Consider the following 57393-nt stretch of genomic DNA (forward strand, 5'->3'; position numbering starts at 1 on the left):
TAAAGAAATTTTCAGGGTTAACATGTTATTAATTTGTCAAAGGTTCGTTGTTTTGTCGTTCTTAGCGACAACTTCTAAAGGATACCACTTTGTCTCGTCTTTGTCAAGAACTTTTTTCATTTCTTTTTGACGATTCAATTTTTATTGATTCCTTTTTTGTGCTGTCGTATCAGCGACAGCTTGCTTATAATATCACTCTGAAATCTGAAAGTCAACCCTATTTTTCATTTTTTTACAATTTTTTCTGTGGTTCTTTTTCAGCTCCATTTTTCATCTGTGTTTAGAATATTTTCGCAATCATACGATCCGCAAGTGGCTGCAACAAATTGTGCGAATCTATAAAGGATAACACCACATTATCTTGTATCTGCTGCATCAATACATTGCCTGCGGAGGTTCCCACGACATAATGCAGGATGATAAATACCATCCATATATACACTAACACCTGTGCCCCACCAAACACAGCTCCCATCACCCGGTTCAAGCCGCCAAGAGATGCCATGCGAAGCGCAAGGGACAATAACATATATAATAGGAATAACAACAGACTGATGACGAGGAACGTCAGCACATAGATGCCTGCCCGCACAATCATTTTTGCCAAGCATCCCGCTACATATTGATAAAAGGAGCGCGCTGCATAATCTGCTACATTCGCAGATGCATTTTGCAGGATCGTTTCTCTTGCATCTTCCGGCATGGAGATCTGATATAGCATATCTGCCTGTTGATTTTCACTTAGTTGTGTGTCAAGTGCTGCATTAACCATGTCATCTGTAACTGTGATGCCATATTGCCCCACGGATGCCTCTAACTGATTTTTCACCTGCTGTCTTGCTGTTTCCTCCATCTGTGATGCAATGGATGCCTGCAGCTTGTCATCCAGTGTCGTGTATGAAATTACCCAATTTGCAATCAACGGTGCCAGAACGTATGACAGCACAACAGAGAGGATCGTGATCAGCAATTTAAAGACTGACCGCAGAAATCCTCTCCGAAATCCTATAAACATACCTGTCAGGATTGCAAGTATTACAATATATACCATATTTAAATTCTACCCTATGTTCTTATTGTGCGTCACCCGATGTATCTGCATTTGCTGGCGTTGCAACCGGAGTATCTGATTTTGTCTTTGTGTTGCTGTTCCCTCTCTGTGAGCCTTCTGATAATGCATTCTTCAATTTGATTACCTGCGTTTCATTTTCATATACAACCACATATTCGAGACGTTTTCCACTTGGCACCACACTTCGAATCCGACTCTTTAATTCGCCTTCAAATTTAACAGAGCCATTCTTCCGGAAAATAGCGCAGTCGTTTCCACCTGTTACAATAATCTCATCTTTTCCTGCGAAAATATTATCATAGTCAAAGGATAACGATTTTGAAAACATCTCTTTTCCCCGCAGATTATAGGCATGCAGGGTGTAAAGCGCATCCGTATTTTCATTTGTATTTTTCTGGATCACGCCAATATAATCGTCTCCGTAAAAAATACTCCGAATCTCATCATTGAAGACAATATGCTTTTTTAAAACCGGTTTTTCCTTCATCGTATAGATTTCGATTGCCTTTGTACCAAATGCAACAACGGTATCGTTATCTACAAACTGCACCTTGGAAAATACCTGATCCGAGAAGGAATAACTTCCAACCAGACGGTCTGCATTACTATTCTGTCCAACCTCACCAAAATTATAGGCTGCCAGTGTATTTTCCATGACCATGTTTCCTACATTCATGTAGCTTGTAAACAGCTTCTCTCCATTGTCTGAAATCGAAATATCTAACGGATATCCACTCTTATCAATACTCGTCTGGATCTCATATACAATTTCACCTTTGCGGGTATACAGATTTACATAGTTGGTCTTTTCGCTTTCCAATACAACCGCAAATGCGCCCTGATCGCCGACATCAATATCGCAGACCGGATACTGCATCGTCTGGCTGCTTACCTCGCCGGATGTGCTGAATACGCAGACTGTATTGCCGTTCATATCTGCAACCACCGCATAATCCCCACTTGCCACCGCAACCGGGACCTTCATATTGATACCTGTCGTCCAGACAGTTTCTCCCTTAGCATTGATATAGGAAACTCCATCTGGCGTATATTTGAGCAGATTGTCACTGAATCGGATATAGCTTGCTGTATTCGAATAATCAGTCTGGTTACTCTCAACAACCTTATACCCCTTATATTCCCAGCGTGTGCCTATCACATACGCAACCGCTGCAAACACAAGCACAATCAAGATTCCAATCTTCCACGCACGATGTTTTTTATGTTCGCTCTCTAACTGCTCTGCATTTCTTTTTCCCGCAATTTCCGAACCACCGGCATCAATTATTTTTTCATTTGTAGCTTCTTCTTTTTTTCTCATTGCATTTCCTCTATACTAATATATAACTCCACAATCCAATAAAGTATAGCACATTTACTGGAGGTTTGGTAGGAGTATTTTCTGTCCAACAAAGATGTTGTCATCGATTCCAATGTCATTTGCCTCAGCGATTTTCGCCGCCAGATCGGCGTCCCCATACCGTGTAAATGCAATGGAGCTTAGTGAATCCCCCTCCTGAATAATATAATACTGATCCTGCTCTGCCGCTACCGGCAATGTCGTTTCCGTTGTCACAGATTCCGTCTCAGCAGGTTCTGCAGAAGTCTCCGTGGTAACTGTGTTATCCGATTGTGCTGGATCAACCGCAGTTCCTTCCGTTGTGTCTGTGCTCGCAGCTGCATCATTTCCAGTTGCCACTGGCAGCTCTGTCGTCGCCATCGCTTCTACATAATCCGTATCCACTGTCGTATCCGCCGTGACCTCCAGCCGGTTGATTGATACTTCCATCTGCTTCATCTTGTCGTAATTGCTCACAATTGTGATTCCCATCGCCAGGAGTGCGAGTACGACAAAAGAACTTGCAATATACACAAATCCGACTCCGGTATCTTTGTTTTCCGGCAGATCTTTGTTTTTGCGGCGGAATTGTCGCACGATTTCTTCATCTTTTCTCTGAATCTCGGACTGCTCCAAGGGGGCATCCCCCTTTTGTTTCATGATATAGTTTTGCATTGCCTCATTTTTCTCATAGTAAATGTAATAGCCCTTCTGTTTTACAAGCTGTCCATGTTCATACATATAAAATGCATCTTCTGATTCAAGTGAATCGGTGATAAATAACACCTTGTCCTTTCCTGGGAAATTCTCCACATGCATCTTCTCGATTTTATCATTGATCACCGTTGAGAATCCCATACGCGACAGAAACCATCCCATCACGGATAGTCCCGGGAAAAACTGTTTGACCTGATCATAGATTTCGGTCCAGATCTCCTGTGTAAATTCACTCTCATCCATATCAAATTCGATATTCTGTGCATCGACCGCACCACTGATAAAAATCACATCTCCTGCATCTGATTTCTTGCTTTCACCAAGTAAAATAGCACCTCTCGCCTGCGTGCTGCCTGGTCTTGCAATATAGTTCAGATATGTAACAACATAATCTTCCATATAGATGCGCTTATGTCCATCCGGCGATCCGATCTGTCTTATGTTTTTCGGCAGGCGCAGGTTCACGCTTACCTCGTGCTCATTTTTTTCGTTTGATTCCTGCTTGTCTTTTTCCTTGTCCTTATCATAGATAACTTCAATCATGCTATGCTACGCCTCCATAATTTGTTTTATAGAATATAGCATCAACATGCTTCTCTGTGCTTCGAAACCTGTCGCTTGTACCTGGCTTTCCACCGCAACTTATTTCAACAACATGTATTCTGCGACAGAAAAGGAAACAGATTGCAGCTTTGTTTATTTTTCTAACAACTTGTTAATACTTTCTGCATAGAGTATAGAAGGAGCAAACGTGGCTGAGGTGTTTATGAAGGAAATCGCAGAACGCAGAAATGGGATTCAATATTTCGATGTTGCGCAGGGTTATGCCCATATCGAGCTTGGAAAATGTATTCTGGAATATTTACAGGATGTTGAAATCGAACAATACATCCCGATTATTTTATGTATTGGAACCGACCGCGCCACAGGCGATTGTCTCGGTCCGCTTGTCGGCGAACAGCTCTTAAATTACAGTGAAACGTTTCATGTAATGGGCTGTCTGTCTGCGCCCGTCCATGCCCTGAATATCCATGACGCCTTGCACGATATCCGAAACAATTATGAAAATCCATTTGTTATCGCAGTCGATGCTTCGCTTGGAAGCAGCTCCCACGTCGGACTTGTCACGATCAACGACGGTCCTATCCTGCCCGGAAAAGGTGTAAAAAAGAAATTGCCGGCAATCGGAGATCTCTCCATTACCGGCATTGTAAACGTGTCTGGTGGACATCCGGGTCTTTTGCAATCCACCCGTCTGTACACAGTCATGCAGCTCGCAGACTGCATTGCGAACGCACTCAAATATTCGATTCGTTATCTGGACGCCTTCTGACCTTTGTAAACTGCGATCGCTTCCGAAACCGTATCCGCCTGTCCCTCCTGCATGATCGCAATCAAATCTTCCAGCTTATCCTGTCTGCACAAATCTTCACCAAGAATGGCAGCGTATTTATTCGCGATCAAAAGTGTCTGATCCGAAAAGCGTTTTTCCTCCGCAGCAATTTCATTTTCCATGTTTGCTTTTTCTTCCTTCATTGCCTCCAATGCCGGAAGTCTGCGGTTATTGATTTCCTCTGTGATCATGGATGTCGTCTCTTCCTCGAACGACCGGAGTGCTTCCTGCTTCTCCTTACCAATCGCATCTGCCTCTGCATCCAGATTATCCATCTTCTCATCATAGGCATCCAGATTATACTGGCTGTCATCATGATCTTTGTTGATGGAATGACGGATAGCATTTGCCTGCTTCTTGTTCGCGATCATCTTGTCACGGATACTCCGTGCCTGTGTCATCGCATCCATATGCTTCAGCTTCGTCTTACTGTAAATTGCAAAATAGATCAGTAATAATACGATCAGCGTTCCTGCCGCTATCAGCGCACACCAGAACGCAACATTGATATCTTTCTTTGTATCGAGTACAAGTTTTTTCACCAGAAATGTCACAAGTCCCGGAATGCCACCGAACCCGATTATAAATGACAGAAGCTTCAAGCCAAACTCGCGCACATTCCGTGCATAAAACAACGCAAAGTATAATTTCTTTCCACAGAAAGATGGAAGCTTATATTTACGCAGCAACGTCTGCATCTCAACCTTAAGATCCTTATCGCTTTCCCGCAGGCTTTTCGTCTCCTCGTGATAGCGTTTGTCCATGCGCTCCTCTTTTTTCTTGTCTCGCTTGTTCGCCACCTTCTTTTTCCGTGCACGGTTATCATCAAGCCGGTCATCGTAGGTCGACTGAATGTCCTGTCGGCGCTTCTTGATCGTCGTCGCAATCTCATCCGCAATTGACTTTTCTTCTGAAGCAATGCTTCTTGACAGCTTCTTCTGCTGCTGTTTCATGCGGTCAATATTTGCCGCATATTCATCCCGTTTTATAACCTCGTCACGCGCCGCAACGATATAATCCTGTTTTTCATTAAATATATTTTCTGCCATCTTGCATACCCCCTCGTTCGGATTCGGATGTATTTTTGTCTATAAATGGAACAAGCGATAATTGCTTCCAATCATCGCTTATTCATGTACTCTTCCAATCGCTCCCGGTCAACCTTGATACGATTATCCATAGTCTTCATTATATCAACGATCTGGTAACGCCGATATACACCATTATTACTCAAATCATAAATTTTATTCGTCGAGAAGCCTAAGACAACCGGACGCAGAATGTTCTGCGGATTCTCCGATATGACAAGTCCCTTCTCACGGTTCGTAAGTTCGATACAGACACCCGGTGTCAGGATGTTGATACTCTTGATAAGTGCACCTACAATCTCCTCATCGAACTCGTCTTTATTCAATAACAGATATTTGATCGCTGCGATCTCCGATATCGCTTCCTCACTGATCTTCATGCAGGTCATCGTATCAAACAGATTCGCAACTTTCAAAATCTTTGTACTTTTTAAAATCTTGCCCTGTTCCAGATTACTGTTTCCATATTCCATGCGATGAATCTGGGCTACGATTCTGCGAACGCCGCTGTCAATTCCGATCTCCGGTCTGAGCAGTCCCAGTCCATCGTTCTGAATCTTCTTGACAATGATCAGATCATTCGTATCGTAATCATCGTATTTTTCCCGCACCTTGTTCGGCAATAACAGCTTTCCGATATCATGCAGCAGTGCTGCCAATACCAGTTCTTCCTGTTCTGTCGGTGTGTAATACACCTGTGCTGAAATCAGCGCACATAAAATAGCTGTGTTAATTACATGCTTATACACATAATCCGTCGTGGAACGAAGATTCTGTGTGAATGTAATCTTATGATCCAGACGCCCATAGTTCGTGATGATCGCATTTGCCAGACGCTTCAGATTCACTGGTTCTCTGCCGGCAATGATATTATCCAGTTCTTCCCGGATACTGAACACTGCCATCGTCTGAAATCGTTCAAAGTCCAGATCTTCCTCCGTCATCGGCGGTACTGGCTCCGCTGGCTCCAGAATATAAAGTCCAAGCAGTCCGAAGTTCTTTACACTCTCGATACCCTGAAGTGTCAGTCTTGTATTACGCTCATACAGCAAAACGCCAGTCTTATTGTAGATTGGTTTTGCCAGACGCATACCATATTTCAAGTCTTCCGACTTCACAAATATCATGGTGTTACTCCTCCTGCTCGTTTTCTACGCATTTATCCGCGCATGTTGTCAACTGTGTTATCGACACAATACAACACAACATTTAGATTATTTTAGCACAAACTGTCAGATAAAACAAGAAGAAACAATACGGTATATTTTATTCAAACTTCTATTTATTCATGTGGTTTGAACGGTTCAACGCACTGATCAAAGCATATGCAGATGCATCAATAATATCAGACTTGATGCCTGCGCCCCAGACGATTCCATTCACACCTTCGACTTCCAATCCGACATATGCACATGCCTGTGAATCTGAACCTACCTGCAGAGCATGCTCTTCGTATGTAACAAGTGCAAACTTGATATCGAAATGTTTCATGATCGCATTGCTGATCGCATCGAGACGTCCATTTCCCTGTCCATGATATACTTTCTTCTCGCCATTTACGAGGATTGTAAGCTCTGCCTGAATACCGTCAATCTGCTTGAAATGGCACTCTACAAGCTTGACTGTATCTTCACGGTTTACATATTCATTCTGGAAGATATCCAATACTTCCTTCGGAGAAAGCTCCTTATGCTGATGGTCAGATACACCCTTAACTGTATATCCAAGATCCTCACGCATCTTTGAAGGCAGGTTGAATCCATACTTCTGCTCCAGTAAGAATCCGATACCGCCCTTTCCGGACTGACTGTTGATACGAATAACATCGCCATCGTATTTTCTTCCGACATCCTCTGGATTTAATGGCAGATATGGAACCGTCCACATACCATCCGGATCATTCTCACGATACTTCATACCCTTGGCAATTGCATCCTGATGGGAACCGGAGAATGCTGCGAATACCAGTTGTCCCGTGTATGGAGAACGCTCATATACATGCATTCTCGTCAATCTCTCATAGGTTTCTGTCAGATGCGGAATATCCGACAGATCCAGTTTCGGATCTACGCCATGCGTGAACATATTCATGGCAAGTGTGATAATGTCGACATTACCGGTACGCTCACCATTTCCAAACAAAGTACCCTCGATACGGTCTGCACCAGCTAAGATACCAAGCTCTGCATCTGCGACACCGCAACCACGATCGTTGTGAGGGTGAAGGGAAAGTACAACATTCTCACGGTCATGCAGGTTCTTGCTCATGTACTCAATCTGACTTGCGTAAACATGTGGCAATGACATCTCAACCGTTGCAGGAAGGTTGATAATAACCTTACGCTCTGGTGTCGGCTTCCAGATGTCGATGACTGCATTGCATACTTCCAATGCATAGTCGACTTCAGTTCCGGTAAAGCTCTCTGGTGAGTACTCAAACTGATGGTTCACACCATACTGGTCTGCCATATCATTTAACAGCTTTGCGCCGTCTGTTGCGATCTTCAGAATCTCTTCCTTGGACTTCTTGAATACCTGTGTTCTCTGTGCGTAGGATGTCGAATTGTACAGATGCACAACGACATTCTTTGCACCCTGAATTGCCTCAAATGTCTTCTTGATAATATGCTCTCTTGCCTGTGTCAGAACCTGAATCGTCACATCATCCGGAATCAGATTCTCCTCGATCAATGTACGGCAGAACTTGTATTCTGTCTCAGAAGCTGCAGGGAAACCAACCTCGATTTCCTTGAAGCCTACACGTACCAATTCTTTGAAAAATTCAAGCTTCTCATCCAGACTCATCGGAATGATCAGCGCCTGATTACCATCACGCAGATCTACGCTGCACCATGCTGGTGCCTTATCGATATACTCTTTGTTTACCCAGTCTGTACTCTGTACCGGCGGCATATAATAGCCACGCTTGTAATGCTCAAAATTCTTCATCTTTCTACCTCCATACATAAAAAAATAAACCTGTGCCTCCAACAACTACTTAGAGACGCAAGTTTCATCATTCTAACCTCTTACGCGGTACCACTCTAATTCATACATATCGTATGCTCTCACAGATACAAAGATGCATGCATCCTATATCTTCCCGCTGTAACGGTCAGGCTCCGTCCAAATCTACTAATGTCAAACTTTCCTGTCTCACATCTGTTCAATCGGCTGCTCCAAGGCGAGTTCAAAATCTTCGGATTATCGTTTCACACCAGCCAACGACTCTCTGAAATCCTTTGGATTCCTACTATTCCTCTTCTCTGCATTTACAGACTTACATTATCACAGATTCTTTTTGCGGTCAACCACCTTTTTCCAAATAAGCGGAAAAGATTTATATCTGCAAAATATTTCCTATTTTATAGAGAAAATCCATGTGGTATTCTTCTGGCAGTTGTGATAATCTAGTGTTAATAGAAAACAACGAATTGATATCTGCCAGCTTCGCACCGGCAGCACTTACAAAGGAGAGTATTATGCCACCAATTCGAAATGACTGGGCTAAGGTTTTGGCACCAGAATATAATAAGCCATATTATCGGAAACTGTTTGATTTTGTCGGGAAAGAATACAGCACCCACACGATCTATCCACCCGGAGATGATATCTTCAATGCATTTCATCTGACACCATTAAAGGATGTCAAATGCGTCATCATCGGACAGGACCCTTATCACGGTCCCGGGCAGGCGCACGGACTTTCGTTCTCTGTAAAGCCGGGCGTGGAGATTCCGCCATCACTGGTCAATATCTACAAAGAATTGCACGATGATGTCGGTTGCTATATTCCAAACAACGGGTATCTTGTCAAATGGGCCGAGCAGGGGGTTTTGCTCTTAAATGCAGTTTTGACTGTACGTGCCCATCAGGCTGCCTCCCATCAGGGAATGGGCTGGGAAGAATTTACAGACGCGGCAATCCGCGCCGTCAACAAGCAAAATCAACCAATCGTATTTTTGTTGTGGGGAAGCTTTGCGCAGAAAAAAGCAGCTATGTTGGACAATCCAAATCATTTGATTTTGAAAGCGCCTCATCCATCACCACTCTCCGCCTACCGTGGATTCTTTGGCTGTAAGCATTTCAGTCAGGCGAATGAATTTTTGCAGAGGCATGGTGTTGCACCAATTGACTGGCAGATTGAGAATATATAACCACAGGCATTCGTAATTGCAATATATATGTAGATGCATTTACGGTGATCCTATGGACAGAACGGAGAATAAACATGGAATTATATATAGTACGCCACGGAGAAACCTTGTGGAACCGAGAAAAACGGTTGCAGGGACGCGAGGATATTGAATTAAGTGAAAACGGTCGTAAGGTTGCACGTCTGACTGGCGAAGCACTGATGGATACGCGAATCGATAAGATCTTCTCCAGTCCGCTTAAACGTGCCTACGAAACAGCCTGTCTGATCCGGAACGGACGCGACATTGACATTGAAACGGATGACCGGTTGCGCGAATTATCATTCGGACATTTTGAGGGACAGAACTTCTCAGAGCTGATCAAGGACGAAACGCTTACATTCCGCTACTTCTTCAAGCAGCCAGAATTGTATGTACCTGCCGACGATGCTGAGACACTTCCACATCTGATTGCACGTGCCGGAGATTTTATGCAGGATAAGATCGAACCACTCGCTAATTCCTGCGAACGTGTGATGATCGTCGCACACGGTGCGCTCAACAAAGGAATTATGTCTTATATTAAGAAGCACGAGATCAAGGATTTCTGGTCGGGTGGATTGCAGCAAAACTGTAATGTGATGATTGTCGATTATACCGACGGGGAATACCGAATCGTGGATGAGACGAAGTTATTTTATACACTGCAGGAGTGAAAGTTCAAAGCACACTGTACCCCGAAATCAAGGGACTGCCATCCCCATTACACGGCAGTCCCTTTTTATATTGGATTAAGCCCCAAGAAATCCTTATTTCTCACAATTACATTTCTTCTTATCCACGCATGGAGCCGAGCGGTCAAACGCCGGATTGAATGCATAGAAATTTTTCTCATCCAATTTATCCTGCACCAGGCGAAGTGCTTCACCAAACCGCTGGAAATGCACTACTTCACGTGCACGCAGGAATTTGATTGGCTCGTAAACATCCGGATAATCCTTACATAATCGGAGGATGTTGTCGTAGGTACTGCGTGCCTTCTGTTCAGCCGCCAGATCCTCGTACAGGTCGGTAATCGTATCCCCCTTGCTCTGGAATTCGCATGCGTTAAACGGAATGCCTCCCGCTGCCTGCGGCCAGATACCAATCGTATGATCGATATAATATTTGTCAAAGCCGGAAGCCTTGATTTCTTCCATAGAAAGATTCTTCGTCAACTGGTAGATGATGGATGCAACAATCTCCAGATGTCCGAGTTCTTCCGTTCCGATATCCGTCAGAGTTGCCTGACACTCTTTGTATGGCATAGCATATCGCTGGGACAGATAACGCATGGATGCGCCCATTTCCCCGTCAGGACCGCCATATTGTGATATGATTGCCTGTGCCAGCTTTGCATTTGTCTCCTTGATGTTCACGGGACATTGAAGTCTCTTTTCATAAATCCACATTTAACAACCACACGCTCCTTCCCAAGGCCACGGACCATCGATCCATGCATTCCAATCGTCGCACGTATCCACATCATAACGGTTGAGCGGACCATACTGCTTTACATAGTCAGATACTGCTTCGCACCGCATCATTTTGAAATGATTGTAGGCATCTATTGCTTCCCGGCAGTCCGGATGTGTATCTAAAAATAAGGTAATATCATCGATCATAAAGGAAACCTGATCGATAAACTGTCGAAGCTCTGCTTTACACATAGGTTTCATGATCCGTTACCCCCTCTTCCCGCAGAAAATCAGATTTAGAGAAGGAAAGGCTGTACCCTGACACAATGCCGTCGCAGGATCATACATTTCCTCCCATTTTTGCATTGGAACATAGCCCATGCCAACCGGCATGTGCCGCATATGTTCATTTGGATCTCCGCATCTACAGTTATTTCTGCGTGGAATGGATGCACACCCACAATCTGATTTCATCGGCATTTCCTTGCAGCCGCAATCCGGCATGGATGGTTTATTTCCGCAGCCGCAATCCGACATGGATGGTTTATTACCACAACCACAATCCGGCATGAATGGTTTATCTCCACAACCACAATCCGGCGTGGATGGTTTCCGGCACATCGTATCGCCCGGCATCACACAACGACCGGTACCTGAACACGGATAGCAGCTATTTGCGCCGCGCGGATTCATGCCACGGCCTCTGCCGCAGCCATAATTTCTATAAGAATCCAAACTGGTTACCTCTTACATTCTTTTTGTATACTTCATTGTATGTATTTGTGAGAAAAATGTGAAAACAGGAATATATCTTGCAAAGATTGGACAAACATACTAAAATAACGCTATTATCTTTTATTTCCATATAATGGGGGAACAAAATGGACGATACACATCAGTCAGATAAAAATCAGAAAATGGTATTAAAAAGCATCGCAAAATGGTTGGTTATCTTTGCGCTGATTGCTTTTGTATGCTATAAAAATCAGGATCTGATGCTGGAAGCATTGGAAGAAATCCAGATAACTCCTGTATGGAAACTGGTTGTGTGTCTGCTGCTCGGAAATCTGTATTTCATCGCGGAAGGCTGTATCATCAGTGAAATGACGAACACCTGCGACCATCGTTTATCTGTATGGCAGGGAATCACCTGTGCATACCTGTGTACATTTTTCCGGATTGCAACACTTGGAAGCGGAACCGGAGTCGCACAGCTTTATTATTATAATCTAAATGGCATCCGCGTGAGTACCGCAACCGGCATGTCCCTCGCACAATATACATTCCAGAAAATTACGATTGGTTTATTCGGCGTTGTGTCATTTCTCCTTCTGATTCTGAGCGGGCACAGTGGCATCCGCAAATACGCGTGGTATATGTTTGCCGGTGCAGTTGTGATTTCGTTAATCTGTCTGTTTTTGTTTATATTAACGGTTTCCAAGAAATTCTCCGATCTGATCATGGAGCTGGCTCGAAAGCTTGTGAAACAAAAGAGCCGCCTGTATCCGCTGTTGGATAAAGCGCAGGTTTCCATCGACTATCTGCAGGAACAAGGGCGCATCGTATGGAAAGATAAGCGATTGTTTCTGACTGTCGTTGGTTTGGATTTCTTCAAATTCGCATGCTGGTATGCAATTCCGGGAATTTTCTTTGCCGGAAGCTATTCTGTCACAGTAGCAACCTGTCTGGGACTGACCGCTGTCTGCAACATGGTTGGCTGCGTCATGCTGGCACCATCCGGTGTCGGTACGCTTGACTTTGTATTCGCGTTGTTCTTCGCCTGTGTCATTCCGGACGGCGATGCCGTAGCAGCCGCACTTGTAATCTACCGGTTATTCACCTGGATCGTACCTTTCGTGATCGGACTGGTTCCGGCACTGGCAGTACGAAAGAGGGATGAGAAGTAAACTAAATATGGTTGTTTTTTCACAAGTGGTGGCAAATTGTCACCACTTGATTTTTTATCTCTAATTTTCCGAAAAGGCTAAACACTGTTTCGCATATTTGATTATTATTTCCCTACTTTTTCAGAATTCTAAGGTTGATTTAAGGTTCGTCCCCTATACTTCGTATTGTAAACGAAAACAAAATCAATTTGAAAGGACGTGATTTTATGAAGAAAAAAAACATTTTACCACTTGTAACAGTAACGATGCTTACAACTGCCCTGCTTGGTGGATGTGCAAATAAGACAGATTCGACTACAAGCTTTTCGGATTATGCAGTCACACAACCTTAAACAATAAATATTTCTTCACAATTATAAACTCTTTCCTATTTGAATCGCGGTCGGGGTGGTTGCAAGTCCACCCTGGCCCGTTTCTTTTATATTCGGAGACATTTCATTTCCGATTCTACGCATTGCGTCGATCACTTCATCCACCGGAATCGCACTCTTAATCCCTGCCAAAGATAGCTGTGCCGCGCTTACTGCATTGACAGCTCCTGCAACATTCCGTTTCACACAAGGTACTTCCACCAGTCCACAGACCGGATCACACGCAAGTCCGAGCATGTTTTTCAGCGCCAGCGCGGCTGCATTTGCGATCATCGCATTCGTGCCACCCTGTAGGAAGCATAGCCCTGCTGCGGCCATCGCAGATGCAGAACCAATTTCTGCCTGACAACCGCCAGACGCGCCGGCAATCGAAGCATTTTCCGCAATGACGGCACCTACCCCTGCGGAAATGTACATCGCCGCCACCATCTGTTCTTCTGTGCATGCAAGTTTCTCCTGCGCCGTCAGGAACACCGCCGGGATCACGCCGCACGAACCGGCGGTCGGTGCCGCAACGATTCTTCGCATGCACGCATTTCCCTCCGCCATCTTGATTGCCTTCTCCATCACCAGACCTAAGAAGTCACCACAGAGATTCTTCCCTGCCTCGTTATATGCGCGAAGTTTCTCGCCATCGCCGCCAACCAGACCGGATGCTGACGTAAGCTTTGCATCGTAGGTTGCATCTGCATGACGCATCGCCTCATACATGCTCTGCATCTTCGCATAGGAAGCTTCCTGCGTCACGGCGCGTTCTTCCATATCCGCACGTTCGATTACCTGCGCAAACGTCATCTGTTCTTTCTCGCACAATTCCAATATATCCTGAATTGAATGATACGTTATCATCTTGCAGTTCCTCCCTTATCCATAGCTTCCGTATCGTGTCCGAGATACGTGACCTTCTTCACGCCCTCGACTTTCTTCAGCCAGTCAATGCCCTCCTTCGGAATCTCCTGATCGCATTCCACGACCATAACCGCCTCTCCGCCACGGCTGGAGCGGTACAACTGCATGTACGCAATGTTCACGCCTTTATGTGAAAGCATCGACGTTACCTCCGCCACGTGTCCCGGCTGATCCTGATTGTGTACGACAAGTGTTGGATAATCACCGGAGAAATTCGTCTCGATTCCATCAATCTCGGCAATATTAATCCGGGAGCCGCCCAGCGACTGTCCGATGATTTCCAGGCTTCTGCCCTCCTGTCCCTGCAGATAAAGCTGTGCCGTGTTCGGGTGTGCTTCCTTTAACTGTGCCTCTCCGAATTCAATCTGCATGCCCCGTTCTTCGGCAAGCGTAAGCGCCTGCGGAATCCGCGCATCGTCCGGCTGCATCCCAAGCAGCCCAGCCACAAGCGCCTTCCGCGTACCATGTCCTTTTCCGGTTGTCAGAAAGCTTCCATATAATAAAATCCGTGCGGAGACCGGCTGTTCGCCCAGCAGCTTCCGGCTGATATATCCTATTTTTACAGCACCTGCGGTATGGGAGCTCGATGGTCCGACCATCACAGGTCCTACAACATCAAATATATTCATTGCTTCACTCTCTTTCTTCTGTATTATGAGATTCCTGCCTTCAAATTATGTCAAACATACAATAGAAACTTAAAAAAATCAACCGGAAACGACTGGTCTTTTTAATCACAGTTTTTCCGGTTGATTCACTTAAATTGTTGCTTTAATTTACATTCCAGACTTTTCTATTATAAGTTTTAATCCGGCCGCTCACCACCGCCCGGTGTACCGCCGCCATGTCCCATGCTTCCCATATCCGTAAGGGAAATGGATGAAGCTTCGACGAGTGTGGAATCATCTTCCTGCTGCCCATCACTTGTAGATGGATTCCTGTCCGCGGATGCTCTCTGCACGGAGCAGACAGAACGATTTCAACGTATCCACGCCTGTCTCGAACTCCTCATAGGTACAGAATTTCGTCGGGTCCTGCTCGACATAAGATGCAATCAGATTCTCGAAATATCCGCTTTCAAAATACTCGGAGATAAACGTATCAAAATACGTGTGATACAGTTCCGTATAGCTCTCATCTACAAAGATCCACGCAAGCATCGGACGGGAATCTACTGTTCCACCAGAAACCGGCGTATCAATCGGATAGTTCACCATCTATGTTGCCGAATCACCGTCTCCGCTGCCCGCAGAGAATCCGCCAAATGCAAGATTATAATCCCACGGAATCATCGAAAGCTGTCCATCCTCCTCGTACAAATAATAATTATGGATCATCGAACCGGTATAGCTGTCGAAGTTGCAGACGAAATTGTGCACAACAAAGTATCGTATTACCTCGTCCATATTTACCACATCTTCAATGTCTGAATTCTCATTCAGAGACTTCAGCGAAGCGATCAGACGGTCTTTATCCTCGTCTGTAATATCTGTCTTGGCATTGCCGAAGATGTTGCTGTAACTGCTATATTCATCATCTGAATATATGAGCGACAGGTCTCCACATTTCACGATCTCCGGAGTAAATTCTCCCTTGCGCCGGAGCATTGCCCGGATGCGCGCAAGCAGCTCGCCCATCGCAAATGGCTTCGGAAGATAATCGTCGGCTCCCATATCCAGCCCCGCAATCCGGTCTTCGACCTCTGCCTTTGCCGTAAGCAGTAACACCGGTGTCCGGTCACCGCGGCTCCGCAGCTTCTGCAGCACTTCCAGGCCACTCATCTTCGGCATCATGATATCCAATATGATTCCATCGTATTCGCCGATTGTTGCGTAATCGAGTGCTTCTTCCCCATCAAACACGGCATCCACCGTATACTTGTGATAGGTGAGAATGTCGACCAACGCCTCGGACATATCCACTTCATCTTCTGCAAGTAATAATTTCATGCCGGATCCTCCTTTCCTACTAAAAAAGGGTACAAAAAAATCGGTGCGACGGGATTCGAACCCACGACCTCTGCGTCCCGAACGCAGCGCTCTACCAAGCTGAGCCACGCACCGATAAAATTGGAAATCAATCCAACATCTGACATGATAGCACAGATGCCCCGAAAAATCAATTCAAATTTCCATAGAAGCAGGCATAATTTTACCAGCCATCAATATGATCGCGCTGGATTGCCGCGAACATCCGGCTTTTCGCCTTCGGGAATTCTTCCTCCATATGTGCTAACATCTGCTTGGCTGCCTCCCGCTTCGTCGCACCATCCACAGGGCACAGATTCTTCACCACAGGAAGCTGATACCGCCGCATAAACCCACGCACCTCCGCCTCGGTCACATACACAAGCGGCCGGATCAGATCAAGCTCTGTACCATCCAGATGCGTCACTGGCGAAAATGTATGTACCCGTCCTTCTAATACCTGTGACATCAGAAATGTCTCCACGACATCGTCTTTATGATGCGCATATGCAATCTTATTACATCCCAGTCGAAGTGCGGCCTCATTAAATGCGCCCTTCCGCAACTTCGCACAGAGCGGACACATCCGCTTCTCCTGCCGCTCCATCAAGATCGGAAATATCTGCGTCAGAATGATCTCATATGGAACATTTAACGACTCGCACAGTTCTTTCACCTTAGAAAAATCCATATTTCCTACGCCAGTGTCAACCGTGATCGCTACGACATCATATTTCTTCGGATAAAATTTTCGCATTCCAGCCAGTACATACAAGAGTGTCAGACTGTCCTTTCCGCCAGAGATACCGATTGCAATCTTATCGCCATCCTCGATCATCTGGTAAGCGTCCACCGCCTGCCGCACCTTGCTGTATAATTTTTGTAATTCCATATCTGTTTATACTTTTATTCTTTCACCATCTTGTCAGCATTCACATCCAGCACAGACAAGATCACCTCTGATTTTTCCAACAGCTGCTGGTACTGCTTCTGTACCTCTTTCATCCTCCGGCTGTTCTCGTCGTAGTTTTTCTGATCTAAAAATCTTGAACTTTCTTCCAATTGCAGATCGTGAATCTTACTCTCCAACAAACGAATCTGACTTTGCAGCCGCGCATGTGTCTCCACAGGAATCTCTGTGCCAAACAACTTCTTCCGCAGCATCTTTGTCATATTATACACGCAAAAACCTATAATCGTAAATGCAATTTCAAATCCGATCAGACTTGTTACCAACCGGAACCACGCTTCCCATGCCTGCATAAAAAATACATCGATCATGCCTACCGTGACAAGCAGAGACAATACGATTGCAAGCGGCGTATCAATCCACAGGACAAACCCAAGCCGTCTCCGGCTGTATTTCTTGTCCACCTGCTGATCCTCAAACTCTAATTTTGACAGATCAAACTGCAATTTTCCAATATCCTCATGCAGCACATTCGTCGTCCCCGTCTGATCCGGACACGCCAGAAGCTTTTCCTCGAGTTCCGCCTGTTCCTGCTCATTTGCAGCAATTTCCTGCTGCAAGGATTGCAGTCCCGCCTTTAACTGTGACTGCTGCTCCGCCCACGCCTCTGCAACCTGTGTCGGTGTGTATGTGGATAATGCCTGTTTTCCCGTCAGCTCCTGCAAGCTTGCCAACATGCCGTCCGCATATTTCTTCTTTGCCATCTGTGCCTGCTCCGTCTGCTTCTGGTCAAACGTCTGCAGACATTTACCAAATGCATTCTCCCTGTTTAATTCCTGCAACAGCTCATAATCAAACTCCGGTTTTTCTTCCTTCTTCTCCTCAAATCTGCGCATCGCGATTGGAACAAATTTCACACTCGTCAACTGCTTGTCGATATATCCATAGATAAACCCATGTTCTCCAGTTTCGTCCTCATTGATCGGCTCCAAACTTCCCGGATAATATACATGCTGCTTCTCAAATGCCAGATACTGATGCTTATGTCCAAGCCCGATATACCCAAAATTTTTTCCTCCAAAATCTTCCACATCAAACGGACAAACCCTTGCACTTCCTCCATGTCCAAGAAAGATATTGACTGCCCGGAGATTTCTGGCATATACACTGTCGAAATCATTTCGTTCATTCTGCGCGCTATACTGGCAGATTCCGTAGACATCGACATTGTATTTTGCAAAATGCAGACTATCCGCGATACCTTCCGCATAGGAATTGCGCTCCGCACGCTCCCCATCCGGCACATGGTTATGAATATCCTCGCAATTGAGCAGATACGTCCGTGATACAAATTCATAGTTCCAAAGAACACTGTCCCTGGCAAGATAATCGCACTCTCCCGTGACATACAGGATATCGGTCTTCGGCAGACGTGCCAGCTGCGTATCAACAAACATGATATCTTCCTTCGTTGGCACATGATCAAACAGATCTCCGGTAATAAAGATCATATCCACCGGATGCAGTTCCATGTAGTCAATAAAATTTAAAAATCCGTCATACAGATACGGTGTTTCTCTTCTCGTCCCCAGATGAACATCTGCAATATGTGCAAATTTCATAGTATTTCTCCTTGTATAACATAACTATTGTAATTTCATTTCTTGATCCAATTTAAAAGTATAGCATATTTTTTTATATTGCTCGCAGTTATTTTATACATATTTCCACGACGCACACTGTGCACATTATTCCGATGTCTTGCATTGTATTGAATTGTATTGAATTGTATTGAATTACATTTTGTAGTATAATTTATATTGATTACGGAAATCTGTATCACGGATTTTCCCATACGACTACAATGAGATTATAAGAACACAAACAGGACATTAGTATATGGAAAAACATGCCTTATTGATTGCGAATTCCGCATCAATGATCGACCATTTTAATAAAGATAATATCCGCATCTTACAGGATATGGGCTACACGATCTCCGTTGCTGCGAATTTTCAGGAAGGGAATTCAAGCACGGTGGAACGCATCCATGCGTTCGCAAGCGAGCTTGCTGCACAGGATATCGAGATCATCGATCTGCCGATTCCACGGAAGATCACAGAACTTGGGAAAGCGTTTAAGTCCATCCGGATTCTGAAACGCTATATGCGGAACCACCCTTGCCAGATCGTGCATACACAAACACCATTTGGCGGTGTCGTCGGTCGGCTTGCCGCGAAGAAATTCCGTAAAGATGGCACAAAAGTAATCTACTTTGTCCACGGTTTTCACTTCTTCCGTGGTGCGGGTATCAAGAATTATCTGCTTTATTACAATGTTGAAAAATGGCTGTCCCATGTAACAGATTGTCTGATTACCTTAAATCAGGAGGATTATCAGGCGGCGAAACGACGGTTTCATCACCCAAATGTCCATTATGTACCAGGCGTTGGCGTGGATACGGATACGATTGCTTCCATCTGTGTTGACAAAGCGGATGTATGCAGACGATTCGGTCTGCCGTCCGACAAGAAGATTATACTGACGGTTGCGGAATTGATTCCACGTAAGAACGTAGAGACTTCGATTCGCGCATTTGCCAAGTCCAACCGTGATGATGCAATCCTTGCGATCTGTGGCAAAGGCGTTCTCGAACCATCGTTAAAGGAACTAGCGCAGAAACTGCAGGTTGGTGACCGTGTATTTTTCGCGGGCTATCATACGGATGTGCTGGATCTGTATCACTGCGCGGATTTGTTTTTATTTACAAGCTTTCAGGAGGGATTATCCGTCGCTGTCATGCAGGCGATGGCTGCCGGACTTCCAATCATCGCTTCGGATATCCGCGGAAACCGCGATCTGCTTGCCTCAGAGCCACATACAAGCAGCAAGCATTACCTGCTTCCAACGAAGGACGCAGACGCATATGCAGCAAAAATCAATAAAATTCTCGATGATCCGGCACTTGCACAGGCACTTGGTACGGAAAACCACGCGAACTGCAAAAAATATTTTGATATTGCACTTGTGCACAACCTTATGACTACGATTTATACAGAGTTGACCGATTAACGGTCTACGACATTGCATTTATAAAAGGAGACTATTATGTATACAGTTCAGGTTCTGCTATCTACTTACAATGGCGAAACTTACTTGAAACAACAATTAGACAGTATCTTGAATCAGAAAAATGTTGCCGTGAAGCTCTTCGTCCGCGACGACGGTTCTTCCGATGGCACCGTGGATATCCTGCGCGCCTATGCCGCGCTCCACGATAACATTTGTTACCTATGTGGCGAAAACTGCGGCGTGGTCGCTTCTTTCTTTCGTCTGTTCGAATTATCTGACCCGGATGTGGATTTCTATGCCCTCTCCGATCAGGACGATGTGTGGGACGAAGACAAGCTTTCCATCGCCTGCCAGAAGCTTGAACAGATGCGCAAATCAAAATCCCCAAAGAAAAAGAAGAATGATTCCCAGATCCGTACATTTGCCACACCACTTCTCTACTGTTGTGATGCCTGGAACACGGACGATGCACTGAACCTGCTTCCGGAGTCTATGCAGACCGCAGGCAAAGAGCTGGTTCCAGATTTCCGGAACGCATTGATTGAGAACATCGCACGCGGTGCCAGTATCGTATTTAACCAGGCACTTATGTCTTATATCCGGATCAGCATGCCTCAGGATATCTATATGCACGATTGGTGGCTCTATCTCGTTGCTTCATGCTTCGGCGAAGTCTGCTATGACAGCGCAGCGCACTACAAGTACCGTCAGCATGCGGGAAATGCGCTCGGTGCAGCAGCCCCTTCCGGCTGTTCCAAATTCTTCCGCCGCCTGAAGCAGAGCCGTACAAATGGCGGTCACATCTCCAGACAGGCAAAATCCTTTGAACGAATCTACCATGTGCCAGAGGAGAAACAACAGTTTTTGAACATTGTAACGAAGTATCAAGACGTGAAATCCTACCGCAAAATGGGAAAATCCGGCAAATATTTGTTCCGGCAGAATAAAAAGGATAACCGCGTCTTTCAGCTTATGTTTTATTCTAACCATTTGTAATTGACTTCGTTTTCCTTTTCGTTTATAATGATTTTTGAATTTTTCTAAAGCAAAAAGAATGATAATATAAAAATCAAACGGAAAGAGGAATGAGCTATGGCAGTAAAGTACATTTTTGTCACTGGCGGCGTTGTATCCGGTCTCGGTAAAGGAATTACCGCGGCATCACTTGGACGTCTGTTGAAAGCGCGCGGATACAAAGTGATCAGCCAGAAATTTGATCCATATGTCAATATGGATCCAGGAACCATGAATCCGATTCAGCATGGCGAAGTATTTGTAACAGATGACGGTGCAGAAACCGATCTGGATCTTGGACACTACGAGCGTTTTATCGATGAGAGTCTGAACAAGGGTTCTAACGTGACAACAGGAAAGGTTTACTGGAGCATCCTGAACAAGGAGCGCCGTGGCGATTTCGGCGGTCATACGGTTCAGATCATCCCTCATATTACAAATGAAATCAAAGATCGTTTCTATCGCAATCCAGATGCAAAAGACGATGAGATTGCGATCATCGAAGTTGGCGGTACTGTCGGCGATATCGAGAGCCAGCCGTACATGGAAGCCATTCGTCAGTTTCAGTTGGATGTCGGACATGAGAATTGCATCATGATCCACGTCACACTGATTCCTTACTTAAAATCATCCGGCGAACTGAAGACAAAGCCGACACAGGCAAGTGTAAAAACTTGTCAGTCACTTGGTATCCAGCCAGATATCTTGGTTTGCCGTTCCGACCTTCCGTTAGACAAAGCAATTAAAGATAAGATTGCCAGCTTCTGTAACGTTCCTAGCGAATGTGTCATCCAGAATCTGGACGTGGATGTATTATATGAAGTGGTACTTGCTATGGAGCACGAGAAGCTTGCCGATGCGGCCTGCAAATGCCTCCATATCCCATGTCCAAAGCCAGATCTTGACGACTGGATCACCATGGTGGACAACTGGAAGCATCCGCAAAAGAAGGTACGTGTCGCTTTAGTTGGAAAATATGTCAGCCTGCACGACGCTTACATCTCTGTTGTAGAATCCCTGAAGCATGCCGGTGTCGCACATCGTGCGGATGTTGAGATCAAGTGGGTAGATTCCGAACTTGTAACAAAGGAAAATGTTGCAGAGATCTTAGGAGATGTATCCGGTATCTTAGTTCCAGGTGGTTTCGGCGACCGTGGTATCGAGGGTATGATCGAGGCAATTACCTATGCACGGGAGAACAAGATTCCATACCTTGGCTTATGTCTTGGTATGCAGCTTACCATCGTGGAATTCGTAAGAAATGTTGTCGGCTATCCGGATGCGAACAGCTCCGAGTTCAACCCTAGTTCCAGCCATCAGGTCATCCATATCATGCCTGACCAGAATGGTGTCACAGACTTAGGCGGAACACTAAGACTTGGTTCTTATCCTTGTGTACTTGATAAGAGTTCAAAAGCATACCAGTTATATGGTACGGACCACATCAACGAACGTCACAGACATCGTTATGAGGTAAACAACGATTATAGAAAGGTTCTGACCGATCACGGCATGCTCCTGTCTGGTTTATCTCCAGATGGTCATATCGTAGAAATGATCGAGCTTCCAGATCACCCTTGGTTTATCGGAACACAGGCGCATCCAGAGTTTAAGAGTCGTCCTAACAAAGCTCATCCATTATTCTTAGGATTTGTTGGCGCTGCGATTGCACATTCTGAGGAAGCATGATATACTAACTCCTGTCGGCAAACAGATTTGTGACACAAAAGAAAAAGAAAGGTTTTCACACCCCCTTATGAAGGCAGGAAAATTCATCAGAAAATATAACCACATATGGACACTACTCTACATCGTTTTCTACATGCCATGGTTTATGTGGCTGGAAAAGACAGTAACTACGGATTTTCATCTTGTATCGATGCCAATCGACTACAAGATTCCGTTCTGTGAATATTTTATTATTCCGTATTTTATGTGGTTTTTGTTCGTCCCGGCGATTGTCGGCTATGAATTTTTCTATTCCAAGAAAGAATATTATCAATGCTGTGCGTATCTGTTCAGCGGCATGACGATTTTCCTGATCATCTGCACCATCTGGCACAATGGTCTGGATCTGCGGCAGGATATCTCCTACAACAATAACCTGTGTGCAAAACTCGTCAAGATGCTGTATAAGACAGACACAAGCACGAACGTATTCCCAAGTCTGCACGTATTTAACACACTTGGTTGTCTCGTTGCCCTGTACAGGAGCAAGGGCATGAAAGATAAAACATGGATCAAGGTAATCGCAACAATCATCGGCATCCTGATCATCTTATCTACCATGTTTTTGAAGCAGCATTCCGTATGGGATGTCATCGGTGCATTTGCGCTGGCAGCAATCCTCTATCCGATTGTCTATGTAATCCCTTGGGGCAGAAAGAAACAATGATAAATAAAAAATTCCGAAGTCTGATATAAACAAACTTCGGAATTTTTTTATTTGTCTAATTAAATCCAAACAACTTCTGGAACAGACGATATCCGGTTCTTGCAAACCATCTGCCCGTTGGTCCGTGCAGATTGAATGTGATTCCAAACAACGTTGTTCGAAGCTCCTTGTATAATTCTGCATCCGTATCCTTCAGATACTTCCACAGCTCTTTTTTCTTCTTATACAGCTCCTTGTCCTTCGATACAACACAGATACTCGATGCAACACACATCATCATATCTAAGTACTGGAACAGGAAACGGTACATCTGTGGAGGGAGTTCTTTTCGGTTCTCACTGAAAAACTGGATCAGCGTCCGATTGACAAGCATCTGCTGATCGATCCGCTTCATCATCGTCTTTTCATTGACCGACTGTCCTTCTCTGCCAATATAATAGTGATACAAGTCGACATTTAAGTACATCAGCTTCTTCACATGGATCATCGGTTCAAAGATATAGAGATTATCCACATAAAATGTATGCTTCGGAAGCTGCAGTCCGCAGTCCTTCAGCAGCTGTGTCCGGTAAATCACCGAATGCATCAATACATACTGAAACTTGTTGAACCGAATCCGGCTGTCTTCCCAGCTTATGATCCGTTTCTCCGGCAAAGCACCATGATAACGCATGACACGCTTCTTCCGGCGTTCCACCTTATCATAGATATAGTTGGAGAGCAGGACATCTAAATCCTTCTCATCTTCCACAAGCTTCTTCAAGACCTTCAACACCTGCTTATAGGCTTCTTTATCAAGCCAGTCATCACTGTCAACGACCTTGAAATAGACTCCGGTTGCATGAGCGATACCGGTATTCACCGCATCGCCATGCCCACCATTTTCTTTATGAATTGCCTTTACGATCGTCGGATATTTCTCCGCATAGGCATCTGCGATCTTCGCGGTGTCGTCTGTAGATCCATCATCCACAATCAGTATTTCTACCAGTTCGCCACCAAGCAATGCGTGATCCACGCACTTCTTCATATAGTCCTGCGAATTATAGCAGGGAATTGTGATGGTTAATATTTTTTTATTCATAAATTATTTGATTACCTTAATCCAGCCTTCTGGTGCCTCGATACGTCCCATCTGGATACCTGTCAGAGCGTCATACAGCTTCTTTGTATATGGTCCCATCTCTTCCATTCCACTTGGGAAGCAGATTTCCTTGCCGTGGTCGTTAATCTTTCCAACTGGAGAGATAACTGCAGCTGTACCACACAGACCACACTCTGCGAAATCCTTAACCTCATCGAAGTAAACCTCTCTGTGCTCCACCTTCATGCCAAGGTACTTCTCCGCAACTACCATCAATGAACGACGTGTGATAGAAGGAAGGATACTGTCTGACTTTGGTGTTACCAATGTGCCATCCTTTGTAACGAAGATGAAGTTTGCTCCACCTGTCTCCTCTACCTTTGTACGTGTTGCAGCATCCAGATACATATTCTCAGCGAAGCCCTGATTATGTGCATCTACGATTGGATATAAGCTCATAGCGTAGTTCAATCCAGCCTTGATATGACCTGTTCCATGAGGTGCTGCACGGTCATAATCACTGACACGGATTACGATTGGCTTTGCACCGCCCTTGAAGTAAGGACCAACTGGTGTACAGAATACACGGAACTGATACTCATCCGCTGGCTTTACACCGATAACCGGGTTGCTGCCGAACATATATGGACGGATGTACAGGGTTGCACCGGAACCATATGGTGGTACCCAGTCAATATTCGCCTCTACTGTCTTTACGACTGCATCAACCCACTTATCCTCCGGATATACAGGCATCTCCAGACGCTTGCAGGAATCTGCCATACGGGATGCATTTAAGTCAGGACGGAAAATCACGATCTGTCCCTTCTCTGTTGTATATGCTTTCAAACCTTCAAAACAGGTCTGTGCATACTGAAGAACTCCGGCACACTCACTCAGATTAACTGTTGCATCCTCGGTCAGTACACCATCATCCCATGCACCGTTCTTATAGTTTGATACGAAACGCTTGTCTGTCTGCACATAGCCAAAGCCGAGTGAAGACCAATCAATATTTTTGCTCATGATTTATTACTTCCTTTCCCTCATGCGTATTATCTGCCCTTTATTTTACCACTCATATGTAATTATGCAAGCAGAAAATAACATAATCGAGCGTTTTCACTTGTTTTTACTGTTCAATATACTTATTATATTATTTTTTGATTGCGATTGCTTCGATTTCAATCTTCACATCCTTTGGAAGTCTTGCAACCTCTACGCACGAACGTGCCGGACAGTCCTTCTCAAAAAATGTCGCATATACTTCATTTACTGCTGCAAAATCATTCATATCCTTGATGAATACCGTTGTCTTTATCACATGGTCTGCATCGCTGCCTGCCTCATTCAACAGCGCGATCAGGTTTCCGATTGCCTGTTTTGCCTGTGCCTTAACATCGCCTGTCTCAAGCTCGCCCGTTTCTGGAATGATTGGAATCATACCTGATGTATAAATCATATCTCCAACTGCAATTGCCTGTGAATATGGTCCGATTGCGGCTGGTGCCTTTGGTGTCTGAATCACTGTCTTCATAATATAAGTACCTCCTATAAATGTTATCTAATCAACGAGTTCGATTGTCTTCTCCGTAATGCGGATCTTTCCCTCTTTTAAGAGACGTCCACAGGCGCGCTTAAACGCGTTTTTACTGAGTCCGAACTCCTTCTTGATTATATCCTTATCTGCCTTATCTGTAAACGGCAAAACGCCCTTATAACTCTTTATAACGGCATATACCATCTCACTGTCCTCTTCCATCTGCGCATACGCAAACTTCCGCAACGCGAGATCTGCCTTTCCATCCGGACGGATCTTTACGATTCTGCCATGTACTTCATCGCCGACCCGCACTGGCGCATACAATTCACTTGTATAGATGAGTCCCGGATATTTGTCGTCAATTGCCACAAATGCGCCAAAATCCTTCTTGAACTCATACACGGTTCCAACGAAATCCTGTCCTTCTTCGTAGCCTTCGATTGGCTGCAATTCTTTTCCTATCTTCATTGACACTGCCAGACGTCCGGATTTATCCACATACATCCGCACCAGATAGGACTTTCCAGCCTCCACCTTCGCCGTCTGTTCTTTAAATGGAAGCAGCACGTCACGTTCCAGCCCCCAGTCCATAAATGCACCTAAGCTTGTCACGCTCTTCACCTGCAGCTTCTTTACCTCACCGACTGTAATCAATGGTGTATTCGTTGTTGCAATGATTCGGTCCTGTGAATCACGATAAATAAAGACGCGCAGGGATGCGCCGGCTTTCACACCCTCCGGCACCTGTTTTCTCGGAAGCAGCACCGTCTCTGCCGTCGAGCTGTCCTCTTCACCAAGGTATATACCAAAGTCTTTCGAACGAATGACTTTCAGATCATTCCATTTTCCAATTTCTATCATTTTCTCCTACTTTCTAAAAAATAGACCACAAACATGCGTGGTCTATTTTTTCTTGTCCTTATTCAACTTCAAAACTTTATTCTTTATAAATGATGCCTCTGTATCATCCGCTTTCTGGAAGCCCAGATTTTCCAATACATCCTGTGAATTGGTAAGTGAGAACACAGACATGCCCTTCTCATTCATCTTTTCCTTATAGCCATTGAATACATCCACAATCGCATACGTATCCTTTGTTCTGCGATCCGGACTTGCAATCACGTTTCGGATGCACCATGAATTAAACTCACTGCCCTTCTCTGGCACCTGTACATCGTCGCCCTTGACTTTCTTCACATATATGCTTTCTGTATCACAAATGGCCCACGGAACCACATATATTACGCTGCTCATACTTACTTCCTTTCAAATGGTTGTTCACTACGCAATCGATTTACAAAAATCTTTGTTTTCTCCTAGCGTTCAACGTAAGCAATCATATAGTATTTGTTTCCGTTTGTCAAACAATTATTTATCCAATTCCTGACAAGTAGGCGGAATTGTAGTATGTTTCAACTTTTTGTAAATTTTTTTCAAAAAAGGCTTGCAATTTCAAAAGACATGTAATATAATACCATCTTGTGAGACACAAAAGAGTCTCCAAACTTCATAATGATGGGCTATCGCCAAATGGTAAGGCACTGGACTCTGACTCCAGCATTTTCCAGGTTCGAATCCTGGTAGCCCAGCTTATAAGACGGTCGAGGTTCGATCGTCTTTTTTATTTTGAATTGCGAGCCATTTAATATATTTTAAGGATGCAACATACAACGTAATTCTCCGCAGACCCGCTCTCGCTCACTTCCGCACATAGCAGACACTAAACTCGCAAAGTATCAATTCTACGAATTGTCACTTTCCTCGTTAAGTGCTGATGTGCTCCAATGGTCTGCTTGAGAATTCGTTGATATGTTGCATCCTTATTTACATTTTGATGGCTCGCATATTAACTATAAAATTAAAGATCGACTCTCTCGTCTTATCTGCCTTATTTATACGAAAAAAAAGCTTCCCAATAAATTGGAAAGCTTTAAGATATGCGGCCGAGAAGATTCGAACTCCCGACACCTTGGTCCGTAGCCAAGTGCTCTATCCAGCTGAGCTACGACCGCATCTGTGTTGTGTCTCACAACAGATGATATTCTATCGTAGTTTCAACTAAATGTCAAGCGATTTCTTAACAAAATTGAATTCAAATTTCAAATTTCAAAATCCTCAAAAGTCCAAACGTACAAACCCGGATGTCTCCATAAGATCGGCATAACCGACCATCTCAAAAACGGATGCAGGAATCCAGCCTGTATTCCACGGTACAATCCCCCTCCGCACACACAGAAATCCAATAATCATCCATCCGAAGCATAAAATACCGGTACGATGTACCAATGACGGTTTTCTGCACCGGATCGATTTCAAAGGAATTGAGCGGCACACTGATTCCATCGCCTGTAAGCTTCAGATATGCCTCTTTCATCGTCCATAGATAGAAGAACCGCTCTGCACACAAACTGTCATCCGGCTCGAACCCCGATTTCTCCGCCACCTCACCAGGCGCACCTGCCGTCTCCTGAGATACCACCTCTTTTTGTCCGGATACATAAGCATACTCCCGCTCGGTAAAGCAACGTCTGGCAACACGCAGATTATCCTTTTCCCGGATCTGCTCGATATCGACCCCCAGGGGCACATCACCGTGCGCCAGCACGACATAATCACCCGCATGGGAGAGATTGAAATAAAACGCTGGATGTCCCTGTACCGTTGGCTTTCCATTCTCGTTTTTTTCAAGCACCAATGCCTGCGGGGAGATACCAAGCTTTTCTTCTACAAGTGTCTGCAACAATAAACCTGCTACGATCGATGTATATGCTGGTTCCCGCCTACGAAAAGCCAATACCCGGGACTTTCGTTCCGGGTATAAGCGTTCGACCAATTCATCAAAATGTTGTTCTAAGTATTCACGATTTACTTTTACAACCGATACATGAATCTTTGTCATATTATTTATCTTCCAGTTCTGCAAGAATACGGAAGAGAATGCTGATTTCCTTCTCCTTTGCTGCATCGAGGTATGTCTTGAATCTGACTGAAGACTCAATCTCACCTGTGATAGAAATACGGACAAGCAGGTTACGAGCGGTCAGCATATTACGAACAACCGTCTGGTACTCATTGATCGTATCCTCATTGTATTTCAGGAATCCGTGATTCATCAGATACTTAATACGCTCTAACATCAAAACCTTATGGTCATACATTACATGCAATGCACGGATATCGAAATCTGGCTCCTCTGCATGCAGCTGCTTCTCGATCTGTGCAAGCACCTTGTCATAAACCTTGATACCAAATGTTGTATCATCAAAACGGTTACGAAGCATACGGAAATGATCCTTTGTATCCTGAGAATTCAGGTACTCACTGATTGTCTGCTTAATCAGCTCGATATCCACTTCATAGATTGGATGCTCAGTGTTCTTCATAACAACATACAATCCACGGCCACCCTTGTGATCATCCTTAAATACATGGTCATCCTGCTCTGTGATAACTTCATAGCCACGCTCCAGATCAGAGAAGCTGACTGTGTTATATGAATAATGATCCTGGAATGTGAAGTCTCCTACATAGAATACTTCCTCGTCACGGTTGTATCCATAGATGAATAACTCATGAGGGAACTTGTAATCTACCTCTGCATCACACAAAATCTTTGCCTCATCAAATACGCCATATACATATCCATTCAGGTCGATAGTCTTGATAATGAAATCAATGATGTTTCCACAATAGCTCTGAATCTGCTCTTTCGTAAGAAGTGAGAACATCAGGTATGGACACTGCTTCAATGCGCTGCTTCCTGGCATCATATCTGCGAGAAGCATATCATCGCCTGTGAAGATCTCCTGAATGTTGTAGCAACGAAGCTGAATGTAGTTGCTGAAAATCCATTTCTTTGCATTCTCATCATCTGAGAGAATGGAAAACAGTGTTGCATGCCACTGCCAAGATGTAATCATTGGATATGTTACTGGTAATTTTTTCATATCTGCCATTTTACTGTTCCTCCCAATCTATGCTAATTTTTCCGCTATCACTGCTGCAATATCGCTGAACGAATCGTAATCGCTGAGTGCAAGCTCATAATCGGTAAATGAAATATCAAACTTGCTTTCTGCTGCTACGAGCAGGCGAATCAAAGATACGGAATTCACGCCATATTCGTTTACCATATTTGCATGCATATCTACCTCATCCAATTCCGGTAACACATCATGAATCACTTCCGTAAGTTTCGTTACAATCTGTTCCTTTTCCATTGTCTGTACCCCCTTGGTATAAATTACTTTCTCGATGTCTCAAGTACTTTAATTTTACTATTATTGCGTCTGAAAAGCAAGAAAAAAAGAGTGCGCATGCACTCCGTGTCGGAATCCATTCACACTCTTTTCTCTGTTACGGCTAAATCTTAGTACTTTGTAACGTTCAGCTTTACGCCAGGACCCATTGTAGAAGCTACTACTAAGCTCTTAATGTACTGTCCCTTTGCTGCTGCAGGCTTAGCCTTAACAACTGCATCTATTAAAGTCTGGAAGTTGTCTGTTAACTGCTCCTCTGTGAAAGAAGCCTTTCCAATTGGCACGTGGATAATGTTTGACTTATCAAGTCTGTACTCAATCTTACCAGCCTTAATATCGTTGATTGCCTTTGTTACGTCCATAGTAACTGTACCAGCCTTTGGATTTGGCATCAAGCCCTTTGGTCCAAGGACACGTCCAAGACGTCCAACAACACCCATCATATCTGGTGTAGCAACAACAACATCAAAATCCAACCAGCCTTCGTTCTGGATCTTTGGTACAAGCTCATCTCCACCTGCGTAATCAGCGCCTGCTGCAAGAGCCTCGTCTACCTTGTTACCCTTAGCAAATACGAGAACCTTTACAGTCTTACCTGTTCCGTGAGGAAGAACAACTGCACCACGAACCTGCTGGTCTGCATGACGACCATCTACGCCCAAACGGAAGTGAGCTTCGATTGTCTCATCAAACTTTGCGCTAGCTGTTTTCTTAACGAGTGCAACAGCCTCTTCTAAGTCATATGTTTTTGTCTTTTCAATAAGCTTTGCAGCTTCTGAATATCTCTTACCTGTTTTCATTCAAATAAACCTCCTGTAGTTTTTGCGGGAGCGACCCTCCTACGATTATTTCTTATTAGTCCTCAACTTCGATTCCCATAGAACGAGCTGTACCAGCGATCATGCTCATAGCAGCCTCAAGGCTTGCTGCATTCAGGTCTGGCATCTTCAGCTCAGCGATCTCCTGAACCTTAGCCTTAGAAATCTTTGCAACCTTTGTCTTGTTCGGTGCTGCAGATGCTGACTTAAGGCCGCACGCCTTCTTAAGCAGTACTGCTGCCGGTGGAGTCTTAGTTACAAAGCTGAAACTCTTATCTGCATAAACTGTGATAACAACAGGGATGATCATATCGCCCTGATCAGCAGTTCTTGCATTAAACTCCTTTGTGAACTGTACAATGTTTACACCGTGCTGTCCAAGTGCAGGACCAACAGGTGGTGCAGGTGTTGCCTTTCCTGCAGGAATCTGTAATTTAATATATCCTTCTACTTTCTTAGCCATTATAGCTACCTCCTAAACCTCTTACATCTTCTGGATATCTCCAAATCCAATCTCAACAGATGTAGCACGTCCGAAAATGTCAACGTCAATGGTTACGGTTCTCTTGCTCTCGTTAATTGCCTTAACAACAGCAACATTGCCTTCCCAAGCTCCGGTAATAACCTTGATCTGATCGCCAACTTCCACATCAATGTGAACCACTGGTGCCTCAGTCACGATACCCATCGCACGCATCTCGCGCTCTGTCAAAGGAACCGGCTTGGATTCCGGACCTACAAATCCTGTAACACCCCGTGTGTTACGAACTACATACCATGTAACATCGTTCATATACATATGAACCAGAACATAACCCGGAAACAACTTTCTCTGAACTGTCTTTTTCGCGCCTGTCTTTGTTGTCTCAATTACCTCCTGAACCGGTACGGTTACCTCAAGGATTTGCTCTTGAAGCTTTCTGTTTTCAACAGTCTTCTCGATATCATTTTTCACCTTGTTCTCATAACCTGAGTAGGTATGAGCTACATACCATCTTGCCTCACCATCGGTCGGAATTCCGCTTTCTGGTGTTCCAGATGTTGCAGCTTCGTTTTCGAATAGTTCTGACATACATTCACCTACCTAACCAACAATATAAGTTAAACCGATCTGTAACAGGTAATCCACACCTGCAATGATAAATCCGAGAATTACGGAAATCACGATTACAGCCGCAGACTGTCTCACGAGCTTGTCCTTTGTCGGCCAAGTGATCTTGCCGAACTCTGCTTTCAGCTCCTGAAACCAGCTTCTCTTCAAGGAAGGTGAAGAAGTCTCTTCTTTTTTTGACATAGACTACTCCTCCGATTACTTTGTTTCCTTGTGCATCGTGTGCTTCTTACAGAACTTACAATACTTCTTTGTTTCCATTCTGTCTGGATGCGTTTTCTTATCCTTTGTCATATTGTAATTACGCTGTTTACAATCCTGACATGCCAATGTAATTTTTACACGCACAACTGTCCACCTCCATATTTATTTTTTCACAGATGACATCTTAGAATCCTCTTTTTTCGTGCAAAAAAAAAGGACCTCTTCCATCGCAAGCTTTAGAATAACAAAACCTGCATATAAAGTCAAGGAAAAAGTTGAATTTTTACGATATTTATAATATATTTAATTATAACAAAACCATTATATTGGGAAAGGAGGCCTTCTTATATGAATATATCACAAGTGTACAATTATTTAAACCATGATCTTGTACCGAAGCGTCGCACACGCACGCACAAGGCTTCCGAACTCAAAGCGGTTTACAACAGTATTTCCAAATACAATCAGTCATCCCCGCTCTATCTGGTTTCCCTCTCGGAATCGAGACAGGAGCATATGATTGATATCAAGGAACAGGCGCTAACCCTGCGTGACATCACCGACCAATTGGCGAATCCAGACAGTGAGCTTTACACAAAGAAGCAGATCTTCACAGATAATCCAGATGCGGTATCTGGTTCTTTCCGTGCACATGCGTCTGGCGAACTCCCGGATCATATGACTCTGCAGATCGACCAGCTTGCCAACGAGCAGGTAAATGTCGGCACTTACCTTGATTCCGACGGCACGGCACTTGCACCGGGCAGCTACAGCTTCTCCATGCAGACGATACATGGCAATCTCCCATTTACATTGTCTGTTTCCGGTGCTGATACAAACCTGTCTTTGCAGGAACAGCTTGCCGATCAGATCAACCGCAGGCATATTGATGTACGCGCTTCTATTATAAAGGAAGGAAATACGAGTGCACTTATGCTCGCTTCTGCGGATACAGGTACGCCAGAGACCGTTTCTTCCTTATATTTTACATTTGATAAAAAACAGGGTGCCGAAGTAGTTGATACTTTCGGACTCAATCAGATACAGACCTATCCGGAAAATGCGCGATTTTACATCAACGATCTGGTGCATTCCTCAACCTCCAATCATATCTCGATCAATCAAGTTGCGGAATTTGATTTTCATAAGGTCACAGATACACCAGTAAATGTGCAGTTCACACCGGACAAAAGCCTACTTGTTGATCAAATGACAAATTTCACTGATGCATACAATCAGTTAGTTACCCTCTCCGAGGAGGGCGAGCCAACCTCGATCGGAAGCCGCAACCTCTATCACGATATCTCTGGTATTGTCACACGTCATGAGGAACAGCTTGCCTCCATCGGCATTACCATTGGCGAGGATCATCGCATGCAGTTTGATGTTGCACAGGCAAACGGCATTTCGTACGATACATTAAATACACTGTTTGGAGAAAATTCCAGCCTTCGGGCAGATATCGGAAAGACAGTGAATCGTCTGACCTTAGATCCGCTCGCTTACATCGACCGCCTGATCGTGACATATCCGAACGCAAAAGAAAAACAGACCGCAACCTATACGCAGTCTGTTTACAGTGGTCTGATGTATAACAATTATGCATAATATTTTCTATTTAAAAAGCAGCACGCAGATGCCTGCAAGAATCAGCAAATGCAGCGGATAGAATATGTAAAATACCCATTTTAGTTTTAAGCCACGCTTCCCATTATAGAAGTGCACAATGCCAGCATCCGCAAGCGCACATAATTCTGACATGTTTAATACCGATAATACAATACAGGGAACTGCCATCTGCAGTTCCTTTTTTTGATTCCGGAATCCATACGCCGCACAGATTGCCAATACGCCAATCGCACCATAATCAGTATGCAACGCATATGCAAGTGCTGCCCCAAGCGCAGTCACACCAACGATCAGAATCGTTTTCAAAATCGTATCTATTTGCAGGACTCGCAGTCCCTCCAATACCGTCAGCACAATCATGCCGATTGCCAGTGTAAAGAATACATTCTGGCTGGTAAATTCCAATACATGCCCTTTCAAGATGCTATTCGTCGACAGATTCACTGCCAGATCAAACGGAATCTCCGAAATAATCGCAAAAAGCAGCAGTCGTCCAATATAGAGAAACCGGTTATGTGTATACTGAAATCCCTCTAGCAACAGAAAAATAAAAATGGGAAATGCCAATCTGCCAATGCCACGCAGAACATAATACAGGATAACCATCCCTGTCATACGCACATTTCCAAATGCATCAAAATTATCCGAATTTCGCTGGACAAGCTGTAACACAATGGTTGCCCCAATGTGATCAATCAGCATCGTGATCATAGCAATGATCTTGAGCGTACTGCCTGTAATTCCCGTGCGTATAACTTCTGTTTTTTCTGCCTGCATCGTCTGTTCCAATCTACCAGTCTCCCTCTTCTTTCATTGTGCGCACATTCGTCATCCTGTTCTGCGGCAGTTACGCTTTCATCTCCTGAAACACTCTGGCAGCCACTTCCGGAAGGTCACTGAACTTCTCGATTTCTGCAACTTCTGTATTGATCGTTCCAAATCCATATTTTGCATGGATGAAGGTCGCACCCGCCTGCATCGTCGCATCATAATCGCCCTGGATATCCCCGACATAGATGGTCTGCTCCAGACCATTTCGCTCCATCACAAGACGGATGTTATCCCCCTTGCTCTTCTCGTTATTTCCATAACATTCAATATCTTCAAAATACTGTCCAAAATTATAATAGTCCAGAAATGCCTCGATATAGCCACTCTGGCAGTTACTTACGATATACAGATGATACTGTTCTTTGAGTTTTTTCAGTGTATTCTCCAACTCCGGGTAAAGTTTTCCTCCGTTTCTGCGGAGATACTCATTCTCCCAGTCACCGCATTTTCCAACCAGAGATTTCTGTTCCGCCGAAGTAAGCTCCGGGAAAAAAATATCTCCTATCACGTCCATTGTTTTGCCCATCACCCGCTTGATATCCTGCTCGGTAACTGCCATATCTTTCTTATACTCGTTTTGAATCACCTGTGTCCATGATTTTGCGACTCCATCCGCAGAATCCCACAATGTGCCATCCATGTCAAATATGATACCCTGTTTCATCGTAAGTCTCCTTTATATTAAAATTTATACCTTATTTATTCCCAGAATTATTTTCTGCATACACATGTACCGTCCGCATGATCTGCATCATCAAATACCGCATGCCAAATATGTTTGTGCGTTACTGTGCCATGCTCTGTGTCTTCAACCGCCTGCTTATCCTACGACGCACAATCACAAAGCAGACCACGTGTGCGCAGATCGTGATGATCCAGCTTACCGGATAGGTCAGATACAGCGACTGCGGTGTATGGAACTGCTCGTATATGCGGAAAAATGTAAATATCCACAACAGTCGGAGTCCGCACGCACCAATCAGAGATACGATCGTCGGCATCACGGAATACCCAAGTCCGCGCAGTGAGCCAACCATGACATCCATAATACCACACAGCGCATAAACTGTACATATAATCTTCAGACGATTCATACCAGCCGCTTTCACAGCCGCACTTCTCGTATAAAATCCAAGCAGATCCGGTCCGAAGAATACCGCCAGATTGCCAAGCACCAGACCGGTCACGATCACGCATGCCTGTGCCGTAAATAAAATTTTATTCACACGCTCGTATTTGCCCGCGCCGACATTCTGGCTCGTGAAGCTGATCGTACCCTGATAAAATGAGTTCATCGATACATACACAAAGCCCTCGATATTGCTAGCCGCAGAATTCCCGGCAACGACCGTCGATCCAAAAGAATTGACGGACGACTGGATAATGACATTTGATATCGCAAAAATCACGCCCTGCAGACTCGCCGGGAGTCCGATCCGCAGAATCTCTGCAAACCGCTTCGGATGAATGCGAAGCTTTGATGGCGTCAGACGGATACTGCCCTTCTCCTTCATCATACAGCGGATGACCAGACTGGCAGAGATCGTCTCAGAAATAACCGTCGCCAGTGCAACACCTGCCACGCTCATACGGAACACGATTACAAAAAGCAGGTTCAGTCCAATATTGATAACACCTGCCGCCGACAGGTAGTAAAGTGGTCGTTTCGTATCTCCGACCGCACGCAGGATGGCACTGCCGAAGTTATATACCATCATGGATGTCATACCTATAAAATAAATGCGCAGATACGTTGTCGCAAGCGGAAGTACATCCTCTGGTGTCTGCATCCAGATCAGAATCTGTCTCGCTCCGATACAACCGATCACAGTCAGAATGATGCCGCTGAAAACACTCAAAAGCATCGCCGTATGTACGGTATCGCTGACATCTTCCTCTGCCTTCGCACCATAGAACCGCGCCACCAGTACATTTGCACCAATTGACAGTCCCAGGAAAAAGTTCGTCAACAGATTGATGAGCGCTGTGTTGCTTCCGACTGCTGCAAGCGCCGTATCCCCTGCAAAGTTTCCAACAACGATGATATCAGCCGCATTGAATAAAAGCTGCAGCACGCTCGAACACATCAGTGGCAGCGTGAACGCCAGCAGCTTCGGCAGGATGGCACCGTTGCACATATCAATCTCATATTTTTTCTTACTTTTCGTCTCTCCGGACACGATGTTTCGCCTCCATTACTGTAGATTTCCATTCTCAATATTCGGCTTCAGGAAATTATCGTATGCATAATCCCACAACGTCTTCGAACCTTCCGGCGTGATCTCGTTGCGCTTCATTACCTGTTCCGCACGCACGCCCCGGTCTTTCCAGTCAAAGCCACCTGTACTTGCAGTGAGCATCATCGGCTGCAGGTTATCCATCGCGCGTGCAAACTTCGCTTCCGGCGTCTCCTTCGCCTCGAACTCCAGCCAGATATCATACAGTTTCTTCGCCTGATCCGCTGGAAGCAGATTGTAGATGCGGTCTGCCGCTTTCTTCTCCCGCGCTTCCTGCGTCTTCTTGCCTTCCTCATCATAGGCGTAAGTGTCTCCCGCATCGATTTCCACCAGATCGTGGATTAAGAGCATCGTGACTGTCCGCAGCACGTCAATCTTCTCATTTGCATATTCGGAAAGCAGAATCGTCATAATTGCCATATGCCATGCGTGTTCTGCATCATTTTCCCGACGTTTTCCATCAGTTAACTTCGTCATCCGGGTAATGAATTTCTCCTTGTCGATCTCCCGGATGAAATCCATCTGTTTGTCTAATCGTTCGTTCATTTTACGTTCACTCCATTTTTATATAAATGAAAAACATGGCTGGACTTTCGCTCCCTCCATGTTTTTATTTTCGCTTTATGATTCTTTGGTTCTTCCGCTTGTGAACAGCACAACTGCTGCAATCAGATCAATAATACCCTCTGCCAGATAAAACCAATGATGTCCCTGAATATTCGGGATGATATGTATCACGCTCATCAACGCCAGATACGCGCCGGTCACATAATTCATATATGGCACGCCCTTGATGATCAGGAATGCGAGTACACCACTGATTAGCAGCGTCACAATATTTCCAACCGAAAATCCCAATATCAGATTGACAATTCCCTTTACGATCATGTATGCCCCGATCAGAGACATCCACTTTCCGCCTGTCTGTTCCATATCTACACCTCATTTATTTGCTTTTCAACAATACTTCTCTATGAGTGTAACACTTTGATTGGAATAACTCAAATGTTTTCTGTTAAATCTGTCTATGCTTACCACATACCCTCAAACATATTTATGTATGCACAAACGTCAGGATAAACTGCGTATAGCAGCCAAGCTCGCTTCGTACCGAGATCTTACCACCCACGCCCTCGACGATGGATTTCGTCAGGGAAAGACCGATTCCGACACTGTTCGGATTGACCTCTTTGTTGATACGATAGAAACGTTTGAAAATATTTTTCAGTTCAGACTCCGCGATGCCGCAGCCCTCATCCTTCACATAAATGCGCGTGTACATCGGATTGTCTTCCGTCCAGATATGGATCGTCGTCTGCTCGCCGGAATAGTCCGATGCATTTTTCAACAGATTGATGATTGCTTCGGTCAGCCAGTCTCCATCGCAGACAAGCATCTGTTTCTCGTCGATCTGCACATCAATCTGCTGCCCGCGTTTCTCCGTCAGATATGCGACGCTCTCCTTCGCCTGCGCCACAATCGCATATAGACTGCACGGATGCTTCTCAAACTGGATGGCGCCCGCCTCGATACGCGCAAGTTTCAACATGGACAGCACCATCCATTCCATACGGCTGACCTGATTTTTTGATTCCAAAAGCATCTGCTTCTGTTTGTCAACATCTGGCACGCGTCCATCATACAGCAGATCTAAAAATACCGTGAGCGACGCAAGCGGTGTTTTCAGCTGATGGGAAATATCCGACATAATATCCCTCAGAAAGATCTTCTCCTCTTGCTCCTTGCGGTTACTCTCCTTTAACGCCTGCACCAGCTTGTACAGATTCGTATATAATTCTCCAAGTTCGCCCTGCTTATATGGTTCTGCCGGAACCTGTTCCGGTGCTTCGAGAATCTGGTTCATAATATCTACGATTGCCCGTAGCTCCCGGCTCATAGTACCGATTGAACGACGCCCTGCCACGTAAGCACTTCCAAGCAGCAGACAGCCAAGTAACAGCGTCGCCCATAACTGCCAGCCGCGCAGCCAAAGAACAAGCACAACAAAAACAGCGTATATGTTGTATGCGATACCGCCATATAAGAAAAATCGCTTATGAAATTGTTGTAATTCGTAACTTTTCACCTGTATATATTATCCAGCAGCAATGCGTTTCAAACTATTTTTACAATCTGCTTCCGAAACGAATCACCTGCACCATATGTACTCACAATTACTTCCGGAACCGGTACCCCATTCCACGCACCGTCTCAATATAAGCTCCATCTTCCCCTAATTTCTGTCGAAGTCGTTTGATATAGACCGAAAGTGTATTGTCCTCGAAAAACTCTCCATCAATATCATAGAGCTGTTCCATGATCGCACTCCGACTGATCACCTGTCCACGATGCTGCAATAAAAACCGCAACAACCGCAGCTCGCTCGTCGTACAATCAAGCTTCTCTCCATGCTGTGTCAGAACAAATGCTTCGCCGTCGTAGGCCGTATTTCCAAATGTCACAACACGATTGCTATTTTCTTGACTCGTCTGCCGTGCCTGCGTATAACGCCGGATATTCACTGCTACCCGCGCCAGCAATTCCTTCACACGATACGGTTTCGTCACATAATCATCCGCCCCAATCTCCAGCCCTTGAACAATATTTGCTTCCTCTGCAACCGCCGTCAGAAATATAATCGGGACATCGCTGTTCTTCTCCCGAAGTTACTTGCAAAACTCAAATCCAGTTCCATCCGGCAGCATCACATCCAACAGCACAAGGTCGATGCTATCGTCGAATTTCTCACGCGCCTGTGCCAGATTTCCTGCGGTTGCCACCGCATAGCCTTCCGAAGTAAGCGCATATTCCGTTCCCATTGCGAGGGCAAAATCGTCCTCCACCATCAATATCTTATGTGCCATAATCCCCGATTCCTTCTATATTACTTGGTATTCTTACGCTTATTATACCATCAATATGAAAAAGACGCACCACCATTTCAGATGATACGTCACATTTCTTATTTATCAATCTCTCCGCATCGCTGTAAGCGGTGAAAGCTTTGCCGCCCATCGTGATGGTAAATAACCTGCAATTGTTCCAAGCAGCATCGCCATTCCGACTGCTGATAATGCAATCTTTGGCGTAATCACAGCAATCTTCGTACCTGCTTCTAAAAGCAATGCAGATACTGCGATTCGGTTGATAATCTTCCCAAAAAGCAGTGACAATACCACGCCACACGCACCACCAACAAGTCCGTAGATACCTGCTTCCAGCAAGATCATTGCCATCAATTCCCGCTTCTCACAGCCGAGTACCTTCAAGGTTCCAATCTCCGCAACCCGGTCATAAACAGCGGTTGTCATTGTGTTGCTGATACCGATTGCTGCAACAAGGAACGAAATAAGTCCGATGCCACCCAGCAACAACTCCAGCATTCGTACTGTACGCATCGCTGTATCACGGTACTCCTTCATATTCGTTGTCTGATATCCCATATCCTGTAATTTCTTGACAACAAACTCAACGTCTTCCATCTTACCGACTTCGACAACCACGCTTGAATACACCCACAAGGTGTATGCATTTCCGTTCTTGTCGAGTGGCTGTCCAAGCACATTTCCCTGTGCTGCATGTTTCTTCAGATATGCGCGCAGCACATCAATATCGCAATAAATGCTCTGCGACTGCTCACTGAACTCGTCTGCGTCCCCCTGCATCACTCCCGCGATCGTCAGCCGATCTGTGATTTCATTTTCATCAAGTCCCAGTGAAACCTTCGCCTTCTCGCCAATCCATGCGTTCAGGTCGCCTTTTCCGTCTTGGTAGCTGGTCATAGATCCTTCGTGGAAGAACATGTAACCCATCGCATTTCCGATCACCAGCTCTGGTTTCCGCGCATGCTCCGACAGGCTGGATGTATCGGTCAGCGCGATTGCGGATAACTGCTCCGATGGGATACCAACCAGATTCGTATACGCGGTATATTGACCGACCTGAATATTCGTAAATACTTCATAGCGCGGATAGACATTCGCAACCTTGTCGAGCTTTGCAAGCTTCTCTATGGTATGGTCGGTCAGAAGCATTTTCTTGTTCTGGTTGTTCTCCGGTGTCTGCACGGTGATCTGCCGAATCGAAACATCATCGCCATAGCCTTGCAGGAGTTCCCGCTTCACGCCCATTCCGAGCGACAGCAGAGAGACAACCGCTACCACGCCGATCATCACGCCAAGGAGAGTCAGGATGGTTCGCGCTCTTCTACGCTTAATATTTTGAATTGTTAAATGCATGATAAATTTCACGGATTCCTCCTTTTCGCAAATCCATATAGTTTATCGTGAGTTGTTCAGAAATACAATTCTATGCAGACACGCTCTCGCTCACTTCATCACGCAATGGTACTAAACTCACGTCAAACAAGTTTGCCGTTCGCTAAGTGCCAGCGTGCTTCAATGGTCTGCTTTAGAATATGTATTTCTGAACAACTCAATTTACACTTTTGGGGATTTGCGATTTCTCCATTTCACCTTATCGTGAACGTTTTTTGTTAATAGTTACACCCACGAATACGCCAACTGCAAGCACGCAGACACAGATCAGGAGAATCTGCCATGTGGCAGGTCCGGTCTTCTCTGGTGCTTCCTTCAAGACCTCCAGATCTTCGTAATCGACCGTCTCAATGTAGAAGGATACATCCATTTTTTCTTCGTGCTTATTGCCATTCCGGTCTTCGTAGGTCACAATGATCCAATCCTCCGGTTTTGCCATCTCTTCAAAATCAGTTACCATGACTGCCTTTGCCAGAAGATCTACGTTGCCGCTTTTTCCTGTGTCAATATTGCCGATGTATGTCTCCTGCTTCTCCACGTGTTTTCCTTCCACGCGGGCATTTACATTGTAGAGCATGCCCTCGCCGAGGTTGTTGACCTGCGCGGTAATCTCCACCTCGTCACCGACCTTCGCATCATCTGTCATAACATCTGTCACAGATATGCGCTGCTTCAGATATACTGGCAGATACAACGTATCCTCCATCTCAAATGCCTCGCCGGAAGTATTCTCGTACCCCATCTTCACAGAAAGCTTGTACGTCTTCTCTGCAAGTCCCGCTGCCGCCTGCATGGAAAATGTCTGCTCACTGGTTTCATTTCCAGCAATCTCTGCCACATAAGCACTTCCTGTTCCAGTAACCGGGATGATCTCGCCACCTTCCGAAGCGACTGTCACTTTCATATTTTTGACTTTGTTCTTGGAAGTATTCAGAATCTCCAGAGTCAGATTAAAATTATCTCCGGAATAGATCGTCGCGGCTGATACTTTGTAACCGGAAACCAATACCTTCGGTGTCGCCGCCTGTGCGGAATACGGACATACAGTTGCAGCTACACTCAAAACCACCAGAATAGCAAGGATAATCTCTCTTAAATGGTGATTTCTTCTTTGATGTTTGCTTTGTTGATTTTTCCATCCTGACTTATTTGCCATCATTTTCTCTCCTTTAATTCTGCCCTGTTTTTCCCTGTCTTTTAGGCATCTCACAAAGTTCTCTTCACCTATCTAAGTCCGTCTTTCTAACAACCTATCGTTTTCCTGCTCACTCCTCGGTCAGCTTACCATCTGTGATCCGCACGATGCGGTCTGCCTCTCTGGCAAGATCGATGTTATGTGTGATCAGCACAAGGGTCTGATTCAGCTTCTTTACAGAGTCCTGCAGCAGCGCCATAACTTCATTTCCATTTGTAGAATCAAGTGCTCCGGTCGGCTCATCGGCAAGAATCAGAGACGGGCGGTTTGCAAGTGCCCGCGCGATTGCCGCGCGCTGTTGCTGTCCGCCGGACAACTGGTTTGGCAGATGCTTCCGTCTGTCTTTCAAACCAAGCATCTCAATGACATGGTCGATGTACTCCCGATCCGGTTTCTTATGATCCAACAGAATCGGCATCTGAATATTCTCCTCCACAGTCAGAACTGGAATCAGATGATACGACTGAAATACAAATCCGATTTTTCTCCGGCGGAACACCGACATTTCCTCATCCTTCAATGTTGTGATATCCCGGTCGTCCACGATTACTTTTCCATTCGTAACCGTGTCGACACCGCCCATGACATGCAGCAGTGTGGACTTGCCGGAGCCAGACGCTCCGACCACTGCCAGACTTTCTCCTTTTTGCACGGTCAGATTCACATCATCGAGCGCCCAAACCCGTGTGTCTCCGCTTCCATATATCTTCGTGACATGTTCCATCTTTACAATATCCATGTTGATTTCCCTCCTGATATCTTTATTTTTGTTATTTTATTTCTTTCTGTTGGAGCAATTCTTCTTTTTTCTGTTTCTTTACTCCTACCTGTTTTTCTCTTCTTTTCTTCCTGTTGGAGCAAATATCCTGTTTTCTATCTCTTTCCCCCAATCCAGCTTGCTTCTTCCTTCTTCCCGTTGGAGCAAATATTCTGTTTTTCAGCTTTTCCCCCAATCCAGCCTGCTTCTTTCTTCTTCCCGTTGGGGCAAATATTCTGTTTTTCAACTTTTCCCCCCATTCAGCTTGCTTCTTTCTTCTTGGCTTTGGGGGATTTCCCTCTATTTTGGCTTTTTGCCCCAATTCAGTCCCAATCCTGTCTAAATCCAGCTTCAACCAAACTCCAAATCAATCCCCGGCTGCGTTCAGATCATCCGCGATCTGGTTTGACATCCGCTTCATCGGTATATAGATGGATCCACACATTACAAGTACAGATAGTACAAATCCAATTACCGCACCGATAATCGGGAAGGTCAGCTTCACCATGAACAGCACCAGCGCTGCTTTCGCAAGCGGCATCATAACTGCAAATCCAAGCACATCACCAACCACATTCGCACAGATAACAGAGATCACACCTTCGAGCATTACCATCTTCCGAAGCTCCCGCACCGATACGCCGATTGCGCGAAGCTGTGCGAATTCCTGCCGCCGCAGATAAAGATTGCTCGCTGTCGTATTGATGATATTCAGAGAACTCACACATAAAATCACAATCACAAATGCAAGAATATATTTGATTGCGCTGATGGATGTACTAAACAATGCCCCGGAATAAATGGCATCCGGATACGAGTAATCTCCCATTGAGTTATCCAGCACGTTCACCAGCTTCGATGTCAGCGAAGCGGAGATATTGTCCGAACGAAGCTTACATTTCACACCTGTGGAATCCGATTTTTCAAGTCCGGTCATCCGGAAATAATTTGCCAGTGGTACAATACACTTTACAAATCCTTTTGACTGCAATTTGTCCTTATCTATCCGGACAATGCCCTGAATCTCATATACCTTCTTGTCATTCCCCCACGAAAGCTTAATCGTATCACCAAGCTTATAATCCGTCGCCGGATATTCCACCGTTGATGCAATCAGATCAATCGCATCATAGGATTCATCATCCATGCCTTCATCCAACGTTGCTTCCACATTCTGTACAAGCACAATTCCGTTCTCATCGACATCCAGCGTTCCTTCGACCAGATATGACGCATATTTCTGATACTCTTCCTCTCCATATCCAATCACGCTCACACGGTCCACCGGTGATGCACTGTCTTTATATTTCTCACCTGTTTCCAACCGTTCAACGATCTGCCCCTCCAACGTTTCCTGCCGGAAATCCTCTGTGAAATGTGTCCGGAATTCTTCGAAGTCCGCAGCCTTCATAGTCGCTGCATATACTGCTTTCACGTCCTTCACTTCTTTGTTCTGTGCAATGTCTGTGAGTGTCTCTTCGTTTGGGAGTACTGATTTCACTGCATCTATGGTCTCTTCATCATTTGCCTCGTTGAAGAAATACACCTGATACTCTCCGTAAGAAGGTGCAATCTGCTTCTGCATCTGTACAAACGAAGTGAAGATTGTCGCGATCGTGATAAATGCCGCGATTGATAACGCAAATGTTGCAATCGTCTTTAAGAACCGACGCTTATTGCTCATCAGATTCTTGTATGCATAATCGCCCTGCACGCCGAAGATCTTTCCGAAAATGCTTTGCTTACGTGCCTTAACCTTCCGTGTTCCGCTTGTCTGCTCGCGCACCGCCTCGATCGGCGAAATCTTCTTTGCGAGTTTTCCATTCTCATCCATAACGAAGAACAGATCTCCGATAAAGACAATCAGCACATACAGAAATGGAAGCACATGCGGGCGAACCTTGATATTCATGGATAAGCCAACCAGATATGCAATTGGGAATCCGATCACGACTCCACCAAGGATTCCAAGCAGCTCCTGCATGCATCCCATTCGGAATATCACACTTTTTAACTGTCCCTGTGTTGCTCCGATACAACGCAGGATTCCATAATCTTTGATCTGTTCCATCGTATTCAACTGGATCGTTGTCCGGATGATTCCAACTCCGATGACTGCGATCACGAACGACAAAAGCAGGAACATCAGAAGAATAATGTATGTGTCATTTCCGGTGTCGCCCTGCAGATAGTAGGATGCGAGCTGTTGGTTTAATTGCGCCTTCACACCGTAGGTCTGCTCGATCGTTTCCACATTCGCGTCCAACCGGTAAGGATTTTTCACATTAATGTAGATTGCATTTTCAATATAGGAGCTCGAATAATAATCGTAGTATTTGCCACGATACGCTGTCTTCACGAAGTCCTGTTTGAGCAATGCCGAGACATCCTGATTTTGCTCCGGCAAAAGCACGATCTCGTAATCTGCCTGCTTGCGAAGTGCATCGCGGGTATTGATGAAGTTACTGAAATACAAGGTTAATATCACGAACAGAATTCCTGACGCTAAAGCGACACCTAAGATGGTCAGGATGGTTCGCTTCTTCTGAAACTTTAGATATTTGATTGAAAGTTTGGTGTAGTTTTCCATATCGCTCCCCCGTTGTTTGTATTTATTCAAATAATTGCAAAACATAAAATTTATTAACATATATTTTTATCTGGTTCATTCTATATACAATGTATTGGAGCTAAGAAGTTCTAAATGTTCTAATCTACATATTCGCAAGCTACGCCACCACCGCCAATTCGCCATCCATGGCTCAGTGTCGGTTTGTTTGGACATCGTGTCCAAACATGGCTTGCATATTTATAGAACATTAAGAACTTCTAAACTCCAAACATATCGTATATGTAGAATGAATCCAGATAAAAATATATGACCCAAGTAATTGTATATGTTTTGCAATTATCTGATGAATATATCTACACTATATCAGACATATATTACGGGGGCGTGACAAACTAAGTGACAGTTTTGTCACTTTCAAGCTTTATAACAAAAACGCTGTATACATTCCTGCATACAGCGTTTTCAACTTCCACATATTTTTCCGTATAACAATTCAAACTACTGACGAATATCTACATATCCATACAGCAATGCCGATTGACGAAATTGTGTATAGTCGTCATTTCCAGAGAAAAGATCAAGATACAGATATGGCAGTTCATCCTCCGTTACGAGGAATGCCAATGTGACCGTTCTTGTTTCACCCGGCTGAACCCGGATCAGATGATTTTTCTCCTCTGCACTTTTTCCGTTATAGTAATAAAGCGGTACATTGGAAATACGATAATTCTGTCCATAGTAACTATCATAATCCACATCATCCTTCGCATAGACGTCAACCGTTTCATAGCCATCTCCGGTTTCCTTCGCCCAGAGCAGGCCGCATTGGAACATGGTATCTCCGGTCTGTTGGTCACTCGTGTTCGTATACGCAACCTCGATATAAAGGATCTTTTCCTTTACTTCCTTCGTCTCTACAACCTCATCTAATTGATCTATACCATTTCCACGTTTCTCATAGGCGATCACGTTGTTAACAAGCTTTCCTTCCGCATCCGTTTTGACCGGATCGAGAGCATAGGCTGCATCGATTGCATCCGGGGAATCCAGTAATTCCACCTTGGATACCTTTGCCGTCAGGGAAGACTGCGGTACATCAAAGCTTTCTCCGACCTGATGCATATGTTCTTCCATTGATTCTTTCGAAGTTTCCGTAAATCTGTTCTTCTTGCCAGCGTTTTCGTCTGCCTCATAAACAGGCGCTGCGGCAGTTGCTTCCTCCTGCCCTGTATATTCTTCCGCCACGATTCTGCGTTTTGCCTCCGGATCATCGGTTGCGGTAAGCTTCAATCCTTTTACAATATCTATGGCAGTATCAAGCTCTGTGTCATCATACACAAGCATTTCCAGCAGATAGTTATTTTCATATGTGACATACAACTCATACTGAACCTCACGTCTGGCTGATTCCAGAACCTGTCTTTCTATCACAATTGCCTGTCTGCCATCGATATCCAGTTCTTTGGTGGAAATAACATGTGTTTCATCAAGCGAAACCTGCTGATCCGCCGGCATTTTCAGGAACCAGAACGAAACGCCACCTATAAACGGCGAATCCTCCGGGAAGAGCACTACTTTCTTCACATAATTATTTCCATCTGCATAAATATCATCTAATCCATCTACCTTCATACCTTCCGGAACGTAGGAAACATCCAACGTATAAAGCGCGTTCTGATTCACTTCCGCGTCGGTATCCGTCGCATCGGTATTGGTTGCCTCTCCATAGATCAATGTAGAGCCATATTTCCCCTGCTGCTCCAGATGCATGTTGTATAACTTTGCAGCCGCCAGTGTGGTTCCGCCGCCCACGCAGGCAAAAGCAAGAATTGCGGCTGCAACTCTCCACATTTTCTTACCGTAACGCTGTTTTTTCTTCAACTGCTGTTCGACCGTCTCCTCGATCATGTCCCGGATATAATCCGGCATTTGCAGACACTCTGATTTCATCTCATTGATTTTATTTCTATCAATATCCATAACACATTACCTCCTTTACCCGTTTCAATCATCCCGGTGTTCTGACCTTCATGCCGATTTCGCCTTTAATATTCCTCGCAAATGCTCCCTTGCCCGCACCAGACGTTTCTTGACTGCCGATTCGGTAGACTCGAGGCATTGCGCGATTTCCCGAATGCTGTACTCCTCAAAATAATACAAAATAATGCAGGTCCGCTCATTCTCCTTCAGCCGCATGATGCTTTCATACAATTCCGAATACTGTCCGTACCCACGTATGTATTCCGCTTCCCGGCCTTCTTCCTGATATTCCTCCCAAGTTACGACCTTCTTATTCTCTCGTATGACCTGATGACATTCGTTGATCAGAATTCTTATAAACCATGTTTTCGCATACTTATCATTGCGCAGGCTGTACAGATTCTCAAATGCATGCACGATCGCATTTTGAATCGCGTCAGCACAATCCGCATCATTGCATAAGTAGCTTTTGGCGATCCGGTACCAGCTTTCCTGATTCGAGATCACAAGCTCGCCAAAGGCCTCCTTCTTCATGTTTTCCACTCCCTTCCCTTTGGAGTTTTATATTCTGTATGTCCATACACCTATTAGATGATTGAGCACGGGAAAAAGTCCCATGTTTATTCTTTTTCCAGTAAATGTTTATATGTGCTGTCGATACCGAGCGCGCCGATTGGCGCTGTGATCACGATTGCCATAACCGCAACGGATAGCACAAGCGTACCGCAGGAAAGCCCGGCTGCCAGAGGAACTGACCCAATCGCCGCCTGCACGGTAGCCTTCGGAAGATACGCAATGATACAGAATAGCCGCTCCTTCCATGTAAGCTTCGTACCAAGCATACAGATGCAGACACCGACTGCGCGGAACAGCAAGGCTGCCCCGATCATCAAAAGCGCCATTGCCCCAGCCTTTGCCATATACCGGATATCGACTGCCGCACCAACCAGTACGAACAGGATTACCTCTGCGGCAATCCACAGCTTACCGAATTTCTCCGACAACCTCTTAGATACAAATGTCGTACTCTTCACTTTAAGCATACATGCCATACTGACAACTGCCAGAAGTCCGGACACTGCCACATATGCAGACACCCACTCCTCGATTGCAAGCAACAGACACGACATACCCAGGATCACAATCAACTTTGTTGAGTTACGAACGCAGTGATTCTTCTTATACGCAAGCTCGAAGAACCGGTACAGCAGATAGCCGACGATACAACCGAGTACGATTCCTGACACGATTGAGATCGGGATATTGATAAAATCCTTCGCATTTGCATGTCCACCCTGTGCCATCTGCAAAAATGTTGTAAATAACACGATCACGAAGATATCGTCGCACGACGCCCCCGCCAGTATCATCTGCGGGGTGCCTTTCTTCGTTCCATAGCCTTCCTCCATGAGTTTCACCATACGCGGTACAACGACGGCTGGGGAGACCGCACCCATGACGGCACCCATAACGGCTGCCTCGACGCGTGTCACGCCGAGGATCATCGGCGCAAACAGAATATACCCACAGATTTCAAACGATGCCGGCACAAACGACATCAGGATTGCCGGTCGTCCGACCTTCTTTAAATCCGAGAGGTTCAGCGACAATCCTGCCTTGAGCAGGATAATGATAAGCGCTAATTTCCGCAGATCTGCGGAGATTCCAAGAATCGACGGGGACAACAGATCCAGAACATAGGGACCGAGTACGATTCCTGTCGCCAGCATGCCGATGATGCCCGGCAGGCGGATCTGTTTACAGATGGCGGACATCGCAAGTCCGACCAGAAAGATAAGTGCAAGTGATGTTAACATATTTTTCCTCCTTTTAAGCTCAAAAAAAGCTGACACCTTCTGCGATCAATATCGTAGAAGTCATCAGCTTTATAAGCAGTTCCGGTTACCCGAGGGAGAACCTCATTCCCTTTTTCTGTATGTAACTATACGCCCGTATTGCCGGTCTGTCAATCCTGAAGTTTCATCACTTTGTTTCGAACACCAGACGCATGCTGTCGCTCCCTGAAATCACGATCGTCATCTGTTTTCCGGAAATCGTCGCTTCCATCGTTTTGTTCGAATCACTGTAATGCAGGATGTATTTTTCACCTGATTTTTCCAGTGTTCCCGTGTGCGCCTTTCCACTGTTTGTAAATGTAAAATTCGTTCCATCCGCACACGAAAACTGTGGTGCCTTTGCATCCCGGTTTGAATCATCATATGTCATAGACTTCCCATTTACTGTCATTTCGACAATTGACCACGCAGATGTAATCTTCGCATTTTTTGAATCCGAACCTCCACATGCTGCAAGACACAACGCCATCGCAACAACCATTACAACACATAATAACCTTCTCTTCATCTCATTTCCTCCCCTGTTACTTATTGCTTTTCAGTGTACCATATCAAGATTATATATTGCAAGCAATCTCATGTTAACTATATGTAAATCATTCATGTTCAGACACAATTATGAAATCTCCCGCAAGGCCTTCTTAAACTGGAACGAAAACAGGATTGATGTAAATGTCACCGCAAGCACGTCCGCGATCGGCTCTGCCAAATAAACAGCCATCGTCTTATCTGCTGTAATGATATGCGGCAGAATGAAAATAAGCGGGAGCAGGAGCACAAATTTACGCATAATCGCAACAAGAATGGATGCCGGTGCATTTCCCAGTGCATTGAATGTCATCTGGCAGGCAATCTGGATCCCGAACATGAATAATGCTGCCAGATAATAACGGAGCGCATCCTTGGTAAATGCAATCAAGGCTGCATCCGTCGTAAAAATCGACGCGAAAACCTTCGGGAAGCACATGATAAACAACCACAGAATCGTGGAATATAGCAGACTAACCTTCAGCAGTAATTTAAATGCAGCCCGGACTCTGGATGCATTTTTCGCACCATAATTGTAGCTGATGATCGGCTGGGCGCCCTGTCCCAAGCCCTGCAGAGGAAGCATCGCAAACTGCATCACACTTGTTAAGATCGTCATCGCACCGACTGCGATATCCCCACCGTATTTCAGGAGAGACGAATTAAAGCATACCGATATAATACTCTCGCTGCCCTGCATAATAAAGATTGCAGAGCCGAGTGCCAGACACGGAAGAATATACGCTGCCTTCAATCCCATGTTTTTGCCGCGGATACGGAGCGTTGTCCGCTTCCCGAACAGAAAGCTTATTACCCAGATGCAGGAGCAGCATTGGGAAATCACTGTCGCAAGTGCAGCTCCCCGGACACCCATATGAAGGCCGAAGATAAAGATTGGATCCAATATAATGTTCGCGATTGCACCGATCAATACAGAGAGCATGCCTTCCTTCGCAAAACCCTGCGCTGTGATAAATGCATTCATGCCGAGGGTAAGCTGTACAAAGATCGTTCCGAGTGCATAGATATTCATATAGGATGCCGCGTACTCAATCGTGTTTGCACTTGCTCCAAAAGCGAGCAGGAAATCCCGGTTCCAGATCAGCAAAACTACCGTCAGAATAATGGATAAGAGTATCTGCATCGTAAAACAATTGGCAAGTATCTTCTCCGCATCGTCTTTCTTATTTTTACCCATAAAGATTGTCGCACGAGGTGCGCCGCCATTTCCAACTAATGCCGCAAAGGCAGTTATAATCATGATCAGCGGCATGCAGACGCCCACGCCGGTCAGTGCCATCGCCCCCGTATCCGGAATATGTCCGATATAGATACGGTCAACAATGTTATATAACATGTTAATCAACTGTGCGGCGATTGTCGGCAGTGCCAGCTTCGCAAGCAGCTTGCCGATTGGCTCTGTCGCTAAAAATGTACGGTCGGATTGTACGGACACGGATACAGCATTTGATTCCTCGTTTTCATTTTGTTGTTTCATTTCTTTTCCTCATTTCTACTATATAATTGATGATTTTCCGTTATTTCAAATGTGACATTACATTTTGATACAGTCGCGCATTGTATGCTGCAAAATTCTTCTTTTCATCCTCCGAAAATCCTGCAAAGATACATGATACAAGTGCTTCCTGCTTTTCCTCAATGGCATGGACAATATCGTTTGTCTGTTCCGTGAGTTTCAGGTGTACGATCCGCTTGTCATCCGAATCTGTATATCGTATCAGATATCCTTTTTTCTCCAGAGTATCGACCGCCGCAGACACATTTCCCCGCTGTAGCATTCGGAATTCCACGATATCCCGCGCAGAATCATAGGAAGGGTTATTATACAGAAACGTTAGAATAATAATCTCGATGCGGCTGAGATTAAACTCATACCGCACACTTTCCAGATATTTCTCCTGTAGTTTCATCAGACATTTCGTCATGTCAAAGACATTGGATGGCGTCTGAAGTTTCATTTCTCGATTCCTTCTTTCAATTAGTTCTTTTTAGAACTATTATAATAGTAAAAAAGAAATAGTCAACCACTATTTTGGAAATAAAAAGAGCCGTCGCCACATATTAAGCAACAGCCCTTTCTCATATATAATGGCTATTTTTCCTTACTGCATACATGCTCCACAATCACACGTACAGCCGCATACAATACGCCGACAATCGGCCATACGATCCCAGCATCTTTCCAATCGTTCGTGATAAAGCTGATACCAAGAAAAATCGCTGTTGAACCAAGCCAATACGCAAGTGAAAATGCGCCCATCTTGTCGCTGATTTTCTTTTTTGCCCTTGTATAATCGCCTTCTTCAAGAAGTTTCTCCATGGCAGCCATCTGCGTTCCTCCCAGCACAAAGAAATATACACCACAAGAAATCAGAAACAGCATAATCCCTACCATACATACAATCGGGAAGTCCCGATCACCGAATATAGCTATACCGCCAAAGAGCGGAATCACAGAGAAAATGCACAATATAACACCAATCACATTGTAACGGACATATCGCTCATGGAACTGTTCTTTGCGTTCCTTCACCATTCCTGTCACACCATATTCTGTCTCGAAGCATTTTGTCTCTAAGAATTCAAATTTCTTCTGTTTCATATCGGTACATACAAAAATTGCAACCGCAATTCCAACCAGTATGAACATCACACACATTCCAACTCCACCTGCAAAGTCTTCTCCGATTCCAAACACTTCCACTTCGCTGGCTGCCCCTAACACGATCAGGCAGATTGGTGATATCACGCAGAGCCATGTTGCAAATGCGATTCTTTTTGCAGCCTCTTTTATGATCTGCAAAAATTCACTTGCCATTTCCATTGTCACTTTATACTGTGGTTTGTCTTCTTCATAAGAATCCTCCCCGGTATAAATCTCCTCTTCCATCTCATCTTTAATGAGATAGTCCGTCGTCACACCAAAGATCTGACTAAGCTTCAATATTTTATCTAAATCCGGAACTGCCTGTGCCCCTTCATATTTGGAAATGGATTGTCGGCTGACTCCTAATTTATGTGCCAGCTCTTCCTGAGACCAACCATTCTTTTTTCGCAAGTTAATAATCTTATCCGCTAATATCATAAGCGCCTCCTCCTGCCATCCGCATGGCATATTTGATGTTATTATCGTACGAATTTTCTCCGTTACACACAAGAAAGCCGCACGGACAATTTGTCAACCGATGGTTGCAACCCCTGATTTTTAGCCATTTTTTATGCGCAAACTAGAAAATCCGCAGAAGCACCATATAACAGACTGTTCCAAGCAGGATACTCAAAAATGTATTGTGTTTCCATTTATAACTGACCGCCACAACGACTACTGCCAGAAGCTGCCAGACGCCCGTCCCTAAGAAATCTCCTCTCGCATCCTTCAGGCAATACACGATCAGCACTGCCATAATCGCAGGCGGCAGGTATCTGCCAAGCGTCTGCACCGGTTTCGGCAGCGTCTTATTCCCGTTAAATATTAGAAACGGAAGTGCACGCAACAAAACTGTGATACATGCACTCATCAAAATAATTCCGATAATCTGCCATGTACTCATCTGTCTGCACCTGCCTCTCTGTCCGCAGAATGATCGGACGGGCATTTATCTATGTCAGTGCCCAAATCCTCATTCTCCATCTTATTCTCATCTCGGTTCTCCGCACGCGTCATCACAAGCAGGATGCCGGATACGATCAATAGCGCCGGCAGCATAAATGCCGTCTTCCCGAAGATTAGAAGACATATGACTGCCACACCCAAGCCAATAAGTGCCGGCTTGTGACTCGTCGCATGCTCCCACTGATCGATAAAGATAATCACGAAAAGTGCTGTCATACAGAAATCAATGCCGGTCATGTCGAACGGAATAATCTGCCCGAGCACTCCGCCGAGCACCGAACCAATTGCCCAGTAGCAATGACTGAACACGGCAACCAGAAACATGATTCCATGCTTTTCTTCCTTGTCCGGATATTCCTCATCCGTCAAAGTGCAGTTCACCGCATAGGTCTCATCGGTAAGCGTCGGGATCATATACCACTTCCGCTTCCCCATCTGTCGGAACTCTTCGAGAAATGTCAGTCCATAGAAGAACTGACGGCTGTTCATTAAAAGCGCTGAAATCGCAATCGTCGCGATCGATGCGCCACTCGACAGAAATGTAATCAACATAAACTGAAATGCGCCGGTGTACACCGTCACACTCGCAAGCAGCGAATACATGCACGAAAAACCGGCATTTTCCATCATCATACCATAGGCTGCCCCTAAGAAAATATAACTACATAGAATCGGCAGGGATTTGATGAACCCCTGTCGCAATATTTTTCTCTTTTGTTTGCTCATCTTAACTATAGATTCCTTTATGTTTATTTGTCGTGCGTCAAATAGATTCCATTCCTAAGTATATTTATTTTTATATCGCTCGTCAAATAAAAGAGCAGATACCTTATGATATCTGCTCTTTCATTTCTACCACCCCAGATCCAGCAGCCAGTTCTGTAACCTGCGTTCGCGGTCTGCATCCGATAAATTCTCATCCTCCGGGGCTTTTCAATGTAATCGTCAGCACCCAGATTCAAGCCTTTTAATTTGTCGTTCTTTTCTGTCTTGGCACTCACAATCAGAATATGTGCATTGGATGTCTCTCGAATCTTGGAGCAGACTGCAAAGCCATCCATCCCCGGCAGCATCAGATCTAAGATTACAAGCTTCGCTCCGTATCGTTCAAAAAGCTCCAATGCAGCCTCGCCATCCTTTGCAACGCTCACAATATAATTTTCATTACGCAGAAAATCCGAAAGCAGCTCGCCGATTTCATGATTATCCTCTACTATAATGATATCTAACATATATACCTCTACTTCTGCTTCACATCCACATCTCCACTCGATGTTACAATCTTGCACAGATAGTCGGAATCCGCATCTCCATCCGGAACATCCACAGCTCCGCTATTGGTTTTCGTCTCAAACCGATATGTGCGTCCCGCTGTAATCTCCATATCGACATCACCGCTCGATGTTGTGATATCGAATTTCTCAGCATCACAGCTCTCCAGATCTATGTCTCCGCTGGACGTCGACATACGCAAGCTTTCTGCGGTTATATCCTGCATCTCAATATCTCCACTATTAGCTCCAAGTTCTATCTGCTTTGCTGTTGCATTTTCCAGATCAATATCTCCGGAAGAAGATGTTGCCATAATGGAATCCGGGACATTTATATTCTTCATATATAGATCTCCACTGGATGCAGATACATTTACAGTTTCTGCATTCACATCCTGAATTGTAACATATCCGCTCAAGGTTGTTACAGCGATTTCTTTGTATTCCGCATCAGTCAGATAAATTCGCGTCCTCGTATCCTTTCCAAATCCCAGTGATACGATTGCTTTATGTTTTCCCTTATCGTCCGTTGTGAATTTCAGCACATGATCCTTCACATCCACATGGCTTGTCCAATCATCCGTATCATAATATTCCACATAATTCTTACCGGTCTTTGATTTGCAGATCTCAATATCCATGCTGCTTGCCCCGGCTATCTCTATTTTATCAAATGCATCCGCAATCTGCACAGTTTTCTTCTCGGTATGAAGTGCTTTCATTGTGGTCAGATCAACCGCTCCATTCGGAAACTTGAATCCACCTATTGCAATTCCGATAAATCCTATAATCACACCGATACCGACTAACACGGATCCAATGATAACCGCTTTTTTTGTCCTGCTCATATCTTAGCCCTCCTTTACGAACTTTCTTTTGATGCCGCTCACAGCTGCCTTACACAGATTCCAGAATCCCACCGTTACCGGCTTCACTGCGACAAAGAACAGAATCGTAAGTCCGACACCTGCGATTCCGCACCCGAGCATAAATACCGCTGCCGGAACATTGCTGATCATCAGGAATGGAACCACAGCTAAAACTCCCGCGATTCCCGCGACTGCTGCTGATATGACCACTGCATAAAATGTAATCAATAGTGAAAATACAACAACTAACATACTTAATACCAGTATTCCTGCTGTAAGTAAAAGCGGCACCCAAACCGGAGAACCAAGTACAATCAGAACAATCTCCCATGCACGCAGGCGATGCGTCGGTTTGATCTTCTGCTTAACGATTTTGCTAAGTGGCGTATCTTCCAGAATCTGATCCACGGCTTCATCCGGTGTATCCATCGTGGCAACCGCCTCTTCCTCCGTCATGCCATCTTCCATCCGGTCATCGATCATCTCACTGTAATAAGCGATGAACCGCTCCATATCTTCCGTCGGCATCTTCGGAATCCGCACCCGGATTGCCGACAAATATTCCTGTTTATTCATGGTCTTGTGCCTCCTTCATAGGTTCTTCCCGAACGATAAACCGATAGATGGATTCCAGTTCCTTCCATTCCTCCTGAAACTCATCGATTCGCGCCCGTCCTGCGTCTGTAATATGATAATATTTCCGAAGTCGTCCGTTATGCTCCACCGATTGTACCGTCAGATACGCATTTGCTTCTAAGCGTCGTAAAATCGGATACAGCGTCGACTCCGAAACTGTCACATACGGTTTCATATCTTTGATGATCTGATATCCATAGGAATCTTCATCTTTGATTGCCGCCAGCACGCATACATCCAACATGCCTCGTTTTAATTGAATATCCATATGTATACCTCCTTATGTCGTATACTATATAACGTATAGTATTATATGTCAAGTAGTATTTTAATCTTGAACATAAAAAAGAGAACC

The 57393-nt window shown here is 44.9% G+C and carries 64 protein-coding genes, 3 tRNA genes, 1 pseudogene, 1 riboswitch and 1 other annotated feature; of the genes and pseudogenes, 11 read left to right on the top strand and 57 right to left on the bottom strand.

The window, feature by feature from the left end; translation table 11 throughout:
- Nucleotides 1–280 precede the first annotated feature (280 nt).
- Genes AAAT93_RS09615 through AAAT93_RS09625 form a run of 3 tightly spaced genes read right to left on the bottom strand, consistent with a single transcriptional unit; the run spans nt 281 to nt 3671 of the window.
- Nucleotides 281–1051 carry a CvpA family protein gene (locus AAAT93_RS09615; protein WP_021984596.1) on the bottom strand — a complete coding sequence of 257 codons (771 nt, stop codon included), beginning with the start codon at nt 1049–1051 and terminating at the stop codon, nt 281–283.
- 22 nt (nt 1052–1073) lie between these two features.
- Nucleotides 1074–2393, bottom strand: a complete 1320-nt coding sequence (locus AAAT93_RS09620) for a DUF5711 family protein (protein ID WP_227573354.1) — start codon at nt 2391–2393, stop codon at nt 1074–1076.
- A 54-nt stretch (nt 2394–2447) separates the two neighbouring features.
- Entirely contained in the window at nt 2448–3671 is a 1224-nt protein-coding gene (locus AAAT93_RS09625) for a LysM peptidoglycan-binding domain-containing protein (protein ID WP_227573355.1), read from the bottom strand.
- Between the two features lie 208 nt (nt 3672–3879).
- Here AAAT93_RS09625 and yyaC point away from each other — a divergent pair, with 208 nt between their 5' ends.
- Nucleotides 3880–4461, top strand: a complete 582-nt coding sequence (gene yyaC, locus AAAT93_RS09630) for a spore protease YyaC (protein ID WP_227573356.1) — start codon at nt 3880–3882, stop codon at nt 4459–4461.
- Here yyaC and AAAT93_RS09635 read toward each other — a convergent pair.
- From AAAT93_RS09635 to AAAT93_RS09645, 3 genes are all read right to left on the bottom strand, one after another.
- Nucleotides 4443–5570: a hypothetical protein gene (locus AAAT93_RS09635; protein ID WP_227573357.1), complete on the bottom strand. Its 1128-nt coding sequence runs from the start codon at nt 5568–5570 to the stop codon at nt 4443–4445. The genes yyaC and AAAT93_RS09635 overlap by 19 nt on opposite strands.
- Before the next feature lie 71 nt (nt 5571–5641).
- The gene (locus tag AAAT93_RS09640; protein ID WP_118374378.1) at nt 5642–6736 is read right to left on the bottom strand and encodes an HD-GYP domain-containing protein; all 1095 of its coding nucleotides are present in this window, start codon (nt 6734–6736) and stop codon (nt 5642–5644) included.
- 151 nt (nt 6737–6887) lie between these two features.
- Entirely contained in the window at nt 6888–8558 is a 1671-nt protein-coding gene (locus AAAT93_RS09645; protein ID WP_227573358.1) for a 2-isopropylmalate synthase, read from the bottom strand.
- A 48-nt stretch (nt 8559–8606) separates the two neighbouring features.
- Nucleotides 8607–8885, bottom strand: a binding site (T-box leader).
- A 206-nt stretch (nt 8886–9091) separates the two neighbouring features.
- Here AAAT93_RS09645 and ung point away from each other — a divergent pair.
- Nucleotides 9092–9766 carry a uracil-DNA glycosylase gene (gene ung, locus AAAT93_RS09650; RefSeq protein ID WP_195541505.1) on the top strand — a complete coding sequence of 225 codons (675 nt, stop codon included), beginning with the start codon at nt 9092–9094 and terminating at the stop codon, nt 9764–9766.
- Nucleotides 9767–9840: 74 nt separating this feature from the next.
- Complete coding sequence (locus AAAT93_RS09655) at nt 9841–10461, top strand: histidine phosphatase family protein (protein WP_118374380.1); 621 nt, start codon at nt 9841–9843, stop codon at nt 10459–10461.
- A gap of 93 nt (nt 10462–10554) precedes the next feature.
- Here AAAT93_RS09655 and AAAT93_RS09660 read toward each other — a convergent pair whose 3' ends face one another.
- The 3 genes from AAAT93_RS09660 to AAAT93_RS09670 are packed head-to-tail and all read right to left on the bottom strand — an operon-like array spanning nt 10555 to nt 11937.
- Nucleotides 10555–11196: a manganese catalase family protein gene (locus tag AAAT93_RS09660; RefSeq protein ID WP_021984605.1), complete on the bottom strand. Its 642-nt coding sequence runs from the start codon at nt 11194–11196 to the stop codon at nt 10555–10557.
- A complete protein-coding gene (locus AAAT93_RS09665) occupies nt 11197–11463 on the bottom strand; it encodes a spore coat protein CotJB (protein ID WP_117781293.1) in 267 nt (88 codons plus the stop codon).
- Nucleotides 11464–11469: 6 nt separating this feature from the next.
- Nucleotides 11470–11937 carry a spore coat associated protein CotJA gene (locus tag AAAT93_RS09670; protein WP_227573359.1) on the bottom strand — a complete coding sequence of 156 codons (468 nt, stop codon included), beginning with the start codon at nt 11935–11937 and terminating at the stop codon, nt 11470–11472.
- Between the two features lie 146 nt (nt 11938–12083).
- Here AAAT93_RS09670 and AAAT93_RS09675 point away from each other — a divergent pair, with 146 nt between their 5' ends.
- Nucleotides 12084–13109 carry a lysylphosphatidylglycerol synthase transmembrane domain-containing protein gene (locus AAAT93_RS09675; RefSeq protein WP_118735063.1) on the top strand — a complete coding sequence of 342 codons (1026 nt, stop codon included), beginning with the start codon at nt 12084–12086 and terminating at the stop codon, nt 13107–13109.
- 206 nt (nt 13110–13315) lie between these two features.
- Complete coding sequence (locus AAAT93_RS09680; protein WP_021984609.1) at nt 13316–13441, top strand: hypothetical protein; 126 nt, start codon at nt 13316–13318, stop codon at nt 13439–13441.
- Nucleotides 13442–13462: 21 nt separating this feature from the next.
- Here the strand turns inward: AAAT93_RS09680 and sdaAA are convergent, their stop codons facing one another.
- The 8 genes from sdaAA to AAAT93_RS09720 all read right to left on the bottom strand — a co-directional run bounded on the left by sdaAA (nt 13463) and on the right by AAAT93_RS09720 (nt 18888).
- A complete protein-coding gene (sdaAA, locus tag AAAT93_RS09685) occupies nt 13463–14329 on the bottom strand; it encodes an L-serine ammonia-lyase, iron-sulfur-dependent, subunit alpha (RefSeq protein WP_021984610.1) in 867 nt (288 codons plus the stop codon).
- Nucleotides 14326–15018 carry an L-serine ammonia-lyase, iron-sulfur-dependent subunit beta gene (sdaAB, locus tag AAAT93_RS09690; protein ID WP_021984611.1) on the bottom strand — a complete coding sequence of 231 codons (693 nt, stop codon included), beginning with the start codon at nt 15016–15018 and terminating at the stop codon, nt 14326–14328. The genes sdaAA and sdaAB overlap by 4 nt, the downstream gene beginning before the upstream one ends.
- A gap of 176 nt (nt 15019–15194) precedes the next feature.
- Nucleotides 15195–15350: a hypothetical protein gene (locus AAAT93_RS09695; protein ID WP_227573360.1), complete on the bottom strand. Its 156-nt coding sequence runs from the start codon at nt 15348–15350 to the stop codon at nt 15195–15197.
- Complete coding sequence (locus AAAT93_RS09700) at nt 15310–15606, bottom strand: cotH protein (RefSeq protein WP_021984613.1); 297 nt, start codon at nt 15604–15606, stop codon at nt 15310–15312. Before AAAT93_RS09700 ends, AAAT93_RS09695 begins: the two co-directional genes overlap by 41 nt.
- On the bottom strand, nt 15607–16338 hold the full coding sequence (locus AAAT93_RS09705; RefSeq protein ID WP_021984614.1) for a response regulator: 732 nt from the start codon (nt 16336–16338) through the stop codon (nt 15607–15609).
- 40 nt (nt 16339–16378) lie between these two features.
- Nucleotides 16379–16452, bottom strand: a tRNA-Pro gene (locus tag AAAT93_RS09710).
- Between the two features lie 88 nt (nt 16453–16540).
- A complete protein-coding gene (locus AAAT93_RS09715) occupies nt 16541–17248 on the bottom strand; it encodes a tRNA lysidine(34) synthetase (RefSeq protein WP_227573361.1) in 708 nt (235 codons plus the stop codon).
- Between the two features lie 14 nt (nt 17249–17262).
- The gene (locus AAAT93_RS09720; RefSeq protein WP_021984616.1) at nt 17263–18888 is read right to left on the bottom strand and encodes a metallophosphoesterase family protein; all 1626 of its coding nucleotides are present in this window, start codon (nt 18886–18888) and stop codon (nt 17263–17265) included.
- Between the two features lie 277 nt (nt 18889–19165).
- On the opposite strand from AAAT93_RS09720, the gene AAAT93_RS09725 reads away from it, so the two are divergent.
- From AAAT93_RS09725 to AAAT93_RS09740, 4 genes are all read left to right on the top strand, one after another.
- Nucleotides 19166–20338 (top strand): glycosyltransferase, encoded by a 1173-nt coding sequence (locus AAAT93_RS09725; protein ID WP_227573362.1) that lies wholly within the window; start codon nt 19166–19168, stop codon nt 20336–20338.
- Nucleotides 20339–20374: 36 nt separating this feature from the next.
- Nucleotides 20375–21334: a glycosyltransferase family 2 protein gene (locus tag AAAT93_RS09730; RefSeq protein ID WP_118546110.1), complete on the top strand. Its 960-nt coding sequence runs from the start codon at nt 20375–20377 to the stop codon at nt 21332–21334.
- Nucleotides 21335–21430: 96 nt separating this feature from the next.
- Nucleotides 21431–23041, top strand: coding sequence for a CTP synthase (locus AAAT93_RS09735; RefSeq protein ID WP_021984619.1), 1611 nt, complete (start codon nt 21431–21433; stop codon nt 23039–23041).
- A gap of 133 nt (nt 23042–23174) precedes the next feature.
- On the top strand, nt 23175–23747 hold the full coding sequence (locus tag AAAT93_RS09740; protein ID WP_227573363.1) for a phosphatase PAP2 family protein: 573 nt from the start codon (nt 23175–23177) through the stop codon (nt 23745–23747).
- Between the two features lie 55 nt (nt 23748–23802).
- Here AAAT93_RS09740 and AAAT93_RS09745 read toward each other — a convergent pair whose 3' ends face one another.
- From AAAT93_RS09745 to AAAT93_RS09765, 5 genes are all read right to left on the bottom strand, one after another.
- A complete protein-coding gene (locus tag AAAT93_RS09745; RefSeq protein ID WP_021984621.1) occupies nt 23803–24831 on the bottom strand; it encodes a glycosyltransferase family 2 protein in 1029 nt (342 codons plus the stop codon).
- Nucleotides 24832–24834: 3 nt separating this feature from the next.
- Nucleotides 24835–25860, bottom strand: a complete 1026-nt coding sequence (locus AAAT93_RS09750; RefSeq protein WP_117781301.1) for a branched-chain amino acid aminotransferase — start codon at nt 25858–25860, stop codon at nt 24835–24837.
- 127 nt (nt 25861–25987) lie between these two features.
- Nucleotides 25988–26368 carry a RidA family protein gene (locus tag AAAT93_RS09755; RefSeq protein ID WP_118374440.1) on the bottom strand — a complete coding sequence of 127 codons (381 nt, stop codon included), beginning with the start codon at nt 26366–26368 and terminating at the stop codon, nt 25988–25990.
- 27 nt (nt 26369–26395) lie between these two features.
- Nucleotides 26396–27235, bottom strand: coding sequence for a CvfB family protein (locus AAAT93_RS09760; protein ID WP_196021499.1), 840 nt, complete (start codon nt 27233–27235; stop codon nt 26396–26398).
- Nucleotides 27236–27277: 42 nt separating this feature from the next.
- Nucleotides 27278–27628, bottom strand: coding sequence for a hypothetical protein (locus AAAT93_RS09765; protein WP_021984625.1), 351 nt, complete (start codon nt 27626–27628; stop codon nt 27278–27280).
- A 262-nt stretch (nt 27629–27890) separates the two neighbouring features.
- Here AAAT93_RS09765 and AAAT93_RS09770 point away from each other — a divergent pair.
- A tRNA-Gln gene (locus tag AAAT93_RS09770) sits at nt 27891–27963 on the top strand.
- 349 nt (nt 27964–28312) lie between these two features.
- On the opposite strand, the gene AAAT93_RS09775 is transcribed toward AAAT93_RS09770, so the two are convergent.
- The 9 genes from AAAT93_RS09775 to rpmG form a co-directional block, all read right to left on the bottom strand.
- Nucleotides 28313–28386: transfer RNA gene (locus AAAT93_RS09775), tRNA-Arg, on the bottom strand.
- A gap of 161 nt (nt 28387–28547) precedes the next feature.
- Entirely contained in the window at nt 28548–29273 is a 726-nt protein-coding gene (locus tag AAAT93_RS09780; protein ID WP_182432453.1) for a 4'-phosphopantetheinyl transferase family protein, read from the bottom strand.
- A 1-nt stretch (nt 29274) separates the two neighbouring features.
- Nucleotides 29275–30330 carry a hypothetical protein gene (locus tag AAAT93_RS09785; protein ID WP_021984626.1) on the bottom strand — a complete coding sequence of 352 codons (1056 nt, stop codon included), beginning with the start codon at nt 30328–30330 and terminating at the stop codon, nt 29275–29277.
- Between the two features lie 18 nt (nt 30331–30348).
- Nucleotides 30349–30594 carry an acyl carrier protein gene (locus tag AAAT93_RS09790; RefSeq protein ID WP_021984627.1) on the bottom strand — a complete coding sequence of 82 codons (246 nt, stop codon included), beginning with the start codon at nt 30592–30594 and terminating at the stop codon, nt 30349–30351.
- Between the two features lie 149 nt (nt 30595–30743).
- The gene (gene rplA, locus AAAT93_RS09795) at nt 30744–31433 is read right to left on the bottom strand and encodes a 50S ribosomal protein L1 (protein WP_021984628.1); all 690 of its coding nucleotides are present in this window, start codon (nt 31431–31433) and stop codon (nt 30744–30746) included.
- A 55-nt stretch (nt 31434–31488) separates the two neighbouring features.
- Nucleotides 31489–31914, bottom strand: coding sequence for a 50S ribosomal protein L11 (gene rplK / locus AAAT93_RS09800; protein WP_021984629.1), 426 nt, complete (start codon nt 31912–31914; stop codon nt 31489–31491).
- 21 nt (nt 31915–31935) lie between these two features.
- The gene (gene nusG, locus AAAT93_RS09805; RefSeq protein ID WP_021984630.1) at nt 31936–32523 is read right to left on the bottom strand and encodes a transcription termination/antitermination protein NusG; all 588 of its coding nucleotides are present in this window, start codon (nt 32521–32523) and stop codon (nt 31936–31938) included.
- Between the two features lie 12 nt (nt 32524–32535).
- Nucleotides 32536–32745: a preprotein translocase subunit SecE gene (secE, locus tag AAAT93_RS09810; protein ID WP_021984631.1), complete on the bottom strand. Its 210-nt coding sequence runs from the start codon at nt 32743–32745 to the stop codon at nt 32536–32538.
- Between the two features lie 15 nt (nt 32746–32760).
- A complete protein-coding gene (gene rpmG / locus AAAT93_RS09815; RefSeq protein WP_021984632.1) occupies nt 32761–32910 on the bottom strand; it encodes a 50S ribosomal protein L33 in 150 nt (49 codons plus the stop codon).
- Between the two features lie 204 nt (nt 32911–33114).
- On the opposite strand from rpmG, the gene fliD reads away from it, so the two are divergent.
- Nucleotides 33115–34374 (top strand): flagellar filament capping protein FliD, encoded by a 1260-nt coding sequence (fliD, locus tag AAAT93_RS09820; RefSeq protein WP_021984633.1) that lies wholly within the window; start codon nt 33115–33117, stop codon nt 34372–34374.
- A 6-nt stretch (nt 34375–34380) separates the two neighbouring features.
- On the opposite strand, the gene AAAT93_RS09825 is transcribed toward fliD, so the two are convergent.
- The 26 genes and pseudogenes from AAAT93_RS09825 to AAAT93_RS09950 all read right to left on the bottom strand — a co-directional run bounded on the left by AAAT93_RS09825 (nt 34381) and on the right by AAAT93_RS09950 (nt 57306).
- On the bottom strand, nt 34381–35184 hold the full coding sequence (locus tag AAAT93_RS09825; protein ID WP_227573364.1) for a TraX family protein: 804 nt from the start codon (nt 35182–35184) through the stop codon (nt 34381–34383).
- 58 nt (nt 35185–35242) lie between these two features.
- Entirely contained in the window at nt 35243–35890 is a 648-nt protein-coding gene (locus AAAT93_RS09830) for an HAD family hydrolase (RefSeq protein ID WP_021984635.1), read from the bottom strand.
- 121 nt (nt 35891–36011) lie between these two features.
- Nucleotides 36012–37364: an MATE family efflux transporter gene (locus AAAT93_RS09835; RefSeq protein ID WP_118671429.1), complete on the bottom strand. Its 1353-nt coding sequence runs from the start codon at nt 37362–37364 to the stop codon at nt 36012–36014.
- A 57-nt stretch (nt 37365–37421) separates the two neighbouring features.
- The gene (locus AAAT93_RS09840) at nt 37422–38009 is read right to left on the bottom strand and encodes an HD domain-containing protein (RefSeq protein WP_021984637.1); all 588 of its coding nucleotides are present in this window, start codon (nt 38007–38009) and stop codon (nt 37422–37424) included.
- Nucleotides 38010–38084: 75 nt separating this feature from the next.
- Nucleotides 38085–38396, bottom strand: coding sequence for a DUF308 domain-containing protein (locus AAAT93_RS09845; protein WP_021984638.1), 312 nt, complete (start codon nt 38394–38396; stop codon nt 38085–38087).
- 121 nt (nt 38397–38517) lie between these two features.
- The gene (locus tag AAAT93_RS09850; RefSeq protein WP_227573365.1) at nt 38518–39549 is read right to left on the bottom strand and encodes a sensor histidine kinase; all 1032 of its coding nucleotides are present in this window, start codon (nt 39547–39549) and stop codon (nt 38518–38520) included.
- A gap of 88 nt (nt 39550–39637) precedes the next feature.
- A complete protein-coding gene (locus tag AAAT93_RS09855) occupies nt 39638–40012 on the bottom strand; it encodes a winged helix-turn-helix domain-containing protein (protein ID WP_331682257.1) in 375 nt (124 codons plus the stop codon).
- Nucleotides 40001–40327: pseudogene (locus AAAT93_RS09860) on the bottom strand (response regulator transcription factor); the annotation flags it as partial. The gene AAAT93_RS09855 and the pseudogene AAAT93_RS09860, both read right to left, overlap by 12 nt.
- Before the next feature lie 105 nt (nt 40328–40432).
- Nucleotides 40433–41713, bottom strand: a complete 1281-nt coding sequence (locus AAAT93_RS09865) for an ABC transporter permease (RefSeq protein ID WP_227573366.1) — start codon at nt 41711–41713, stop codon at nt 40433–40435.
- A 226-nt stretch (nt 41714–41939) separates the two neighbouring features.
- Nucleotides 41940–42896: a COG1361 S-layer family protein gene (locus AAAT93_RS09870; RefSeq protein WP_227573367.1), complete on the bottom strand. Its 957-nt coding sequence runs from the start codon at nt 42894–42896 to the stop codon at nt 41940–41942.
- A 109-nt stretch (nt 42897–43005) separates the two neighbouring features.
- The gene (locus AAAT93_RS09875) at nt 43006–43674 is read right to left on the bottom strand and encodes an ABC transporter ATP-binding protein (protein WP_021984643.1); all 669 of its coding nucleotides are present in this window, start codon (nt 43672–43674) and stop codon (nt 43006–43008) included.
- A gap of 31 nt (nt 43675–43705) precedes the next feature.
- A complete protein-coding gene (locus AAAT93_RS09880; protein ID WP_227573368.1) occupies nt 43706–44047 on the bottom strand; it encodes a hypothetical protein in 342 nt (113 codons plus the stop codon).
- Between the two features lie 12 nt (nt 44048–44059).
- Nucleotides 44060–46282: an ABC transporter permease gene (locus AAAT93_RS09885; protein WP_182432451.1), complete on the bottom strand. Its 2223-nt coding sequence runs from the start codon at nt 46280–46282 to the stop codon at nt 44060–44062.
- A gap of 480 nt (nt 46283–46762) precedes the next feature.
- The gene (locus AAAT93_RS09890) at nt 46763–48244 is read right to left on the bottom strand and encodes a hypothetical protein (RefSeq protein ID WP_227573369.1); all 1482 of its coding nucleotides are present in this window, start codon (nt 48242–48244) and stop codon (nt 46763–46765) included.
- Nucleotides 48245–48292: 48 nt separating this feature from the next.
- Complete coding sequence (locus AAAT93_RS09895; protein ID WP_021984646.1) at nt 48293–48778, bottom strand: sigma-70 family RNA polymerase sigma factor; 486 nt, start codon at nt 48776–48778, stop codon at nt 48293–48295.
- Nucleotides 48779–48864: 86 nt separating this feature from the next.
- Nucleotides 48865–50061, bottom strand: coding sequence for a cation:proton antiporter (locus AAAT93_RS09900; protein WP_227573370.1), 1197 nt, complete (start codon nt 50059–50061; stop codon nt 48865–48867).
- Nucleotides 50062–50108: 47 nt separating this feature from the next.
- Nucleotides 50109–50180, bottom strand: a riboswitch (Fluoride riboswitch).
- Between the two features lie 47 nt (nt 50181–50227).
- Nucleotides 50228–50608 (bottom strand): hypothetical protein, encoded by a 381-nt coding sequence (locus tag AAAT93_RS09905; RefSeq protein WP_195541493.1) that lies wholly within the window; start codon nt 50606–50608, stop codon nt 50228–50230.
- Between the two features lie 108 nt (nt 50609–50716).
- Complete coding sequence (locus AAAT93_RS09910; RefSeq protein ID WP_118735047.1) at nt 50717–52126, bottom strand: MATE family efflux transporter; 1410 nt, start codon at nt 52124–52126, stop codon at nt 50717–50719.
- A gap of 40 nt (nt 52127–52166) precedes the next feature.
- The gene (locus AAAT93_RS09915) at nt 52167–52607 is read right to left on the bottom strand and encodes a MarR family winged helix-turn-helix transcriptional regulator (protein ID WP_118374746.1); all 441 of its coding nucleotides are present in this window, start codon (nt 52605–52607) and stop codon (nt 52167–52169) included.
- 134 nt (nt 52608–52741) lie between these two features.
- A complete protein-coding gene (locus tag AAAT93_RS09920) occupies nt 52742–53734 on the bottom strand; it encodes a helix-turn-helix domain-containing protein (RefSeq protein WP_021984655.1) in 993 nt (330 codons plus the stop codon).
- A 142-nt stretch (nt 53735–53876) separates the two neighbouring features.
- Nucleotides 53877–54200 (bottom strand): branched-chain amino acid transporter permease, encoded by a 324-nt coding sequence (locus tag AAAT93_RS09925; RefSeq protein ID WP_021984656.1) that lies wholly within the window; start codon nt 54198–54200, stop codon nt 53877–53879.
- On the bottom strand, nt 54197–54988 hold the full coding sequence (locus AAAT93_RS09930) for an AzlC family ABC transporter permease (RefSeq protein ID WP_021984657.1): 792 nt from the start codon (nt 54986–54988) through the stop codon (nt 54197–54199). The genes AAAT93_RS09925 and AAAT93_RS09930 overlap by 4 nt, the downstream gene beginning before the upstream one ends.
- A 23-nt stretch (nt 54989–55011) precedes the next feature.
- Nucleotides 55012–55494, bottom strand: coding sequence for a response regulator (locus tag AAAT93_RS09935; RefSeq protein WP_021984658.1), 483 nt, complete (start codon nt 55492–55494; stop codon nt 55012–55014).
- An 8-nt stretch (nt 55495–55502) separates the two neighbouring features.
- Nucleotides 55503–56381 (bottom strand): DUF4097 family beta strand repeat-containing protein, encoded by an 879-nt coding sequence (locus AAAT93_RS09940; protein WP_227573371.1) that lies wholly within the window; start codon nt 56379–56381, stop codon nt 55503–55505.
- A gap of 3 nt (nt 56382–56384) precedes the next feature.
- Entirely contained in the window at nt 56385–56978 is a 594-nt protein-coding gene (locus tag AAAT93_RS09945; protein ID WP_118374752.1) for a DUF1700 domain-containing protein, read from the bottom strand.
- On the bottom strand, nt 56971–57306 hold the full coding sequence (locus AAAT93_RS09950) for a PadR family transcriptional regulator (protein ID WP_227573372.1): 336 nt from the start codon (nt 57304–57306) through the stop codon (nt 56971–56973). Before AAAT93_RS09950 ends, AAAT93_RS09945 begins: the two co-directional genes overlap by 8 nt.
- Between the last annotated feature and the right edge of the window lie 87 nt (nt 57307–57393).

Origin of the sequence: Coprococcus hominis (ex Arizal et al. 2022) (genome assembly GCF_040094675.1) — a bacterium.
GTDB classification, from domain to species: domain Bacteria; phylum Bacillota; class Clostridia; order Lachnospirales; family Lachnospiraceae; genus Coprococcus_C; species Coprococcus_C hominis.

Excerpts from the sequence above, each read along its gene's own strand:
- AAAT93_RS09615 (WP_021984596.1), bottom strand. The coding sequence starts at position 1,051 with ATGGTATATATTGTAATACTTGCAATCCTGACAGGTATGTTTATAGGA.
- AAAT93_RS09910 (WP_118735047.1), bottom strand. The coding sequence starts at position 52,126 with ATGAAACAACAAAATGAAAACGAGGAATCAAATGCTGTATCCGTGTCC.
- AAAT93_RS09875 (WP_021984643.1), bottom strand. The coding sequence starts at position 43,674 with ATGGATATTGTAAAGATGGAACATGTCACGAAGATATATGGAAGCGGA.
- AAAT93_RS09705 (WP_021984614.1), bottom strand. The coding sequence starts at position 16,338 with ATGAAATTATTACTTGCAGAAGATGAAGTGGATATGTCCGAGGCGTTG.
- AAAT93_RS09740 (WP_227573363.1), top strand. The coding sequence starts at position 23,175 with ATGCCATGGTTTATGTGGCTGGAAAAGACAGTAACTACGGATTTTCAT.
- AAAT93_RS09745 (WP_021984621.1), bottom strand. The coding sequence starts at position 24,831 with ATGAATAAAAAAATATTAACCATCACAATTCCCTGCTATAATTCGCAG.
- AAAT93_RS09840 (WP_021984637.1), bottom strand. The coding sequence starts at position 38,009 with ATGAACGAACGATTAGACAAACAGATGGATTTCATCCGGGAGATCGAC.
- AAAT93_RS09715 (WP_227573361.1), bottom strand. The coding sequence starts at position 17,248 with ATGGAATTACAAAAATTATACAGCAAGGTGCGGCAGGCGGTGGACGCT.
- AAAT93_RS09885 (WP_182432451.1), bottom strand. The coding sequence starts at position 46,282 with ATGGAAAACTACACCAAACTTTCAATCAAATATCTAAAGTTTCAGAAG.
- AAAT93_RS09900 (WP_227573370.1), bottom strand. The coding sequence starts at position 50,061 with ATGTTAACATCACTTGCACTTATCTTTCTGGTCGGACTTGCGATGTCC.
- AAAT93_RS09735 (WP_021984619.1), top strand. The coding sequence starts at position 21,431 with ATGGCAGTAAAGTACATTTTTGTCACTGGCGGCGTTGTATCCGGTCTC.
- AAAT93_RS09675 (WP_118735063.1), top strand. The coding sequence starts at position 12,084 with ATGGACGATACACATCAGTCAGATAAAAATCAGAAAATGGTATTAAAA.
- AAAT93_RS09905 (WP_195541493.1), bottom strand. The coding sequence starts at position 50,608 with ATGAAGAGAAGGTTATTATGTGTTGTAATGGTTGTTGCGATGGCGTTG.
- sdaAA (WP_021984610.1), bottom strand. The coding sequence starts at position 14,329 with ATGATAACGTATCATTCAATTCAGGATATATTGGAATTGTGCGAGAAA.
- AAAT93_RS09660 (WP_021984605.1), bottom strand. The coding sequence starts at position 11,196 with ATGTGGATTTATGAAAAGAGACTTCAATGTCCCGTGAACATCAAGGAG.
- AAAT93_RS09730 (WP_118546110.1), top strand. The coding sequence starts at position 20,375 with ATGTATACAGTTCAGGTTCTGCTATCTACTTACAATGGCGAAACTTAC.
- AAAT93_RS09835 (WP_118671429.1), bottom strand. The coding sequence starts at position 37,364 with ATGTGCAACGGTGCCATCCTGCCGAAGCTGCTGGCGTTCACGCTGCCA.
- AAAT93_RS09925 (WP_021984656.1), bottom strand. The coding sequence starts at position 54,200 with ATGAGTACATGGCAGATTATCGGAATTATTTTGATGAGTGCATGTATC.
- AAAT93_RS09950 (WP_227573372.1), bottom strand. The coding sequence starts at position 57,306 with ATGGATATTCAATTAAAACGAGGCATGTTGGATGTATGCGTGCTGGCG.
- AAAT93_RS09700 (WP_021984613.1), bottom strand. The coding sequence starts at position 15,606 with ATGGTGAACTATCCGATTGATACGCCGGTTTCTGGTGGAACAGTAGAT.
- rplA (WP_021984628.1), bottom strand. The coding sequence starts at position 31,433 with ATGAAAACAGGTAAGAGATATTCAGAAGCTGCAAAGCTTATTGAAAAG.
- AAAT93_RS09940 (WP_227573371.1), bottom strand. The coding sequence starts at position 56,381 with ATGAGCAGGACAAAAAAAGCGGTTATCATTGGATCCGTGTTAGTCGGT.
- AAAT93_RS09755 (WP_118374440.1), bottom strand. The coding sequence starts at position 26,368 with ATGAAGACAGTGATTCAGACACCAAAGGCACCAGCCGCAATCGGACCA.
- AAAT93_RS09640 (WP_118374378.1), bottom strand. The coding sequence starts at position 6,736 with ATGATATTTGTGAAGTCGGAAGACTTGAAATATGGTATGCGTCTGGCA.
- AAAT93_RS09665 (WP_117781293.1), bottom strand. The coding sequence starts at position 11,463 with ATGAAACCTATGTGTAAAGCAGAGCTTCGACAGTTTATCGATCAGGTT.
- AAAT93_RS09645 (WP_227573358.1), bottom strand. The coding sequence starts at position 8,558 with ATGAAGAATTTTGAGCATTACAAGCGTGGCTATTATATGCCGCCGGTA.
- AAAT93_RS09780 (WP_182432453.1), bottom strand. The coding sequence starts at position 29,273 with ATGACAAAGATTCATGTATCGGTTGTAAAAGTAAATCGTGAATACTTA.
- sdaAB (WP_021984611.1), bottom strand. The coding sequence starts at position 15,018 with ATGAATATATTTGATGTTGTAGGACCTGTGATGGTCGGACCATCGAGC.
- AAAT93_RS09725 (WP_227573362.1), top strand. The coding sequence starts at position 19,166 with ATGGAAAAACATGCCTTATTGATTGCGAATTCCGCATCAATGATCGAC.
- AAAT93_RS09830 (WP_021984635.1), bottom strand. The coding sequence starts at position 35,890 with ATGAAACAGGGTATCATATTTGACATGGATGGCACATTGTGGGATTCT.
- nusG (WP_021984630.1), bottom strand. The coding sequence starts at position 32,523 with ATGTCAGAACTATTCGAAAACGAAGCTGCAACATCTGGAACACCAGAA.
- fliD (WP_021984633.1), top strand. The coding sequence starts at position 33,115 with ATGAATATATCACAAGTGTACAATTATTTAAACCATGATCTTGTACCG.
- AAAT93_RS09915 (WP_118374746.1), bottom strand. The coding sequence starts at position 52,607 with ATGAAACTTCAGACGCCATCCAATGTCTTTGACATGACGAAATGTCTG.
- AAAT93_RS09890 (WP_227573369.1), bottom strand. The coding sequence starts at position 48,244 with ATGGATATTGATAGAAATAAAATCAATGAGATGAAATCAGAGTGTCTG.
- AAAT93_RS09680 (WP_021984609.1), top strand. The coding sequence starts at position 13,316 with ATGAAGAAAAAAAACATTTTACCACTTGTAACAGTAACGATGCTTACA.
- rplK (WP_021984629.1), bottom strand. The coding sequence starts at position 31,914 with ATGGCTAAGAAAGTAGAAGGATATATTAAATTACAGATTCCTGCAGGA.
- AAAT93_RS09765 (WP_021984625.1), bottom strand. The coding sequence starts at position 27,628 with ATGAGCAGCGTAATATATGTGGTTCCGTGGGCCATTTGTGATACAGAA.
- secE (WP_021984631.1), bottom strand. The coding sequence starts at position 32,745 with ATGTCAAAAAAAGAAGAGACTTCTTCACCTTCCTTGAAGAGAAGCTGG.
- AAAT93_RS09935 (WP_021984658.1), bottom strand. The coding sequence starts at position 55,494 with ATGTTAGATATCATTATAGTAGAGGATAATCATGAAATCGGCGAGCTG.
- AAAT93_RS09920 (WP_021984655.1), bottom strand. The coding sequence starts at position 53,734 with ATGATATTAGCGGATAAGATTATTAACTTGCGAAAAAAGAATGGTTGG.
- AAAT93_RS09945 (WP_118374752.1), bottom strand. The coding sequence starts at position 56,978 with ATGAATAAACAGGAATATTTGTCGGCAATCCGGGTGCGGATTCCGAAG.
- AAAT93_RS09720 (WP_021984616.1), bottom strand. The coding sequence starts at position 18,888 with ATGAAATTTGCACATATTGCAGATGTTCATCTGGGGACGAGAAGAGAA.
- AAAT93_RS09790 (WP_021984627.1), bottom strand. The coding sequence starts at position 30,594 with ATGGAAAAGGAACAGATTGTAACGAAACTTACGGAAGTGATTCATGAT.
- AAAT93_RS09625 (WP_227573355.1), bottom strand. The coding sequence starts at position 3,671 with ATGATTGAAGTTATCTATGATAAGGACAAGGAAAAAGACAAGCAGGAA.
- AAAT93_RS09930 (WP_021984657.1), bottom strand. The coding sequence starts at position 54,988 with ATGAGCAAACAAAAGAGAAAAATATTGCGACAGGGGTTCATCAAATCC.
- AAAT93_RS09620 (WP_227573354.1), bottom strand. The coding sequence starts at position 2,393 with ATGAGAAAAAAAGAAGAAGCTACAAATGAAAAAATAATTGATGCCGGT.
- AAAT93_RS09655 (WP_118374380.1), top strand. The coding sequence starts at position 9,841 with ATGGAATTATATATAGTACGCCACGGAGAAACCTTGTGGAACCGAGAA.
- AAAT93_RS09760 (WP_196021499.1), bottom strand. The coding sequence starts at position 27,235 with ATGATAGAAATTGGAAAATGGAATGATCTGAAAGTCATTCGTTCGAAA.
- AAAT93_RS09895 (WP_021984646.1), bottom strand. The coding sequence starts at position 48,778 with ATGAAGAAGGAGGCCTTTGGCGAGCTTGTGATCTCGAATCAGGAAAGC.
- ung (WP_195541505.1), top strand. The coding sequence starts at position 9,092 with ATGCCACCAATTCGAAATGACTGGGCTAAGGTTTTGGCACCAGAATAT.
- AAAT93_RS09845 (WP_021984638.1), bottom strand. The coding sequence starts at position 38,396 with ATGGAACAGACAGGCGGAAAGTGGATGTCTCTGATCGGGGCATACATG.
- AAAT93_RS09785 (WP_021984626.1), bottom strand. The coding sequence starts at position 30,330 with ATGGCAGATATGAAAAAATTACCAGTAACATATCCAATGATTACATCT.
- AAAT93_RS09635 (WP_227573357.1), bottom strand. The coding sequence starts at position 5,570 with ATGGCAGAAAATATATTTAATGAAAAACAGGATTATATCGTTGCGGCG.
- AAAT93_RS09870 (WP_227573367.1), bottom strand. The coding sequence starts at position 42,896 with ATGGCAAATAAGTCAGGATGGAAAAATCAACAAAGCAAACATCAAAGA.